The 47,765-nt window shown below is 48.8% G+C and carries 38 protein-coding genes; 17 read left to right on the top strand and 21 right to left on the bottom strand.

Features of this window, described 5'->3' with window-relative positions:
* Positions 1 to 195: 195 nt before the first annotated feature.
* The 6 genes from FW767_RS10580 to FW767_RS10555 all read left to right on the top strand — a co-directional run bounded on the left by FW767_RS10580 (position 196) and on the right by FW767_RS10555 (position 5,511).
* Positions 196 to 1,680 carry a 4Fe-4S binding protein gene (locus FW767_RS10580; RefSeq protein WP_121699053.1) on the top strand — a complete coding sequence of 495 codons (1,485 nt, stop codon included), beginning with the start codon at positions 196 to 198 and terminating at the stop codon, positions 1,678 to 1,680.
* 19 nt (positions 1,681 to 1,699) lie between these two features.
* Positions 1,700 to 3,094 carry an aldo/keto reductase gene (locus tag FW767_RS10575; protein ID WP_121699052.1) on the top strand — a complete coding sequence of 465 codons (1,395 nt, stop codon included), beginning with the start codon at positions 1,700 to 1,702 and terminating at the stop codon, positions 3,092 to 3,094.
* Between the two features lie 17 nt (positions 3,095 to 3,111).
* The gene (locus FW767_RS10570) at positions 3,112 to 3,354 is read left to right on the top strand and encodes a hypothetical protein (protein ID WP_147438751.1); all 243 of its coding nucleotides are present in this window, start codon (positions 3,112 to 3,114) and stop codon (positions 3,352 to 3,354) included.
* Complete coding sequence (locus tag FW767_RS10565) at positions 3,351 to 4,343, top strand: SIMPL domain-containing protein (protein ID WP_121699051.1); 993 nt, start codon at positions 3,351 to 3,353, stop codon at positions 4,341 to 4,343. The genes FW767_RS10570 and FW767_RS10565 overlap by 4 nt, the downstream gene beginning before the upstream one ends.
* Before the next feature lie 5 nt (positions 4,344 to 4,348).
* Positions 4,349 to 4,723 (top strand): MmcQ/YjbR family DNA-binding protein, encoded by a 375-nt coding sequence (locus tag FW767_RS10560; RefSeq protein WP_235898106.1) that lies wholly within the window; start codon positions 4,349 to 4,351, stop codon positions 4,721 to 4,723.
* Between the two features lie 299 nt (positions 4,724 to 5,022).
* Positions 5,023 to 5,511: a DUF6291 domain-containing protein gene (locus tag FW767_RS10555; protein WP_121699050.1), complete on the top strand. Its 489-nt coding sequence runs from the start codon at positions 5,023 to 5,025 to the stop codon at positions 5,509 to 5,511.
* 62 nt (positions 5,512 to 5,573) lie between these two features.
* On the opposite strand, the gene ftsH is transcribed toward FW767_RS10555, so the two are convergent.
* The 4 genes from ftsH to FW767_RS10535 form a co-directional block, all read right to left on the bottom strand.
* Positions 5,574 to 7,610: an ATP-dependent zinc metalloprotease FtsH gene (ftsH, locus tag FW767_RS10550; protein WP_121699049.1), complete on the bottom strand. Its 2,037-nt coding sequence runs from the start codon at positions 7,608 to 7,610 to the stop codon at positions 5,574 to 5,576.
* A gap of 64 nt (positions 7,611 to 7,674) precedes the next feature.
* Positions 7,675 to 8,034, bottom strand: a complete 360-nt coding sequence (gene rsfS, locus FW767_RS10545) for a ribosome silencing factor (RefSeq protein WP_121699048.1) — start codon at positions 8,032 to 8,034, stop codon at positions 7,675 to 7,677.
* 117 nt (positions 8,035 to 8,151) lie between these two features.
* Positions 8,152 to 9,399, bottom strand: a complete 1,248-nt coding sequence (locus FW767_RS10540) for an ABC transporter permease (protein WP_121699047.1) — start codon at positions 9,397 to 9,399, stop codon at positions 8,152 to 8,154.
* Positions 9,396 to 10,595 (bottom strand): pyridoxal phosphate-dependent aminotransferase, encoded by a 1,200-nt coding sequence (locus tag FW767_RS10535; protein WP_121699046.1) that lies wholly within the window; start codon positions 10,593 to 10,595, stop codon positions 9,396 to 9,398. The genes FW767_RS10540 and FW767_RS10535 overlap by 4 nt, the downstream gene beginning before the upstream one ends.
* Before the next feature lie 173 nt (positions 10,596 to 10,768).
* On the opposite strand from FW767_RS10535, the gene FW767_RS10530 reads away from it, so the two are divergent.
* Entirely contained in the window at positions 10,769 to 12,253 is a 1,485-nt protein-coding gene (locus FW767_RS10530; protein WP_121699045.1) for a RapZ C-terminal domain-containing protein, read from the top strand.
* On the top strand, positions 12,250 to 12,990 hold the full coding sequence (locus FW767_RS10525; protein ID WP_121699044.1) for a sugar phosphate nucleotidyltransferase: 741 nt from the start codon (positions 12,250 to 12,252) through the stop codon (positions 12,988 to 12,990). The genes FW767_RS10530 and FW767_RS10525 overlap by 4 nt, the downstream gene beginning before the upstream one ends.
* 32 nt (positions 12,991 to 13,022) lie before the next feature.
* Here the strand turns inward: FW767_RS10525 and FW767_RS10520 are convergent, their stop codons facing one another.
* The 4 genes from FW767_RS10520 to FW767_RS10505 form a co-directional block, all read right to left on the bottom strand.
* A complete protein-coding gene (locus tag FW767_RS10520) occupies positions 13,023 to 15,788 on the bottom strand; it encodes an alpha-amylase family glycosyl hydrolase (protein ID WP_150980588.1) in 2,766 nt (921 codons plus the stop codon).
* Positions 15,789 to 15,926: 138 nt separating this feature from the next.
* Complete coding sequence (locus FW767_RS10515) at positions 15,927 to 17,168, bottom strand: outer membrane beta-barrel protein (RefSeq protein ID WP_121699042.1); 1,242 nt, start codon at positions 17,166 to 17,168, stop codon at positions 15,927 to 15,929.
* Entirely contained in the window at positions 17,165 to 17,728 is a 564-nt protein-coding gene (locus FW767_RS10510) for an RNA polymerase sigma factor (RefSeq protein WP_121699041.1), read from the bottom strand. Before FW767_RS10510 ends, FW767_RS10515 begins: the two co-directional genes overlap by 4 nt.
* A gap of 101 nt (positions 17,729 to 17,829) precedes the next feature.
* Entirely contained in the window at positions 17,830 to 18,555 is a 726-nt protein-coding gene (locus FW767_RS10505; protein WP_121699040.1) for a NigD1/NigD2 family lipoprotein, read from the bottom strand.
* 119 nt (positions 18,556 to 18,674) lie between these two features.
* Here FW767_RS10505 and FW767_RS10500 point away from each other — a divergent pair, with 119 nt between their 5' ends.
* Genes FW767_RS10500 through FW767_RS10490 form a run of 3 tightly spaced genes read left to right on the top strand, consistent with a single transcriptional unit; the run spans position 18,675 to position 23,287 of the window.
* Positions 18,675 to 19,997 (top strand): glycosyltransferase family 2 protein, encoded by a 1,323-nt coding sequence (locus FW767_RS10500; RefSeq protein WP_121699039.1) that lies wholly within the window; start codon positions 18,675 to 18,677, stop codon positions 19,995 to 19,997.
* Positions 19,987 to 21,996 carry a DUF4922 domain-containing protein gene (locus tag FW767_RS10495; protein ID WP_121699038.1) on the top strand — a complete coding sequence of 670 codons (2,010 nt, stop codon included), beginning with the start codon at positions 19,987 to 19,989 and terminating at the stop codon, positions 21,994 to 21,996. Before FW767_RS10500 ends, FW767_RS10495 begins: the two co-directional genes overlap by 11 nt.
* On the top strand, positions 21,971 to 23,287 hold the full coding sequence (locus FW767_RS10490; RefSeq protein WP_121699037.1) for an MFS transporter: 1,317 nt from the start codon (positions 21,971 to 21,973) through the stop codon (positions 23,285 to 23,287). Before FW767_RS10495 ends, FW767_RS10490 begins: the two co-directional genes overlap by 26 nt.
* Positions 23,288 to 23,373: 86 nt before the next feature.
* Here the strand turns inward: FW767_RS10490 and FW767_RS10485 are convergent, their stop codons facing one another.
* The 8 genes from FW767_RS10485 to FW767_RS10450 form a co-directional block, all read right to left on the bottom strand.
* On the bottom strand, positions 23,374 to 24,255 hold the full coding sequence (locus FW767_RS10485; RefSeq protein WP_121699036.1) for an META domain-containing protein: 882 nt from the start codon (positions 24,253 to 24,255) through the stop codon (positions 23,374 to 23,376).
* Between the two features lie 64 nt (positions 24,256 to 24,319).
* Positions 24,320 to 25,105: an MBL fold metallo-hydrolase gene (locus tag FW767_RS10480; RefSeq protein ID WP_121699109.1), complete on the bottom strand. Its 786-nt coding sequence runs from the start codon at positions 25,103 to 25,105 to the stop codon at positions 24,320 to 24,322.
* Entirely contained in the window at positions 25,105 to 26,115 is a 1,011-nt protein-coding gene (murB, locus tag FW767_RS10475) for a UDP-N-acetylmuramate dehydrogenase (RefSeq protein ID WP_121699035.1), read from the bottom strand. The genes FW767_RS10480 and murB overlap by 1 nt, the downstream gene beginning before the upstream one ends.
* A gap of 15 nt (positions 26,116 to 26,130) precedes the next feature.
* Positions 26,131 to 27,057, bottom strand: a complete 927-nt coding sequence (locus FW767_RS10470) for a hypothetical protein (protein ID WP_121699034.1) — start codon at positions 27,055 to 27,057, stop codon at positions 26,131 to 26,133.
* Positions 27,058 to 29,172: a prolyl oligopeptidase family serine peptidase gene (locus tag FW767_RS10465; RefSeq protein ID WP_121699033.1), complete on the bottom strand. Its 2,115-nt coding sequence runs from the start codon at positions 29,170 to 29,172 to the stop codon at positions 27,058 to 27,060. It abuts the gene before it with no gap.
* A 20-nt stretch (positions 29,173 to 29,192) separates the two neighbouring features.
* On the bottom strand, positions 29,193 to 32,561 hold the full coding sequence (secA, locus tag FW767_RS10460) for a preprotein translocase subunit SecA (RefSeq protein WP_148463957.1): 3,369 nt from the start codon (positions 32,559 to 32,561) through the stop codon (positions 29,193 to 29,195).
* Positions 32,562 to 32,573: 12 nt separating this feature from the next.
* Positions 32,574 to 34,211: an alkaline phosphatase family protein gene (locus tag FW767_RS10455; protein ID WP_121699031.1), complete on the bottom strand. Its 1,638-nt coding sequence runs from the start codon at positions 34,209 to 34,211 to the stop codon at positions 32,574 to 32,576.
* Positions 34,184 to 35,620, bottom strand: a complete 1,437-nt coding sequence (locus FW767_RS10450) for a lipoprotein N-acyltransferase Lnb domain-containing protein (RefSeq protein WP_121699030.1) — start codon at positions 35,618 to 35,620, stop codon at positions 34,184 to 34,186. The genes FW767_RS10455 and FW767_RS10450 overlap by 28 nt, the downstream gene beginning before the upstream one ends.
* Positions 35,621 to 35,869: 249 nt before the next feature.
* On the opposite strand from FW767_RS10450, the gene FW767_RS10445 reads away from it, so the two are divergent.
* Genes FW767_RS10445 through metA form a run of 4 tightly spaced genes read left to right on the top strand, consistent with a single transcriptional unit; the run spans position 35,870 to position 40,525 of the window.
* Positions 35,870 to 37,273 (top strand): tetratricopeptide repeat protein, encoded by a 1,404-nt coding sequence (locus FW767_RS10445; protein ID WP_121699029.1) that lies wholly within the window; start codon positions 35,870 to 35,872, stop codon positions 37,271 to 37,273.
* A gap of 32 nt (positions 37,274 to 37,305) precedes the next feature.
* Positions 37,306 to 38,745, top strand: coding sequence for a carbon starvation CstA family protein (locus FW767_RS10440; protein WP_121699028.1), 1,440 nt, complete (start codon positions 37,306 to 37,308; stop codon positions 38,743 to 38,745).
* A 30-nt stretch (positions 38,746 to 38,775) separates the two neighbouring features.
* The gene (locus tag FW767_RS10435; protein ID WP_121699027.1) at positions 38,776 to 39,600 is read left to right on the top strand and encodes a histidinol-phosphatase; all 825 of its coding nucleotides are present in this window, start codon (positions 38,776 to 38,778) and stop codon (positions 39,598 to 39,600) included.
* Positions 39,601 to 39,604: 4 nt separating this feature from the next.
* The gene (gene metA, locus FW767_RS10430; protein WP_121699108.1) at positions 39,605 to 40,525 is read left to right on the top strand and encodes a homoserine O-acetyltransferase MetA; all 921 of its coding nucleotides are present in this window, start codon (positions 39,605 to 39,607) and stop codon (positions 40,523 to 40,525) included.
* Between the two features lie 59 nt (positions 40,526 to 40,584).
* Here the strand turns inward: metA and FW767_RS10425 are convergent, their stop codons facing one another.
* Positions 40,585 to 41,088, bottom strand: a complete 504-nt coding sequence (locus tag FW767_RS10425; RefSeq protein WP_121699026.1) for a peroxiredoxin family protein — start codon at positions 41,086 to 41,088, stop codon at positions 40,585 to 40,587.
* Positions 41,089 to 41,458: 370 nt separating this feature from the next.
* On the opposite strand from FW767_RS10425, the gene FW767_RS10420 reads away from it, so the two are divergent.
* The gene (locus tag FW767_RS10420) at positions 41,459 to 42,763 is read left to right on the top strand and encodes a DcaP family trimeric outer membrane transporter (RefSeq protein ID WP_121699025.1); all 1,305 of its coding nucleotides are present in this window, start codon (positions 41,459 to 41,461) and stop codon (positions 42,761 to 42,763) included.
* Between the two features lie 109 nt (positions 42,764 to 42,872).
* Here FW767_RS10420 and FW767_RS10415 read toward each other — a convergent pair whose 3' ends face one another.
* From FW767_RS10415 to FW767_RS10400, 4 genes are all read right to left on the bottom strand, one after another.
* A complete protein-coding gene (locus FW767_RS10415) occupies positions 42,873 to 43,433 on the bottom strand; it encodes a 30S ribosomal protein S16 (protein ID WP_121699024.1) in 561 nt (186 codons plus the stop codon).
* A gap of 85 nt (positions 43,434 to 43,518) precedes the next feature.
* Positions 43,519 to 45,513 carry a fructose-1,6-bisphosphatase gene (locus FW767_RS10410; protein ID WP_121699023.1) on the bottom strand — a complete coding sequence of 665 codons (1,995 nt, stop codon included), beginning with the start codon at positions 45,511 to 45,513 and terminating at the stop codon, positions 43,519 to 43,521.
* 153 nt (positions 45,514 to 45,666) lie between these two features.
* Positions 45,667 to 46,200 (bottom strand): hypothetical protein, encoded by a 534-nt coding sequence (locus FW767_RS10405; protein ID WP_121699022.1) that lies wholly within the window; start codon positions 46,198 to 46,200, stop codon positions 45,667 to 45,669.
* A 130-nt stretch (positions 46,201 to 46,330) separates the two neighbouring features.
* Positions 46,331 to 46,513, bottom strand: a complete 183-nt coding sequence (locus tag FW767_RS10400) for a hypothetical protein (RefSeq protein ID WP_147438750.1) — start codon at positions 46,511 to 46,513, stop codon at positions 46,331 to 46,333.
* Between the two features lie 442 nt (positions 46,514 to 46,955).
* Between FW767_RS10400 and FW767_RS13340 the strand changes: the two genes are divergently transcribed.
* Entirely contained in the window at positions 46,956 to 47,183 is a 228-nt protein-coding gene (locus FW767_RS13340; protein ID WP_121699107.1) for a hypothetical protein, read from the top strand.
* The last annotated feature ends 582 nt before the right edge of the window (positions 47,184 to 47,765 follow it).

Here is a 47,765-nt window from a genome sequence, read left to right as displayed (position 1 = left end):
TTTTCTACCGATTCACTCTTGGGGGCGGACTCGGCCGCCCCCGCCGCTTGGGCATCCCCCTCCGAGAGGAGTGAGGTTGGTCTGCTTATCTAAGCAAAGTTTTTGCACTTCGATTTTGAATCTTCATTGCATTTAGATGGTACGGAAATAATTGTTTAAATTTGTAATTCAGTGCAAAATCAGCTTTAAAGTGCAATGTTAAAAGTAATTCGTGTAATTCTCGCAGTGATATGCCTGTTGGCTGTCACATTTCTGTTTTTGGATTTTACCGGTATAGGAGTCCGGTATTTCGGCTGGCTTGCCAAGTGGCAGTTCATTCCGGCCCTGCTTTCCACCGCCGTAGTGCCGTTGGCAGTGCTCATACTCTTGCCGTTTGTTTTCGGACGAGTGTATTGTTCCGTGCTGTGTCCGCTCGGTGTTATGCAGGATGTCATATCATGGGTGCATCGCAAGGTCAATCGACGTCATAAGTTCGGTTACAGCCGTCCGTTGACATTGCTGCGTTGTGTGGTGCTGTTGCTTTTTGTTGTGGCGCTTATGCTTGGGTTGTCGAGGCTTGCAGCTTTCATCGAGCCTTATAGCGAATATGGTCGCATCGTATCGTCTTTACTAAGACCGGCATATATCGAAGTCAACAATCTTATAGCGGCTAATGAAGCTCCCGACAGCTATACATTTTATAATGTGGATTATTATGCTGCACTTTCTGCGGTTGTGGTTGGGGTCGTCACGCTGCTTGTTGTAGGAGGATTGGCGTGGTGGAAAGGCCGTATATACTGCAATTCTGTCTGTCCTGTAGGCACCATACTCGGCTATATGTCGCAATTCTCACTGCTTAAACCGGTTATCGACTCGTCGAAATGCGTTAAGTGCGGCAAGTGTGCGCGTGAGTGCAAAGCCTCGTGCATCGACGCAAAAAACGAACGTATCGATTATACCCGTTGTGTGGCTTGTATGGACTGTATTGGCAATTGCAGCACAGGTGCCATATCATATATTCATCCTTCAAAGAAAAAAGACCGGAAAAGCGAAGGTGACTCTACCGCCAACGACAAGGGCCGTCGTGATTTTCTGACAGTCAGCGCTCTTCTTGCCGCTACGGCTGCTGTCAAGGCGCAGGAAAAAACAGTTGACGGAGGTCTTGCCGAGATTATAGATAAGAAAAAGCCTGTAAGACGTACACGTATAACGCCACCGGGCAGTAAAAGCCATGACAATTTTTACAAGCATTGTACGTCATGTCAGTTGTGTGTAAGCAAATGCTCCGAGGGTGTATTGCGTCCATCTGTTGAAGCCGGTACTTTCATGCAGCCGGAGATGAGCTACGAGCGCGGTTATTGTCGTCCGGAGTGCACCGATTGTTCTCAGGTGTGTCCGGTAGGAGCTATTCTGCCGCTCGATGCCGCCGAGAAGAGTGCCGTGCAGGTGGGCCATGCGGTGTGGATACGCGAAAACTGTCTTCCCGCCGTCGACGGTACATCCTGCGGCAACTGTGCGCGTCACTGTCCTGTAGGCGCCATAACCATGATAGCTCTGAAGCCTGAAGACCCGGCTTCGCCAAAGGTGCCGTCGGTCAATACTGAGCGTTGCATCGGTTGCGGTGCGTGTGAGAATCTTTGTCCGGTGCGTCCGTTCAGCGCTATTTATGTTGAAGGTCATGAGATACACCGTATGGTCTGACGAAAATTGAATAAATGTTATGAAAAAAAATATTAATATAGATCGCCGCAGATTTCTTCAGGTGTTAGGAGCCGGAAGTGCCGGCATGGTTCTGTCGCGTTGCGGTGTTAGAAATAAAGAGAATAGTGACGCTCCGGGCATATCGTCGGGCATGCCCTCTGACGGAACAATGACCTATCGGACCAATCCTTCAACAGGCGACAAGGTGTCGATACTCGGCTACGGATGTATGAGGTTGCCGACCAAGAATGAAAACGGGGAGGACATAATAGATCAGGATGCAGTGAACCGGCAGGTGGATTACGCACTGGCGCACGGTGTAAATTATTTTGACACGTCGCCCGCTTACTGCAAGGGCAAGAGCGAGCAGAGTATGGGCATAGCTTTGAGCCGTCATCCGCGTGACTCTTATTTTATAGCAACCAAGCTGTCCAATTTTTCACCTGATACTTGGCCCCGCGAAAAGTCATTGGCTATGTATCGCAACTCCATGAAGGAGCTTCAGGTCGACTATATAGACTATCTTTTGCTACACGGCATAGGCATGGGCGGTATGGAGGCTTTCAACGGACGTTACATCGACAACGGCATGCTCGACTTTCTCTGCAAGGAAAAAGAAGCGGGACGTGTACGCAATCTCGGTTTCTCCTATCACGGTGATGTCGAGGTATTTGACCACCTTCTGTCGATGCATGACAAGGGTGAGGTGCACTGGGAGTTTGCCCAGATACAGATGAACTACATCGACTGGAGGCATGCCAAGGAGATAAGCGAAAGAAATACCGATGCCGAATATCTGTATGACGAACTGCACCGACGCGGCATTCCCGCCGTGATTATGGAGCCTTTGTTAGGCGGACGTCTGGCGCAGGTCAACAATCATATAATGGAGGAGTACAAACGCCGCCGTCCCGATGACAGTGTGGCGTCGTGGGCATTCCGTTTTGCCGGTACTCCCGAAGGCATACTGACGGTACTTAGCGGTATGACCTACATGGAGCATCTGCAGGACAATATCCATACTTACTCTCCGCTTGAGCCATGCGACGAAGAGGAATTGGCTCTTCTTGAGACCTCAGCCCGGCTTATACTTGATTATCCTACAGTGCCGTGTACCGACTGCAAATACTGTATGCCTTGCCCGTACGGGCTTGACATACCGGCCATATTCGCTCATTACAATAAGTGCGTAAACGAAGGCAATGTTCCGGAGAGTCTTCAAGACCCCAACTATGCCAAGGCTCGCAAAGCATTTCTTGTCGGTTATGACCGCTCGGTACCTAAGTTGCGGCAGGCGTCGCACTGCATTGGTTGCGGAGTGTGTAGCCCGCATTGTCCGCAAGGCATAAAGATTCCGAAGCAGATGACCCGTATCGACGCTTTTGTAGAGAAACTGAAGCAGAACCGTCCGTAGAATGATTCCGACATTAAATGATACGTATAGGTAAATATCGGTTTGGTTTGGCTCCGGTTTCGATGGCTGTCGTTTTTGTGGTGTTGAGTGTATGTGCCGTTATTGCAGCTGTAGTACAGGCGCGGCCGGAGTATCCTGTGCCGTTGTATCGGTTGATACTTGTTTATGAAGGTATGGCGCTGGTTGCAACGGTGGTCTATGGTATTTTCATCCATTTGGCGTTTTCTTTAATTGAATTTATGAGAACGAAAAGCCGATGAATAGAATTAAATTCATATTGGCATCGTTGGCGCTTATGCTTTCGACGTCAGTGGCCTGTGCGGGCAATCCGGCTTTTATAGAGGTTACCGGAACTGCCACGCTCAATATCGTTCCTGACCGCATAACGGTTGAAATCGGCATCGAGGAATACTTCAGGCCCGTATCAGGCGCAGGCGACAGTGTGAAAATCGTGCTGTCAGAAATAGAGAACCAAGTGCGTAATACGCTTGCAGAAGCCGGGGTGTCGGAAGTTACAGTTTTCGATATGGGAAACTTCCGCAATCGCTCATCGTCAGAAAGATTTCTGATGGCTAAGACACTTTCGTTCGTGTTGACTGACTTAAGCCGGCTTGACAAGATAGCTTCATCACTGCCATCGCAGGGTATATCGAGCTTTCATATTTCATCGCTTGACAACAGTGACATGGAGTCGTATAACCGTCAGGGGCTGAAAGCGGCTCTTGATGCGGCAAGAGAAAAGGCTTTGTTTATTGCCTCTAATGAGAAGCTGATATTGTCTATGCCGCTGGAAATAGTGGAGACTGGCCCCAATTATTATGAAGCTCCGCGATTCAGCAATGTGGTATTTGACAGTGGGGCGGGTATGGACCATATGCGCCGTATCTCACGCCGTTATAGTGTTAAAGTCCGATATCTGTTTACCGTAGGGGCGCCGTCAGGCAGCTTATCCTATACAGGTGCTTATCGTAGTCCTGCTGATGAATCAAGTCTGATAATAACGGAGGATCGGAAAGGAGAGTATAGGGTTAAGATGGCGCTTTTTCGTCTGACTTATCTGGATGACGGAAAAGGCAAAATAACACCCGACGGATTGCGGTTTGTCGCTACTGATGCTGCGGGCAATCCCATCCACGGGGTAATCACTCTTGACGGCAGCAACGCCAAGGTCGTATTTACCAATTCCACATGGGAATATCTGCCGACAGGCAGCATGTTTGAATTCGAACGAAACACTACCGATAACTGACAGCCATGATGGATATTGAAGAGTTTCGTGAATATTGCCTTTCGTTGGGAGATGTAGCTGAGAAAACGCCTTTTGGCAAATTTGCGCGCCGCTATGACTCGATATTGGTGTTTTATGTGCTCGACCATATGTTCTGTCTGATTGATATGGACAACTTCAGTTTTGTCAACGTCAAATCCACTCCTGAAGAGATTGACGATTTAAAACTCACATATTCAGCGGTAGCCAAACCGATAAACCTTAGTGAAAGGCATTGGATTCAGCTTGACTTCAACGGTGACATACCCGATGATAAGATTCGTGCTCTTGTCAGACGGTCATTTGACATAGTAAAGGAAAAGTACAGCAGGAAAAAACGCGTCAACAGCAAAACACGATAATACGGCTGGCCGGCATAATATTGATGGCAAGAGGTGTTATTGCTATTTATTGGCGGTCCGTGTTGTCGCACCTTTAGTACCGGCTAAGGTGTTTTTTAGACCAACTCGTTTATTTTGGAGTCGTCGCCTTACGGGTGACATCTCATGTAAAAATAATTATATATTTTTTCTCGTCGTAACACGCTGGTCCATAGTCTGTTACTGCTTATCGCGCTCTGTTGACGCCCGATTGTGCATAAAAACGGTGTTATGCCATATTATCTTTGCGGAAAACAACTATTAAACCGATATCACATATTATGAAACGTACACCGAAATTTGACAAGGCATGGAGCGAGTCCATAGCCATGCTCCCCGTAGAACTGCAGCAATCGCTTGTTGACGCTATAAAGGAGTATCAGACTGCAGGCACAGAGCCTGTCGACCTGCATCCGATAGCTCAATGTGTGTTCAATTTGCTCAAACCTGTCATAGACCGCCGCGCCAAGGCTGCATCCTATCAGCGCCGTCGCCGTGATTCAGCGGCTAAAGTGCCCCTCACACCCGCCACCGCAGATGCCGGCCGATTTGTAAAGCAGGACCGTAAGTATATCCGCCTCCTCGCCAAGCGCTACAACTTCACCCATGGCGATATAAAGTCGGAAATCGACCGTGTGTCAGCGTTGCTGTCTTCCAACGGCATAGACCGTGTGCCGCTCTTCCTTTACAAAGAATACCTCGAACAGTACCTTGCCGGCAATACGGGCCACTTAGACCGACAGCGCATTACCCATGATGTTGACGGGTAATGCGCTGTAGTATGGTCGTTATGTGTACGAGTGTGCCGTTACGGCTGCACTCCTGCCGTTCTTTATTCCGATTTGGGGATGGGCGGGATTTCCGGAGGAACAATTGTCGCCGGAGCATCGTCGGATTGTTCAGCCGGTTGCTCGCTTTCGCCTGCCTTTTCTTCAATGTCCTCTTTCTTGCCCTCTTCAAGCTGGCGTCCCGCAAATATTTCGTCGGTGCGTGATATCCACTGGCGTTTGCCGAATATGTGTTCCACATCTTCCGTAAATATCACTTCGCGGGCTATCAGCACTTCGGCAAGCTGTTTATGGCCTTCGGCATGTTTGCGCAGAATCTCCTTGGCTCTCTCATACTGTTCGTTTATTATACGCGACACCTCGGCGTCTATGTCTTTGGCGCGCTCTTCGCTGTAGGGCTTCGAGAAGCCGTATTCCTGACCTGTTGAGTCGTAATAGCAAAGGTTGGGCAGTCGATCGCTCATACCGTAATAGGCCACCATCGCGTAGGCCAGTTTGGTCACGCGCTCAAGGTCGTTGGCCGCCCCGGTTGATATATGTCCGAGGAACAGTTCTTCGGCCGCGCGGCCTCCGAGGGTCGAGCACATCTCGTCAAGCAGAGCTTCCGAGGGAGTTATCTGGCGCTCTTCAGGAAGATACCATGCCGCTCCGAGAGCTTTTCCGCGTGGTACAATTGTAACCTTGATCAGCGGGCTGGCGTAGCGCAGATGCCATGAAATGGTGGCGTGCCCGGCTTCATGTACGGCAATTGCATGCTTTTCTTCGTCAGTAGTGATTTTGGACCTCTTTTCAAGACCGCCTATTATGCGGTCTACAGCATCGTTGAAATCCTGCTTCTGCACGCTTTTTTTGTTGCGGCGCGCTGCAATAAGGGCTGCCTCATTGCATACATTGGCGATGTCAGCACCCGAGAAGCCCGGAGTCTGGCGGGCGAGCAGTTCGACGTCAAGCGAGTTATCGGTCTTGATGTTGCGCAGATGCACGTTAAATATGGCTACACGGTCATTCAGGTCGGGTAGGTCGACATATATCTGCCGGTCAAATCGTCCGGCACGCATAAGGGCCTTGTCAAGTATATCGGCGCGGTTGGTTGCGGCGAGTATTATGACTCCGCTGTTTGAACCGAAACCGTCCATTTCCGTAAGGAGCTGGTTGAGAGTGTTCTCTCGTTCGTCGTTGGCTCCCATGTTTGGATTGCGGCCTCGTGCGCGTCCTACGGCATCGATTTCGTCTATAAATACTATACAGGGTGCTTTCTCCTTGGCTTGACGGAAGAGGTCGCGCACACGTGATGCTCCAACGCCGACAAACATCTCCACAAAGTCGGATCCTGACATGGAGAAGAACGGCACATTGGCTTCTCCGGCCACGGCTTTGGCAAGCAGCGTCTTACCGGTTCCGGGAGGGCCTACAAGGAGTGCGCCCTTGGGTATCTTGCCTCCGAGGTCGGTGTAGCGTTGCGGATTTTTAAGAAACTCCACTATCTCTTCAACTTCAGTCTTGGCCTCCGACAATCCTGCCACATCTTTGAATGTGACCTGAATGGGGCCGTCCTTGTCAAATACCTTGGCCTTTGATTTGCCTACGTTGAACACTCCGCCGCTGCCGTCGCCTTTACCCGACATATGGCGCATAAACACAAACCAGAACACGATAAGCAGAAGTATGGGGGCGATTGACCAGAACATGGCCATAAAGTCGCTGCCTTTTTCAAATGATACGGAGCCAGTGAATACACCGTCTTTCTGCCATTGGTCTATTTTGTCCTGAAGCTTGTCGGCGCTCGGTATGGATGTCGTTATCTTTACATCGTGATGTTCTCCCTGAGTGTATTGCGAGGGTGCGAATATCTTGGATGCAAGGGAGTCGGTGATAAATGCTTCCGCCTCGTTTTTGTTTGTGTACACGACTATTTTTTCCACTCCGCCTTCAGTGACATACTTCTCAAATTCTGAGTATGTAACCTCCTTGGTTATGGAGTTCTGGTCGAGGTAATACAATCCGCCGAGTACGAGAAGTATGATGGCATACATCCAGTACAGGCTGAATTTTATGGTCTTTTTTTTCGGGTCCGGTTTCATATGGGGACGATGAATGATATGATACGTTTAGGTTTGTCAAGAGGCAGTGTCATTAAAACACCTCTTAATCGAGATCTGGTATTTCGTTGATGTCGGCGTCGCTCCATAATTCCTCAAGATTATAGTATTGGCGCACGTCGGGAAGAAACACATGTACGAATGTATCGCCGTAGTCGATTACTATCCATTGTGAATTCTGATATCCGTCGTAGTTGTACGGCTTGACGCCGCACTCTTCGCGTACTTTATCTCTAATACTGTCGGCTATCGCTGCAACCTGCATGTTCGATGATCCCTGACATATTATAAAGCGGTTGGCTGCTGCGCCTTCAATGGCGCTTAGGTCCACTACGGAAATCTGTTTTCCTTTGCGATCCTGAATTCCCTCGATGATGAATTTTACAATATCCGTATTCTTATTCATTTATAGTTAAATTGTTTGCAAAGATAGTTCAAAAAATCTAAAATACAGGGTATTTAGCTATACTTAATATTTCAATAACAATTTTAGAGCATAAATAGGTCATGAACGTATACATATTTATTCGTAACGTATTGTGCGGCAGGGACTGATGGATGACACTGCATGACTGGGCACTATTATTGTGAGGCCCGATATGACAAATACTCCTATGTTTAGCAGTATGATGTATGGCCAGTTGATTTCTACCGGCACATAGTTGAGGTAGTAGGAGTCGGGATTCAATGGCAGTATTCTGTAGTGTTGCTGCAGCAGTAGCAGTGTTATGCCGGTTATGTCGCCGATAATCATGCCGCGTATCACGATTTTCTGGGCCATGTATATGAATATGCGGCGTATTTCGCCGTTAGTCGCTCCGAGAGCTTTAAGTATGCCTATCATGTTGACTCTTTCGAGTATGATGATAAACAGGCTTGATATCAGAGTGAAACCTGCCACAATCATCATGAGTATGAGAATGACGGCTACGTTGGTGTCGAGCAGTTCGAGCCAGTTGAAATACATCATTGCCGTATCAAGTACGCTGCTTATGCTGTACATGCCTTGTAGGTGTCCGTTTTCCGCGCTATCCATCATGGCTTCCTGAAGGTGCATGGCTGCCTCGTTTATCCTGTATGTATCGGCCGTTTTCAGTTCCAAGCGATTGCCCGAGAGACTGTCTGTGCCGCATATGCTCTGCGTGAATGACAGCGGGGCGAAGATATATAATTTGTCATAGTCGCCGAAGTGAGTGTCATAGATTGCAGCCACCTCTATGCGGCGGGTCTTTACGGCCCCGTCAATGAAGAAGTAGGCATATATGCGGTCGCCGGGGTGCAGTTGCAGTGCACGCGCCGTTGTCTGCGATACAGCTACTTTGTTGCGGTTCTCGGCAGTGTCGCTTTCAGGCAGTGAGCCTTCCACTATATTGTCGCGCACGAAGTCAAAGCCGTCGCCCGCCTCTATGCCTTTGACAATGACTGCTTGGAAGTTGTCTTCAGTCTTAATGACACCTGTCTGCTGCAGTACGAGCGATGCCGATGTGAACTCTCCGGTACGTTTTATTATGTCGGTGAGCTCCGGTGTCAGGGTCAGATACGCTTCCTCGTCATAATCCGATGACTCGGGGTGTATGGTGACATGTGAGTCGAAGCCCATGACCTTGTTGCGTATCTCGTCTTTGAAGCCGAGCACAATACATAGCGAAGCCATCATTATCATGATGGCCAGCGCTATACCCGCAATGGCTATGACGATGCTTGTCGATAGGCCGCGCCGGCCTTCACGGTTCAGTCGCAGCCGTCGGGCAATAAAGAGTTCGTAGCTCATATAGTGCGCCCGGGGTAGGCTTTCAGTGCTTCGGCAAGTACCTTTATGGCTTTGGCAAGCTCCTCTTTACGCAAAATATAGGCTATACGCACTTCATCTTTGCCCATGCCCGGCGTCGTATAAAAGCCTGATGCCGGAGCCATAAATATGGTCTGGCCTTCATAATCGAAGTGTTCGAGACACCATTCGCAGAAGCGGTCGGCGTTATCCACTGGCAGTTTTACTACGGTGTAAAACGCGCCCATGGGTATGGGTGAGTAACATCCCGGAATTTTGTTAAGCTGGTCTATAAGGAATTTGCGCCGTTCCACATATTCGTTATAGGTCTCAAGCATGTATTCCTTGGGTGTGTCAATCGAAGCTTCGGCCACTATCTGTCCTAAAAGCGGAGGGCTTAGACGGGCTTGGCAGAACTTCATTATATTTTTTTTCAGCTCCTCGTGTTTGGTGATGAGCGCGCCTATGCGTATGCCGCACTCGTTGTAACGTTTTGATACCGAGTCGATGAGCACTACCTGATTTTCGATGTCGGGTAGGTGAAACGCCGATATATAGGGTGCTCCCGTATAGCAGAATTCGCGATATACCTCATCGGAAAACAGAAACAGATCGTATTTTTTTACCAGATCCCTTATCTGCAGCATCTCCTTCATCGTATACAGGTAACCTGTGGGATTGTTGGGATTGCAGATAAGTATGCCTTTGGTCTTGGGGGTGATGAGCTCTTCAAATTTTTCCACAGGAGGAAGCGCGAAGCCCTCTTCTATACTTGACGGCACTGTTATGATTTTTGCCCCGGCCGATATGGCGAAAGCCATATAGTTGGCATACGCCGGCTCCGGCACGATTATCTCGTCGCCCGGGTCAAGGCAGGCTAAAAAAGCAAACAACACCGCTTCCGAGCCGCCGGTGGTCACTATTATGTCTTCGACATCCACATCGATGTTATACGTCTTGTAATACTGGTGTAGTTTGCGACGCAAGGACAGCAGGCCCTCCGAAGGGCTGTATTCGAGCACGGTGCGGTCAATGTGTTTCAGCGCGTCGAGGCCCTCTTTGGGGGTGGGTACATCGGGCTGTCCTATGTTAAGGTGGTATACTTTTATACCTCGGTCTTTGGCTGCGTTTGCGAGCGGAACCAACCGGCGTATAGGCGACGCAGGCATTTCAGTCCCTCGTTGTGAAACATTTGGCATAATCTGTCAGAATATATTAATACACAAAATTAAGTAAAAACAACGAGATTTATTGTCTGCATTGTCAAAAAAGAATCTGTGTCAGCCGATATTTGTGATAAAAAATGATTGGGGCATATCAGTATATTGTCTGAGATTGATTATCTTTACCAACAAAATATGATGGAATTGCTATGTATGACAGTATAGTTAAGAATATATCGTACGGCGGTGACGACGAACAGGTATTGTCGATACTTTATGAGCGTATCACCGGAATATTCCCCCAAGCAGTGGTGCGTATGCCGGGTGCCGGCTCTAACCGCCGTTATTACAGGCTGTCGGGAGTCGTGGATGTAGTAGGTGTATCAAGTGAGGATTTAAGCGAGAACAATACGTTTGTTTATCTCGCCGAGAATTTTTATGACAAGGGGTTGCCGGTGCCTGAGGTCCTCGCGGTAAGCGACTCGGGCGCACATTATCTGGTGGAGGATCTTGGCGATATGTCGCTGTTTGACTACATTGCCCGCGGACGTGACGGGGGAGAGTGGAATGACGATATTATCGACATGCTTAAAAAGACGATTGCAGCCTTGGCCGACTTTCAGTGGCGCGGTATCGCCGGACTTGACATAAACCGCCTTCCCGTGCCGCAGATGGACTATGTGTCTGTCTCATGGGATCTGAATTACTTTAAATATTGTTTTCTGTTGCCGTCGGGCGTGAGGTACAATGAGTCGCTTTTGGAGAAACAGTTTGACAGGCTTGCCATGGCGTTGCTCGAGGCGAAGAGCGATGTGTTCATGTATCGTGATTTCCAGTCGCGCAATGTCATGATAAAAGACGGTGCACCATGGTTTATCGATTTTCAGGGCGGACGCCGTGGTCCGTGCTATTATGACGTAGCTTCTTTTCTGTGGCAGGCCAAGGCCTCTTATCCCGATAGATTGCGGGAGAAGCTGATAACGGCTTATCTTGACAGTGCCAAGCGGTATGCCGACATAGACCGGGTTGAATTTTGCCGTCATCTTGATGACTTTGTGCTGTTTCGCCTGCTTCAGGTACTTGGCGCTTACGGTTACAGAGGCAACTTCGAGGGCAAGTCGCATTTCGTGCAGAGCATACCGTATGCGCTTGAAAATGTAAAAGGTCTTGAGCCGAGGATTGAATCACGGTACGGGTATCTGTGTCAGCTCTTGCGGGAGGTGGCGGCTATACCGCGTTACCGGCGGGTTGAGCCTGCCGATAAGTTGACTGTGAAAGTGGCGAGTTTCGGTTACAATCGTCATGGCATACCGCGCGATATATCGGGCAACGGAGGCGGTTTTGTATTTGACTGCAGGGCGCTCCACAACCCCGGACGTTATGATGAATATAAGAAGCTGTCGGGCCGCGATAGCGAGGTGATAGATTTTCTTGAGACAAAAAGCGATATCAAAGACTTTGTCGACGAGGCGTGCAAGATGGTCGACCGTTCGGTGGCGGTATACCGCGAGCGTGGTTTCACCGATCTGATGGTAAGTTTCGGATGTACCGGAGGCCGGCATCGCTCGGTATATTGTGCCGATTGTCTGGCGCGTTATATACACAAGGCCTATCCTGACGTGCGTGTCGAGTTGACTCACTTTGAACGCGGTATCAGAGAAACATTTAATCCTCGTACTGAACAAAACCGATGAAAGCTATGATTTTTGCAGCCGGGTTGGGTACTCGGCTGCTCCCTTTGACCGAGAACCGGCCCAAGGCTCTTGTTGAGGTGGCCGGAGTGCCGGCGTTGCAGCGTGTCATCATGAATCTGGTCCGTTACGGGTTTGATGAGGTGGTGATAAATGTGCATCATTTTGCCGATAAGATAGAGGATTTTCTTGAAAATAACGGATATTTCGGCATAGATATAAAAGTGAGCGACGAGAGGCAGCTGTTGCTTGACACAGGCGGCGGCATTGCAGCCGCTTCGGCGTTGCTTGACGGCGGCGAGCCGTTTCTCGTGCATAATGTAGACATACTTACTGATCTTGACCTCGGCAGATTATACCGCTGTCACTGTGAATCGGGAGCTGACGCCACATTATTGACTTCTGATCGGGCTACGTCGCGGTACCTACTTTTTGACCGAGAAAAGCGTATGAAAGGGTGGACCAATGTATCGACGGGCGAGGTGCTTCCTCACGGACTGGATATGACAGGACTCGGTATGCGCGCGTTCGGAGGCATACATGTCATATCGCCGTCAATGCTGAAGCCGTTGTGCGAGTATGCGCCGCTACGGCCGTTTTCGATTATTCCGTTCTATATAAGCGTATGCCGCGACATGATTATAAAAAGTTACGAGCCCGATTGTGGATACTATTGGTTTGATATCGGGAAACACAGCACGCTTGCTGCGGCTGCTGACCTATTGGGCCACGTGAAATGACGTAACCCGATAGGCCGCAAGATACCACGCCGTTATCTTACCGATACTTTATGGCTTACTCCGTCGACAACCACTATGTATATGCCCGATGCAAGTGAGTCGAGGCGATTTATTGCAACTCCGTCTATTGTGAATACCTTGACGGTTTCATAGACTCCGTCGATTGTTATCGTTCCTGTGCCTCCATGAACACGGGCAGTCGCGGCATTGTCGTTGAGTATGTCGTCGAGGGCTGTCACATCCTTGCTCGCATACACTACAAAAGCTCCCGGAGCGAGACGCACCTCCTTGCCGTTAAGTTCGGGAGTTGTGCCATAGCTGCCGCACAGCATCGTGTAGTCCGAGGCGTTTCCTGTAAATGGTGCCGCCACTGACTGAGCGATTGTCGTACTCGGATTTACGATACAGTACAGCTCGCTGGTGCCGTCAGCCGATTTGACGGTCACCGAGAAGCCTGTCGTCCAGTTGCCGCTGTTGCACTTCATCGTGGCTTTGGCATCTTTGCCAAACAGTTGCGGATTGCCGTTGCGTATGTCGTTTAGCAAGGCGTAGGTTTCTTTCAGGCCTGCACGATATTCGTTGTCAAGATACTTCCATACTACCTTTTTGGGCTTGGTCTCATTGCCTCCGGTGCTTGTCTTGGTAGTTTCGTCGGCACCGAATTCCTGAAATTGCCATATCATGTGGGCGCCCGGTGTCATTAGCATTATGGCCGCCACCGAACCGAGACGTCTCATGGTCATCTCCGTATTGTCTTTTACTTCTTCTACTCCGTATTGAGCCACTTTATAGGCCATTCGCTCTTCGTCGTGGCTCTCGGCATAGGATACGGTCGACCCGGCCGTGCGGCTGTCGTCGGGAGCGTAGAAGCGGTTTAGATTGCAGTTGCTGCTGTAGCCCATTGCAAACTGGCACGCTGCCTCGTTGATGTTGGCCCAGTTGATCTCGCCGTCAAGAGCCATCTCGTTTTCTTCCTTGGCCGTGGCAAGATTTTCGTTAATGAAGTATGCGTCGGGTTTAACCTCCTTCATAGCCGAGTGAAGTTCTTTCATGCGTGCCACGCGCGAGGCGTTATAAGCGTTGGTCTTGGCGTCGGTAACGCCTGAATACTTATTGGTCGAGGGATTATAAGTGGCGTTGTAGCTGTCGTCGTTACCGAGTCCTTTGACAAGGTCGAAGCGGAAGCCGTCGACATTGTAGGCTTCAAGCCAGTATTTAAGTACATCTTTGAACTGCTGCTGCACGAGCGGATTTTCCTGCTTCCAGTCATTGAGCACACTGTAACCGTGAGGTGCCGAGGCATTGTAGAACGGATTTTTGGCGGGAGTATACATCAGCCACCATGGGTGCTGTCCGTCGGTCTGGTTGAACACCACGTCAAGTATCACGGCCATGCCGCGTTCATGTATGGCGTCTATAAGGCGCCGGTAGTCGTCGGGTGTACCATAGGCTTTGTCGGGTGCGAAGTAAAAGTTAGGATTGTAGCCCCAAGAATTATTGCCGCTAAACTCCATTACAGGCAGCAGTTCGATAGCGTTTACCCCGAGTGACTGGAGGTAGTCGAGTTTTTCCATCACTCCGGCTATGGTGCCGTTGCCTTCAGCCTTGCCTTCTGTACCGGTAAAGTCACGTATCAGAAGCTCGTATATGACGAGCCGGTCCTGCGGCACACCTTTGAAATTCGTTACTTTCCAGTCGTACTCGTCTATTGACGAGTTGTAGACCGCCACGCAGGTATTGCCAACGTATGCCGACGGATATTCGGGCATGTCGGGAAAGACCGAAGCCGGTATATATTTGTCGTTCCACGGATCGAGTACGAGTCTTGCATAGGGGTCGCCTACATTTGTGCCGTCAATGTTGTAGTAGTATATGTAGTCGGTGTTTGCTTTCAGACCGCTTACGGTCCACCAGAAGTAGCGGTTGCCTTCGTAATCGCAATAATACGTGTCGGCCGACGGAGCATAGCCGTTCCACTCTCCGCACAGACTCGCTCTTGTCTTGCCGGGCGCCGCTATGCAGAATGTCACGTCGCCGTTGCCCGCTCTTGTGGCTCCCATTTTGGGCACTCCTCCGGGATAGGGCTTTTCTACCGGAGAGTTGGGCCATACGTAGGTTACGGTTTCCTCCTTTGTCATGCCGCGGCAAGTGGCCCGTGCAGTTACCTTGGTCGTGCCTGTGCCGGTTATGTTCATGGTGTAGGATAGTGTCTTGGCATCGGCGGCTGTTTTTTTCTCGCTGCCGTTGACTGTCAGACTTATATCGGCGTTTTCAGTCGTATTGACGGTAAAATTGACTTGGGCAGGTCCGCTCAACAGTCCGGGAGTCACCGACGGAGTCATGACAAGAACAAACTCATCTGCAGGATATACATTGACAAATATATCGCCTCCGCTTTCGGTTTTGCCTTCTTTGGTACCGGTGGCATTCCTGAATACGAAAGCAAGACGTTCCACCGTTTCACCGGAGGTAATGCCGTAATACTCTTTTATTCCGGGCAAAGTTAATTCCCATGTATCGGCGCTTTTATAGGTCAGTTTGTATTTTGCGCTGTTGTCAAGCCATTCCGGAGCATGCGACCAGCTGTCTTGTCCTTTAAGTATCACACCTGTATGTGCATATATAGGAGTGGAAGCGGTTAGTCCGGCAAGACCCTTGTTGCCTTTGTCGGCGTGAAACGTTATGACAATAGGTGAACTGTTTTCCTGAATAATGGCCGGATCGGTGGTGACAATTTGTGTACGTCCGGTAAACGACACGATGAACAGTGCACAAAACAAGAAATAAATATGTCTCATAAAAAGCGCTATAAGAATTTGTGTACAACTATTAAAGTGCAAATTTGGTTAAATAATATGATTTTACAAAGCCGATAGTGTTGTTTTATAACATTATCGGTTTTATGCACCTGTGTGTACGCAATTCAGTGAGCGTCTTTATCGTCCGAGAGTGAAGCGCAGTCCTAAATTTAAATTAAAATTAAGCGGCTTGTCGCTGTATATGGTCCTGACGCTGGAGCCGTTGTCGAAATAGTAGCTTATTCCGGGTTCGGCGTATAGACCTACGGCATCGGTGAGGTTGCACTGCACGCCTGCTGATGCGTTAGCCGACCACTGAAGCTGTTTTACCGTCAGGCGCTCTGACGTGGATTGTAAATTATTATTGTCGAGAGAATATTCTTTATTCAATTTGCCGGATATGCATTTTTCTGCAAGAAAGCCGCCTGAAGCATACAAGTCTATAGCTTTCCAAGAACATATGCGATATTTGATATTGGCGGGTATGCCTACATAATGCAATTCCTGTTTTCCCGAATAGCAGTGGTTATTGCTGCTTTCCTTTATATCGGAAGAGAGATAAGTATATGTAAGGCCGCTTTCTACAGTGAGTCGGTCGGTTATGGCATAGGATACTGATATTCCCGTCCTTATAGGCAGATTATGATTTATTTCAGTATGCACTTCCTGCCCTTTGTTGAATACCAGCATGTCGAGTGAGGGATTGCTGTCCCAGTAGTCATCGTCAGGACCTACAGCGCTCAACGCTCCAGAAAACAAGTCTTTATGGTTTGATTTGTTGCCTGTGCCTCCCGAAGTGTGTATACTTACCGATACACGTCGGTCGATACGAGGACGCACTGCGGCATATGTCAAGTCGCGGTATGTTTTTCGGCTTTTTTCATGTACTACTTTCGCGGTATCAGGCCGTGACCGTAAATCTGTCATGTCGTTTTTATCGGCCGGCGTTTTTTCTTCATCGCGTTTATTGTCAACCGACGGCACCTCATCAGAAGGAGCCTCGTAATATGATGCCAATGTCGTTTTATATGTTGCGGTTTTTCTCGGTGTAGGAGCTATTGCCTCGTAGCTGTTATCGTTTTTCTTATTTTTTTCTTCAGTCTTATTGTTGTCAGCAGTTGGTGATGCTATGCTTTTCGGTATGGCGAGGTCGGGAGTGCCGTTATAGAATTGAGTGCCCGTAAGTATAGCTATGGCTACGACGGCAGCCGCGGCGCAGATCCGTTTTGTCCATGCGATTATAGCATGACGATGTCTGTTGCGTCGTGAGATTCTGTCAAGTATGCCTGATGCTTCAATATCCTCCCACAGTCTGTCGGGTTCGTCGATATTGAAGTCGGCCATGCGGTCATGTATATCTTTAAGCCATTTGTCTTTCATAATTCACGAGCGTTTTGAAATTGTCTTATTTTTGCGGCAAGCATGGTCTTGGCACGGTGCAACTGCGATGCTGAGGTGCTTTCTCCGATATTTAAAAGTGCCGATATCTCTTTATGGCTTTTGCCTTCGATCACATAAAGGTTGAATATCGTGCGGTAACCGTCGGGTAGCCGGCGTATCATGTCGAATATGACCTGCGACGGCACGCAGTCAAGGTCCGGTTCATCGTCGGCTATGTCATCGGCTGTTTCCGCAAGGTCGGTAAATTCGAGCCGGTTGTTTTTGTTTATAAACTTCAGTGTTTCGTTTACTACGATTTTTGTAAGCCAGCTTTTAAGAGTGCCGCCTCCGCGATATTCGTAAGAGTCGAGTGTTGAAAAAATTTTCAGAAAACTGTCCTGAAGTATGTCTTTCACATCTTCGGAGTTGGTGATATAACGCGAACAAACGGCAGTGAGATATCTGACATATAACTTGTAGACTGCTCTCAAAGCCGTTGTGTCGCCTTCCTTTGCCCGGCGCACCAGTAATTGTTCGTTGTCGACAGTTTCTGAAGTCATTCCGGTAACTGTTGCTTTCCGATTGTCCGGCAAGTGGATTCTGTCGCTTTCCGAATCCACTTGCTCCCGACATCGGTGCTGTTTTCACAGATTGGACTATGTTACTGTATATTAACGGATAAATCTCCGTCTTTATTATATTTAGGGTTTACAGTCGCGTTGTTTCGCATGCCTACTTCAAACTCCGCCGATTTTTTACCGGTATAAGAGTTCCAGTTGAGTTTTATTTTTAATACATCCTCGGAATGTTGCAACTCGTTCAGGTTGAATGCAATGAGGGCGTCACCATGTCGCAAAGCGGCATCGCCGTGGGCATTGTGTCTCAATTCGAATTCAAGCGGATTTTCGGGATTCACACCTGACAATAGATTAATCTCATGTTTTATGTTGGAGTAACCCCACAATGTACGCAGGCGGAGTGTAAGATAGCCGTCTTCTCCGATGGTGACCCAATCTTTCACAATCTCTATAGGGTCGTTGCCTATATCATCATTGTCAGTATCGGCTAATATTGGATTCTTGGTGCGTATACTGTCGATCCAGTTGATGTGTACTCTTCTTATATCGGAAGAGGCCACTTCTTCATCGAAGTTTACAAGTGCACGCACCTCTTTTTTCCCGAAAGGCGATGTTGACATGTTGGACGGGTACAGATCGGTCTTTTCATCAAGATGCATTACAAATGAGCCGTCGTCATTGGGCGATACGGTCACCAGAGCCGTCGGACGCATGACATTGCACGAGTCGTTATCGTCAAGACATGACTGTAGTGTCGTCGAGAGGAGCAATGCACCGGTAATGATAACAAAAGGTTTAAAAATTTTCATAAAGTAATATATATTTATAGGTTTATATCACCTATATAATCCGGCATACAGGTAAATCTTGCATGTATAAATGTTAAATATTGTGATTAGTCGCATTTTATTTAGTAAGTTTGTGTATTATGATTGAAATTGATTTTTTATGCTCGGGTGACGGGATTATGTCGTTGTGCGACGGCTTGTCGACCGAATATGTGATATTGAAGAAGCGTGGAAGCAGGGTGACTCTTATGCCCGGAGCGTTGCACCGTATGCAGCAGGTGGCCCGTATGACGGGCGCGGTTATGGTTTATGCCGACTATGCCGATATCTGTGCTGACGGTAGCTTTGCGGTACACCCTCTGATAGATATGCAGCCGGGGTCGCTTCGCGATGACTTCGATTTCGGCCATGTGCTGTGTGTTGAACGATGTGCGCTGGAAAGTGCTCTCGTAGCGGTAAGACGCGACTATCGTTATGCTGCCTTTTATGCTTTATGGCTTGCGATATCGCGTCAGGGAAGAATAGTACATATAAATGAGCCTTTGTATAAAGTTGAGCAGAGTGATGATACAGTGTCGCAATTTGATTATGTTAATCCACGTAACCGCGATGTTCAGATTGAGATGGAGGAGGCCTGTACCGACCATCTGAAAGCGGTGGATGCATATATAGACGCTAAAACAGCGATGCCGGTGGAGTTTTGCGATGACCTGCCCGTGGAGGCTTCGGTTATTATACCGGTGCGCAACAGGGCCGCTACGATTGGCGATGCCGTAAAGAGCGCTTTGGTGCAGAATACAGCTTTCAGATATAATATCATTGTGGTCGACAATCGGTCGACCGACGGTACAACCGGGATTTTGGCCCGGTTATCGGCAGAGGAGCCCAAGCTTATACATATAATACCCGACATCGAGGGCCTCGGCATAGGCGGGTGCTGGAATATGGCACTGATGTCGGAGCATTGCGGCCGGTTTGCGGTGCAACTTGACAGCGATGACCTGTATGAGTCGCCTGACACATTGCAAGCTATAGTAGATAAATTTTATGAGCAGCGGTGTGCAATGGTGGTCGGCGCCTATACTCTTACCGATATAAATAAAAATGTCATGGCGCCGGGACTTATATCGCACAATGAGTGGACCGACGGAAACGGTCGTAACAATGCGTTGCGTATCAACGGATTCGGCGCACCGCGGGCTTTTTATACGCCGATAGCGCGTGAGCTGCTGTTTCCCGATACATCTTATGGAGAGGATTATGCAATGGCTCTTGCCGTGTCGCGCAACTATAAAGTGGGACGCATATACGAGTCGCTTTATCTGTGTCGCCGGTGGGAGGGTAATTCCGACGCCTCGTTGTCGCTCGAAGCGCTTAATCGCAATAATTTCTACAAGGACCGTATAAGGTCGTGGGAGCTTTCAGCACGAATCGATTTAAATAGAACGCGCAATGAAGAGTGACGATATAAAAGATTTTGTAAGAAGACAACTTGACGTTTGGCCGGAGGCGGCGGCCCGTCACAAGGCTCTTGCCGGTATCACGGTAAAGCAGCTGAATGTCAACGGTACAGCCGTGTCGGTCATGTACAACAGTTCGAGAAGCATAAGTACACTCGCATCTGTCGACAGCCGGTCCATAGCCGCGCGTAAATGTTTTTTATGTAGCGGTTCGCGTCCTGTGGAGCAGATGTCGGTCACAGACGGCAATTATGACATATGTGTAAATCCGTATCCGGTATTTCCGGGTCACCTCACTATAATAAATCGCTCCCATGTAAGGCAGGAGATAGCCGGACATGTGGCCGACATGATACACTTCGCACATGCACTTGACGGATACACGGTGTTTTACAACGGTCCACGGTGCGGGGCCTCAGCTCCCGATCACAGTCATTTTCAAGGGGTGCCTGAAGAGTACATGCCGCTTGACCGGAAGCATGCGTTCAGGTGTATATATATGGTAGAGCCGCCTGACAAGATTGTGTCGCAGCTGGAGGAGGCGCTTCGTGCGCTACCGGTGCCGGAGGGCGATTACGAGCCTATGGTAAACATGGCTGTACACATGCTTCCCGACGGCAATATGGAGGCTGTCATAATACCGCGCCGCGCACACCGTCCGCGCTGTTATGAACGGTTGCATGTGAGCCCCGGTGCCATTGACATGTCGGGTACATTTATCGTGACTTCGGAGGCTGATTTCGCCGCACTCGATGACGAAAAGGCCGTGGAAATACTTGAAGATGTAGCCTATATAAGCAGGCAGCCGAGTATAAGGGTCGGCATAATGTCGGCCGACGATATCAGATACAGACTTGTCGGTGATTACCGAAAGGAGAACGATACGTTTTTTCCAGAGGATGAAACATGTCGTTTTGAACTTGAGGATGTGACCATCGGTGTCGGATTTCACTGGCAGCGCAAGGAGAAGCAGATGTTTGCCGGAGCGCTGCAGCTGCTTGACCTGCCCGAAGGCCGTGTGGCTGTCAATGTCGTACCCGTTGAGGATTACCTGACAAGTGTCATATCTTCTGAAATGAGTGCCAAGGCTTCTCTCGAGCTGTTGAAAGCGCATGCCGTCATATCGCGCAGTTGGGTCATGGCGCAGCTTGAGCGTAAAGAGAACTCATGTACTTGCCGCGAAGCTGATAGAGGCGACGACGAGATTGTTAAGTGGTATGACCATGACGATCACGAGTATTTCGACGTATGTGCCGATGACCACTGCCAGCGTTATCAGGGTGTGACCCGTATAACACGCGACGAGGCGAGGCGTGCGGTGATGTCGACATGGGGTGAAGTGCTCATGTCGGACGGAAAACTGTGTGATACCCGCTTCTCAAAATGCTGCGGCGGTGCGTTTGAGGAGTTTGAGCATTGCTGGGAGCATGTACATCACAATTATCTTGAACGTGGACGCGACCTGATGCCGGAGCAACCGTTGCCCGACCTTCGCGATGAGGACGTAGCCCGTGACTGGATCATGGGCCGTCCCGACGCCTTTTGTGCGCAAGCCGGCCCTGACACGCTCCGGCAGGTACTCAACGATTATGACCTTGCCACTAAAGATTTTTACCGCTGGTCGGTCAGGTATACGGTTGAGGAGTTGTCAGAACTTGTATATATGCGCTCGGGCATAGACTTCGGGGTGATCAAGGAGTTGCAGCCATTGTCGCGCGGAGTCTCGGGCCGCATAGACCGGCTGCGTATCGTAGGAAGCAAAGCTGTGAAAGTGGTAGGAAAGGAACTTGAGATACGCCGGTGGCTGTCGCCGACACATCTGTACAGCTCAGCTTTTGTGCCGGTAAAGGATGCCTCCGGCTTCACGCTTTACGGAGCCGGGTGGGGGCATGGGGTAGGCCTTTGCCAGATAGGAGCGGCAGTAATGAGCGAGCAGGGATATGATTACCGTCAGATATTAGCACATTATTTTAAAAATGCAGAACTCAAACGCATCTATTAACCGTGTTTCGCCATGGACGTGGGTCTCGACGCTTTATTTTGCGCAGGGGCTTCCATATGTGGCTGTCATGACCATATCGGTCATAATGTACAAGCGCCTCGGCATATCCAATACCGATATAGCTCTTTATACGTCATGGCTCTATCTGCCGTGGGTCATAAAACCGTTCTGGAGTCCGGTGGTGGATCTGTTCGGCACCAAGCGGAGGTGGATCGTGCTGATGGAGATGTGCATAGCCATAGGATTTGCCGGTATCGCATTTACCATACCGCTTACATTTTTCTTTCAGGCGACACTGGCGGTATTCTGGGCGGTGGCTTTTCTGAGCGCGACTCACGACATTGCCGCCGACGGCTACTACATGCTTGCATTGTCGGAGCACCAGCAGTCGTTTTATGTAGGCATACGAAGTACGTTTTACCGTATAGCCACGATAGTGGGGCAGGGAGTGCTTGTGATGCTTGCCGGTTATATTGAAAACCTCAATGACGCACTGTCGCCCGGTGAAAGTATGGACTACACTCCGATTGCATGGATGACTGTAATGGGTGTCTTGTCGGTGTTTTTCCTGTCGGTCACCATATATCATTGGTGGATATTGCCGCGGCCGTCATCGGATCATGCCGCCGTGGAGATGACATGGCGCGAAACCGGGCGGGAGTTTGTCAATACGTTTGTATCGTTTTTCAAGAAGCCGCATGCGGGTATAGCCATTGCGTTCATGCTGCTCTACCGCTTTCCTGAAGCGCAATTGGTAAAGATGATAAATCCGTTTTTGCTTGACGGACGTGAACTGGGCGGACTCGGGCTGTCGACGGCCGAGGTAGGCTTTGTGTACGGTACGGTGGGTATACTCGGTCTTACCGCCGGGGGTATAATAGGCGGTATTGTAGCAGCCCGCGGTGGCTTGAAGCGCTGGCTTCGGCCTATGGCATGGAGCATATCGCTCACATGCAGTACATTTCTTTACTTGGCTTTTGTTCAGCCTGTCGATCTGCTGTCAATAAATATATGTGTTTTTGTAGAGCAGTTTGGTTACGGATTCGGATTCACAGCATATATGCTTTACCTGATATATTTCAGCGACGGTCCGTTTCGTACGGCTCATTATGCAATATGTACAGGTTTCATGGCGCTTGGCATGATGCTGCCCGGTATGGCGGCCGGATGGCTTCAGGAGCAGATGGGATACACCGGATTCTTCTGGTGGATAATGGGTTGCTGCTGTGTCACCATAGCCGTCACCGTCTTTATAAAAGTCCCGTCTGCTTTCGGCCGCAAACAACGCTGACACCACATGAGCTGATTCAAACCGATTATAATACGAAGGGCACCCGATGAGGGCGCCCTTTACTGTTTCGGTTATGTAGGTCGGGGTCAGCGGTTGACCTCTACTTTTTTCAGAACGATAATAGGCTGGTTATTCTTATCGGACATTATCACTGTGCCGTTTTTGCCTGCCTTGGCATATTCGACACTTTCGAGCGCTACAAGCAGAGCGGTCTCTGCCTTCATGTTGGCTTCAGGACACATCATGCGTGTGGTGGCTATGTCAAGGAACTGGATCGAGTTGGATTTGTCGGGATTTATTGACAGCGAGCCGTTCATTATGTTGCAGCCGGAGTTTCCGTGGAGTTTTTGTTCCTGAATGTCGATTACCATCTCCATGTCGGGATTGTTGTACTCCTTGCCGTTGATTGTCTTGACCTGCCAAGTGCCGTTGAGGAAGTCCATGTTATGCTTGCGCAGTGTCATGACCGTGATGCCGTTGCTGTTTTTAAGATCAAGATACAACTCGTGTCCTTTTTTTGTTATCGAGTAGCTGCGTACCGCGTCAAGACCGCTGTTTATGGCCTGTTCAAATGGAGCGTCGGGGCATGCCATCATTGTCGATATGACGTTGGATATTTTTAATGATGAACCGGATGCCGTGGCGAAGTCGCCGTTTATAATGTTGCAGCTGTTGGATCCGTATATACGATGGTCATCCATGCTGAAATTGATATATGGACGATTTTCGCCGGTGACTTTTTTGCCTCCGACCATGTATATGGTCCATTCGCCACCGAGATTTTCCGCCGGAACAGCGACCTGAGAGCCTGTGGTCACGGGGCTTTTTACAGTTTCAGTCTTGGTCATGGTGATTTTGTCGTTGTTTGCCGTGTTCTTGTTTTTGTTGAATACACTGCATGATGTTGAAAATGCTGTTGCAATGGTGAAGCATGCAATGATATTTAAGTACTTAATACTAATTTTCATAATTACGTAGGTTTAATTGTGATATAATGTATATATTATAGTGACACTTCAGAGTGTGGAAAGTTTAGTGAACACTCTTATATTTTGCATCGGGAACCGATATTTCAAGGTTATCGTATGCGAGTCTTACACCTTCGGGAAGAGCAGGCCCGACTTCGGAAGCTAAGCCCAATTTGTCGGAGATGTGGGTCAGATATGCCACCCGCGGACGTATATGTCCGATAGCGTCAAGTGCCTGACGGAGATTCATGTGCGACAGATGCTCTTCCTTACGCAATGCGTTTATGACCAATGTGTCTACTCCGTCCAACAGTTCAAAAGTGGTGTCGGGGATATGTTTTGCGTCTGTTATGTAGGCAAAATCACATATGCGGAAGCCGTATATGGGCAGCCGGTAATGCATGACCGGAAGCGGAGTGATGTCTATATCTCCGATGCGGAAGCTCCTGTCGTCAATGACATGCATATTGAATATCGGCACTCCGGGATAGGGGTGCTTTTTGAAGCAATATGGTAATCGCGAACGCAGATCACGAGCCACATCCTCGCGGCAATAAAGATCGAAGCCGTCAGCGGTGTGGCAATATGGACGAAGGTCGTCGATGCCTCCTACATGGTCATAATGGCTGTGGGTGAGCAGAGCGGCGTCAATAGCCGGTGCTCCGGCTGATATTATCTGCGACCGGAAGTCGGGACCGCAGTCAATAAGCAGATTTTTGCCGTTTACTGTCAGCAATACCGATGCTCTCAACCGTCTGTCGTGCATGTCAGCTGATGTACATACAGGGCATTTACACCCTATCTGCGGTACTCCGGTAGATGTGCCGGTGCCCATAAAACGAACTTTTATCATAGGCCGATTATGTTTACTTCCGGAGATAATAATATGTCGAATTTATCCGATACGGTATCCTGTACATGGCGATACAGGGCCACTACATCATCGGCGGTGGCATTTCCCGTATTTACTATGACAAGGCATTGGCGCGTATACACCTGCGCTCCTCCTACGGCAACGCCTTTAAGTCCTGACCGTTCGATAAGCCATCCCGCCGGAACCTTAATCATGCCTTGACCTGCAGGATAACTCGGAATATCGGCATAACGCTCCTTTAATGCATTGAAATGTTTAAGGGTTATGACCGGATTTTTAAAAAAAGAACCGGCACTGCCCATATATTCGGGGTCGGGGAGTTTGGACTTGCGTATATTTATTATACGTTCGCGCACTTTACGCAACGACAGGTCAGCATCCTCCTTCAATTCTTTTAACGGCCCATATTCAAGATTATAGCTTTCTTTGCAGGATAACCTGTAAGTGACATCAAGAACTATGTAGCGCGACGGAAATTTCTTGAACATACTGTCGCGGTATCCGTAACCGCAGTCAGTCACATCAAGTACTTTTTGCCGCCGGTCAGTAGTGTCGTATACATGTACGGCAGATATTATGTCTTTGGCCTCGACACCGTAGGCTCCGACATTCTGTACGGCAGAAGCACCGACTTCCCCCGGAATATAAGATAGGTTTTCGGCTCCGAAAAGGTCGTTGTCAACGCAAAATTTCACAAAATCATCCCACACCACGCCTGCATCCGCTTTAACCGACACAGTTTCGTTGTCTGAGCCGAGAAGCGTGATATCGCGGGATGCCGGTCTTATCACTATTCCTTCATAGGGCTTTACGAAGAGCAGATTGCTGCCTCCTCCCATACACATGCGTGGAAGGCCCTGCAGCCTCGGGTCCTCAAGCAAGGCGCACAGCTGTTCGATATTTTCAAATTCGCCGTACCATCTTGTCAGAGCGGGCACATGAAAGGTCGTTGTCGCAGTAAGGTCAAAATCACGTAATAGCTTCATATTGTCAGGTTGGCATTATCGTCTGAAACTTTGTAAAAGACCGTCGTCAAATATCAGGTACACACCGTTTTCATACGTCCATAACTCCTGCAGAGAGCTGATGGCCGCACGCCGGTCGATTGATGATGGCGCCCCGAGCGACAGCCGGCACTCCTCGCGGGTCATATAGGGGGCCACTCTTCCGTGTATTATGCGGTCCCATGTCTCATCGGTTATGGCCGGGTAGCGCAGGTGCGGGTCGGTAAGGCTGAACAATGCGGCAAAATTACGGGTAGACCGTGAACTGTCGCCCACCGACATGTATACATATGCCGTGTCATCATAAGGGCTGTCGACAGAAAATTTAAGTTTTACCGGATACACCATATTGCCGGGGGTGATCTCCTCTATTGTTACGGGTATGAATTTCAAACCGTTGCGGGCGTCACCTGTGGCAGTGTACCAAATGGGGGTCTTGATGTAAAATGTCTTGCCTGCCAGAACCTCTTTAGTGGCGTCGACAACCGATGTCTCGATAGTGAAAGGAATTTCTACCCTTTTGCGTTGTTGCAGTTCGTCAGGCGATGCACTTGCCTTATATACAACTTCCTGACCGTTTTCTTTATGAAAAATTATTTCCGTATCAATTGAACCGGTAAGCGATGTCACAGGACGATAGCTGTCAAATGCAATATACTCACCTGCTTTGGGGGCGGGTGTGGCCGACGGCTCCAGAGTAAGGCTGATCTTGTCGTCAGTAACATAAAAGAGTTTTCCCGGTTGCCATGCTTCGAGTGACTCGTATGTTATGTTGTTTAAGTAGCTGTCCTCCGGGGTCTGTACGGCACGTTCTTTTTTTACATCATTGGCCGTAATTTTAGGAGTGCTCTCGATGCCGGTAAAACAACCGGTCATCAAGAGCACTGTCAATGTAGTAGATATAGTTGCGGCTATGCGCTTCATTTATTTATCGGTGGGATCTATGCCCAAGTTGTAGAAGATGAACGAATAGATGTCGGCATACTCGTCGATAACTTTCGATACGGGTTTGCCGGCGCCGTGTCCGGCCTTAGAGTCGATGCGTATATATTTGGGCGCGTCGCCTGTATCGGAGGCCTGAAGTGCGGCTGCATACTTGAATGAGTGTGCCGGTACCACGCGGTCATCATGGTCGGCGGTTGTCACCAGAACAGCAGGGTAGGGTGTGCCGTCGTTCTTTATGTTGTGAATTGGCGAATAATCGAGAAGATACTTGGCCATTTCGGGAGAGTCGGCACTTGTTCCGTAGTCAGAAGCCCAGTTCCATCCGATAGTAAACAAATGGTAGCGCATCATGTCCATGACGCCAACGCGGGGTATGGCAACCTTAAACAGGTCAGGACGCATGTTGACTGTAGCTCCGACGAGCAGTCCGCCGTTGGAGCCGCCCTCTATTGTCATGAGTTCGGGTTTGGTCCAGCCCTCTTTGATCATATACTCGGCTGCAGCGATAAAGTCGTTGAACACATTGAGTTTTTGCTGCTTGGTACCCGCAAGGTGCCACGGTTCGCCATACTCGCCTCCTCCGCGCAGATTGGCCTGTGCGTATATGCCGCCGTTTTCAAGCCATAACAGGCGCTGTGCCGAGAAACCGGGATTAAGCGATATATTGAAACCTCCGTAACCGTATAGATATACAGGATTCTTGCCATTGCGCTCAAGGCCCTTTTTGTAAGTGATGAACATCGGTATCTCGGTGCCGTCGGCCGACGGATAAAATACCTGTTCGGTGATATAGTCATCCATGTCGAAGCCCTTGATTTCGGTGGCTTTGAACAACTCCGATGCCCCATCGCTTAAATTGTACTTATAAATTGCCGACGGGTAAGTAAAGGAAGTGAAAGTATAGAATACCTCGTCATTTTTTTTGCTGGTGGAGAAACCGGCCGAACCTATGGCGGGGAACTCGATCTCACGGATCAATTTACCATCACGTGAATAGACGTATGAGCGGTTGTAAGCGTCAGTCTCATTGGTTACAATGAGTTTATCGCCGGCAAAAGTGACATCGGACATTACGCCTTCGCCTTCAGGGATGAGCTCTTTCCAGTTCTCACGCTGTGGAGCCTTGACTGAAGCTGTCATCAGACGATAGCGTGGCGCTCCGTAGTTGGTGAGAATGTACATGGTGCCGTCAATGACATCAAGAACCGATATTTCGTAATCCTGTGACGGCTCTATAACGGTCCATGAGCTGTCGGAAGTGTTGAGCTTTTTCATGGAAAGCGAACTTCCGAGCCCTTGTCCAGAACCGTAGATAAATATCACCGATTCATCGTCAGGTACATACGCCGAGTGGAAATGCAGGGGATTGGCCGCGTCTTCATATATAAGCTTATCCTCGCTTTGGGGGGTGCCTATGCGATGGTAATATACGCGGTGATTTTCGTTTGCGTGAGAAAACTCCTTGCCTTCCACAGGACGGTCATATGCGCTATAGTAAAAACCGTCGCCATCCCAAGCCGCGCCGGTAAATTTGGCCCACTCGATATGGTCGGTCAGCAATTGCTTGGTCGCAGTGTCCATAACATAGATTTCGGTCCAGTCAGAGCCGCTTCGCGATATGGTGTAAGCCGTGTATTTCCCGTCGTTGGAGGGCGAGATGCCTGTGAGAGCCACAGTGCCGTCTTCGCTCAGTTTATTAGGGTCGAGAAATACTTCCGGAGTGGTGCCGAGTTCTTTTGTACGGTATAATACCGACTGATTCTGTAATCCGTCGTTTTCGTAAAAGTAATACCAGCCATCCTGCTTGTAAGGCATACCGCTCTTCTTATAGTTGAACAGGTCGGTAAGACGTTCGCGCAATTTGCTGCGGAAGGGTATCGACGACATATAATCGTCAGTGAGTTTACGCTGTGCTTCAACCCATTGGAGGGTTTCGGCTGAGGTGTCGTTTTCAAGCGGCCGATACGGGTCGGCCACTTGAATTCCGAAATATTCGTCTACTATCTGCGACGTCGGAGCTTCGGGATATTTCACCGCCGACGCGCACGATGCCAATAATGTCATAACTGTAACAGATGATAGCAATGTTTTCATAATGATCGGTTTTAAGGAATTTATAGGCCTTTGCCATGACAATTTTTGAATTTCTTTCCGGAGCCGCAAGGACATGGATCATTTCGTCCTACTTTGGGGGCGTTGACAATCGGTTGATGACGACGTTGCTCGCCCTGCTGAGCGGATGCGGCCTGACGTTGTGCGTCAGCTCCCGGATACTGTTCCTTGCTTGCCTGATAGCGGCTGTAGTCGTTAGGCCGATCGGGCATGGCTTCACGCATCTGCGGCTGGCGGGGAGCCTGACGCTCCGAGCTCAACTGGGCGTCAGAAGCGCGGGGTGCCTGAGGCTGCGGAATGAATATCTGACCTCTCATAAGCGCCGATACCGCTTTGATATTGAGGGTATTCATGGCGTTCTCGAATAGATGGAACGACTCTACCTTATATATTACAAGAGGATCTTTTTGCTCGTAGGATGCGTTTTGGACCGACTGACGCAACTGGTCGAGTTCGCGCAGGTGTTCTTTCCATACTTCATCGATGGTGACGAGCATGATGGCCTTGTGCCATTCCTTGATTATCGAACGGCATTGGGTATCATAGGCGTCACGGATGTCGCAGGGAAGGTTGAATACACGCTTTCCGTCAGTTATAGGTACGAGCACACGTCCTTTTGCGTCTTTGCCCTCGACAAGTTCTGTTATGCCGGGTCGGGTTATCTCTATTATGCGGTCGCTCTTGCGTCGGAAAGCTTCGTTGACGGCGGCAATAGTGCGGTCAAAGACTTCCTGACGAGGCATACTGCGATATTCGTCTTCGGTAAATGGTAACTCAACGGCAAATACCTTGAGCATCTCCATCGACAGGTCGGCATAGTCATTGGGAGAGTCATAGGTCGATACGATGTTTTCAACCGTGTCATAAAGCATATTGTTTATGTCGATGCCTATGCGTTCGCCCATGAGCGCATGATGGCGGCGTCCGTATATGTACTGACGCTGTTTGTTCATGACATCATCGTATTCGAGAAGACGCTTGCGTATGCCGAAGTTGTTTTCTTCAACACGCTTCTGCGCGTTCTCAATAGCGCGGTTTACCATCTTGGCCTCGATCATCTCGCCCTCTTTGACTCCGAGGGTGTCAAGCATCTTGGTCACGCGGTCGCCTGCGAAAAGACGCATAAGCTGGTCCTCAAACGACAAGAAGAATATCGATGAACCGGGGTCGCCCTGACGTCCTGAACGACCGCGCAACTGCCGGTCGACACGACGCGATTCGTGACGCTCAGTACCGATAATGGCAAGACCTCCGGCATCCTTTACCTCAGCCGGCAACTTGATGTCGGTACCGCGTCCGGCCATGTTGGTGGCTATTGTCACTGTGCCTTTTTTACCTGCCTGTGCCACAATATCGGCCTCTTTCTGGTGCAACTTGGCGTTAAGCACGTTGTGAGGTATGCGGCGCAGTGTCAACATACGTGACAGTAATTCCGATATTTCGACCGATGTAGTGCCCACAAGTACGGGACGGCCCTGCTCCACAAGATTTACAATCTCGTCAATGACAGCGGCATACTTCTCTTTTTTAGTACGGTACACGCGGTCGTTCATGTCGATGCGGGCTACCGGCTTGTTGGTGGGTATTGTCACCACGTCAAGCTTGTAGATGTCCCAGAACTCTCCGGCTTCTGTTTCGGCCGTACCAGTCATACCGGCAAGCTTGTGGTACATACGGAAGTAGTTCTGCAGGGTGATGGTGGCGAATGTCTGCGTGGCAGCCTCTACCTTGACACCCTCTTTGGCTTCAATGGCCTGATGCAGACCGTCGGAGTAGCGACGTCCTTCCATTATACGGCCGGTCTGTTCGTCGACAATCTTTATCTTATTATCGTCAATTACGTATTCGACATCTTTCTCAAACAGAGTATAGGCTTTAAGAAGCTGTGTCACTGTATGTACGCGCTCTGCCTTTATGGCGTAGTTCTGCATGAGGTCGTCTTTTTTCTCCTGACGCTCGGCGGCCGACAAGGATTCATTGCCTTCGACTTCGGAAAGTTGTGAGGCTATGTCGGGGAGTACGAAGAATTGCGGGTCCTGACTGCGGCCGGTAAGTTCGTCGATACCTTTGTCGGTTAGCTCGACCGAACGGTTTTTCTCGTCGATTACGAAGTAGAGCGGCTCGACGGCTTTGGGCATCTCGCGGCTGTTGTCCTGAAGGTAGAAGGCTTCAGTCTCAAGCAGCAACGGTTTTATGCTTTCCTGCGACAGGTACTTGATCAAAGCTCCGTTTTTTGGAAGGCCTTTGTAGGCGCGGAAGAGCTGCAGCGCACCCTCTTTTCTTACCTCTTTGTCGGAGCTTGCTATCTTCTCCTTGGCGTCGAGCAGCAGTTTTGCGACGAGCTTGCGCTGGGCATCATATACTTTCTCGACGTTGAACTTATACTCGTTGAACAACTGGTCCTCGCCTTTGGGAACAGGACCGGATATGATGAGTGGAGTACGGGCGTCGTCAATAAGCACCGAGTCAACCTCGTCGACTATAGCGTAGTAGTGCTTGCGCTGTACCATGTCCTGCGGCGACATGGCCATATTGTCACGAAGATAGTCGAAGCCGAATTCGTTGTTGGTACCGAATGTGATGTCGCATGCGTAGGCTTTGCGGCGTTCGACCGAGTTGGGCTGATGTTTGTCGATGCAGTCTACGGTCTGGCCGTGGAACATGTACAGCGGACCCATCCATTCGGAGTCGCGCTTTGACAGATAGTCGTTGACAGTCACCACATGTACGCCTCGGCCTGTGAGGGAGCGGAGAAATACCGGAAGCGTGGCCACAAGTGTCTTGCCTTCACCGGTAGCCATCTCGGCTATTTTACCCTGATGCAGTACAATGCCGCCTATTAGCTGCACGTCGTAGTGGACCATGTCCCAAGTTATCTCGTTACCGCCGGCTACCCACCGGTTCTTGTACAAAGCCTTGTCGCCTTCGATGCTTACAAAGTCTTTGCCGGCTGCTGCAAGGTCGCGGTCCATCTGTGTGGCGGTGACCTCTACGGTTTCGTTGGCTGCGAAGCGGGCGGCTGTTTCTCGCATGGCTGCGAATACGGTCGGCAACACACGGTCGAGCTCTTTTTCGTAGATGTCGAGAATGTTTTTCTCGCGATTGTCTATATCGTCCCACAGCGGCTGACGCTCGTCAAAGGGAAGTTCCTCGATTTTGGCTTTAAGCTCGGCTATGGCCGTGGTGTCGGCCTCGGTGGCCGCTTTTAGTTCTCCTTTGATTTTAGTGATGGTTTCGCGCAACTCGTCGTTGGACAGCGCTTTCATTTCAGGTCCGAGAGCGTTTATCTTGTCTACGATAGGTTGTATTTCTTTCAGGTCACGCTGCGATTTGTTGCCGAAAAGTTTATTTAAAATAGATGTAAATGACATTTTCTTATGTTGTTATTTTGATGTTACGATATTTGTTTTCTTGTCGAGATGCATTGGAGGGAGTTGCGAGGCATTTGGCGAGCGTATGCGAAGCAGCCGGGCCACTGTGGGCGCTATGGACCGGGCGTCGATCTCGCCTGTCATGCGCGCCGGGGTAAGCTGCGGCGATAGCAGAAACACAGGAGCGGTCATAAGCCCTGAACGTACGGTTGACCGGTGTTCCTGTTGCGATGTCGGTTCCACTTCCACTATTTCCCATCCGGGATTTACCTCGATAAGTATATCGCCGGCATAATCTACCTGTGTGTTGCGCTTCAGCGCATCGGAGTTGACACCGGCCTTTCCGGCCTGTATGTCATCTATTGTCCATGCGCAGCTCACTCCGCTCATGCGCTCAAGAAAGTCGGCGGCGTCAACACGTAGTTTCTTCGGGTCAAGACCCTTTTCTTTTATGAGTTTATGGTTGAGATATATCTGTCCTTTATGATACCCTGCTATCCATTCGCCGTTGCCGTACTGGGGAATGAAAAACATGTTTAGCAACGATATGGCACGTCGTACCGAAAACTCGCCGTTGGGTATGCTCCATTTATCGTCGTCGCGCTTGTCGTTGGCGGGAGCCGGGGTGCCGGCCACCATGATAAATGTATTGTCAAGGCCTACTTTGCCGTCGATTTCGTTGAAAAGGCGGCCGAGATCGGCATCAAGACGCAGATAGCTGTCCATCATCTCTATGCGGCTGTCGGCGTCTTTAGCTCCTGCGAAAGGTGCTACTGTATAGCCGAGGTTGAGCATATCGATGGCCTCATGCGCTCCGAGTTGCAACCCTTTGAGGTATTCCGTAGCTATGTCGGTGATTTCGGTATTGACCGGAGCCGAGGTTTTGTAATTGCGATAACGGTTTACGTCGTTGTGCTGGAAAAGATAGCGAAACGGGTAAAACTTCTTATAGGCAGGCAGGTCGGGATAACGGTCGGGCGCAAGAAGCGGACGCCATGTGAGAGTGTCGAGCCGTACTGTGAGGGGCTTGGAGTAGTTGCGCGACTGCATGGTCGGCGGCACATCCTTGTAGTGGGTGGTCGTGGCCCATTTGCCTGTGGCGTCGTTTATCCAGAAAGCGCTGTTGCCTGCATGTCCGGAGAGCACTATGGCCTGCGGGGCAGACGGAGCTATCGAGTGCACGGCTCCGAAACCGCCGCCGTCTATGCGTACTTCGTCGGCGAGTGTGCTTACTCTGATGGGCTTGGGCGAGTAGGTCTCGTCGGTATAGTTGCCTATTTTAGACGGGTCGAGTACTATAGGATAGCTACGCTTGTTTTCCGGGTCATATACCATGGCGGCTGGAATGCCGTTGACTGCCGGAGCCGAGCCTGTGTATATCATGGCTGTGGCGGCAGTGGCATCGACAGCCGTGCCGTAGTTGACGTTGTCAAACATGACTCCGTCTTTCATGAGGCGTTTGAAGCCGTTTTCTCCGAAGTATCCTTTAAGAAGATCGAGGTAGTCTTCGCGCAGACCGTCGATCATTATTCCCACTACGAGTTTAGGACGGGGTGCGGGTGCTTGCGCCACAACGGTGAAAGTCACCATTGAAGCCACCAAGGCTGTGATGATACGTCCTGTCAGTCGCGGGTCGTTTTTTCGTCGCATCGTGTGATGTATAAATATCGTGCTGTCAATATGGCGTCAGTCAGAATAAGCGGTATAAACGCAGGGTTTATCGACTGCCCTGACAACGGCCACATCAATGTTAACAAAATTAATGCAACAAAGTTAACAATTCCGTACAATATTACCAACCGACGGCACTTTTTTATGAATATGCATGCAGGTATGATAAGGCATAGCGGATTGAGCCACAGCAGCAATATGTTGGGCGATGTGGCTTCATGTACTGATATAAGCACAAGAAATGCTGTTACGCAGCCGGCCGTTCCGTAAAGCGAGAAGATTAAGAAGTCATACCAGCGTGTTATCTTTCGACGTTTTAAGTCGCGGAGAGTCACGACTATGGTTATAATCAGCAATGCTATGGCTGCGGCCATCGGGGTAAAATACCAAGGAGTGGGCGATGCCGGGCCTCCGTCGGGACGGCCTTCTGATATGATCCGCGTGCCGGCTGCAAGCGGTATTTTACGGTTCATGGAGTCTTTTACAACGGCTGTTTTCAGCATTTCCGACAGCATAATTGGGGCAAAGGCCTTCTCCCGGGCGCTTATCGGATAGTCTATGCCGCTTCCTAAAGCGAGGTCTATACCGAACTGATACCATGGATATCCTTTGTGATAATGCCGCATTGCGTCGCGGAACGACCATCCTTCGGTTCCCGACGGAGCCGTAAGTGCTATCGTGTCGCCAAGCGCACGCTCTATCATCGATAGAGGTCTTGTGGAACAGTTGTCCTTTACATAATTGTAGCGATACACGCGGTTCTCGGGACGGAGGTTACGGTCGAGCAGTGCTATAAGGCTGTCGGCCTGCCGGGAGGTCAGATTGAGAGGCTGTTCGGTTACCGATCGGCCTTGACGTTGATAGCCCTCCATGAAATGTTCAAACGGGTAGGCCGCCACCATATAGTCGGTCTCTCCCTTCACGAATCTATACACGAAGTTGGGGGCATTGAAGTCGAAAATGCCGTAATTGACCGCCATGTCCATATCTCCGCTCCTGACACGTAAGGCCGTGTGGCCGCACAATTCATAGATGTCGCGTCCGGGCGAGCAAGTGATCAGGCTTACCTGCACCGACGGCGCTTCGGCCTCTGCCGTGCTGTCGGTCGTTTCCGTCGCGGCTGCATGTACCGGCAGCAACAATGCCGCCAGCATTACCGACTTGAACGTATGAAAAGTTTTAAGAGAAATGAATTGCGACATGAAGGAGTAATATTTATATTTTAAACGAAATTCTCCGGCACGGTCTTCGTAAGTGATTTGCCGTCCGTCTTCCCATAGTTCATTGATGTCATTTGAGTTGAGCCGGTAGCCGTACGCCTTGCCACGGTCAAGAACTGCACCTCTTAAGCTATCAATGAATTTTGAAAGAATTTCTGTTGATATCATGCTGTTTTCAGATATTTTTAGATACAAAGGTAGTCATTTTCCTGAATATTAAGGCTATTTTCTATAAAGTGGCATATTGTGTGTTTGTGCCCTGTGAGGTGTTTGTTGATATCTGGTTCTGGTATGGATCAATGTGCGGGTGAAAAGTATGTTAAAAGTTTTTGGTGTCGGCTCTAATGGAGAGTAATTACTTTGACGGTATTATAATTATGTGTAATTTTGAAGCTAAATTGAGAAAAAAGCGTCATTATGTCATACATAAAGTTACGTAAATACATATTGGGTGTTGCCGTGGCGATGGCTTCGACGGCGACAGCATATACACTTGATGAGGCCAAAGAGATGTATCAGGCCGGCGACTTCGCAGGTGCGTTGCCGGTGTTTGAGGAGGCCTTGGCGAGCAAGCCTAAGGATCCGGCTTTAAACCAGTGGACGGGAGTGTGCCTGCTTCGTGAAGGACGCCATGACGAGGCGTTGCCATATCTTAAATTTGCCGACACCAAGAGGGTGACCGAGGCGCCTCGCTATCTTGCCGAGATAGCCTTTTACCATTATGCTCTTGATGAAGCCGACGAGTATATAGACAAGTATGAAGCGTCGCTCAAGAAGTCGCGTAAGCAGCTGCCGGAGGATATGGACATTCTTCGTGAGCGCATAGGCATGGCGAGGGCTATGCTTGACCGTGTGGAGAAGATTGTGATTATCGACAGCGTGGCTGTAGACCGCGATCAGTTCTTCAAGGCTTACAGGCTGGCTCCGGAGAGCGGTTCGGTCAATTCGACCGAAGTACTACCCAAGAGCGTTGCTGCGGCTGATCCTTCAACCGTATATATGCCGGAGACCCGTAATTTCATGATATGGGCCGCTCCCGACTCGGCCGAGAATTTTGTACTGACCGGTGCCAGCCGTCTTTTTGACGGATCATGGGAGACGCCGGCGCCGCTTGGTAGCGTGCTTGACCTTGACGGCGACAGCAATTACCCGTTTATGATGCCTGACGGTGTCACATTATATTATGCCAATAATGGCGAGGAGTCGCTTGGCGGATATGACATATTTATATCCCGCAAGGACGAAGACGGTTTCCTGCAGCCTCAGAATATAGGTATGCCATATAACTCGCCGTATGACGATTATCTGCTTGCCATCGATGAGGTGACCGGTGTGGGCTGGTGGGCTACCGACCGTAACCGTCTGGGCGATTATATAACGATATATAAGTTTATTCCTTCTGATCTTCGCAACAATTATCCGGTGGATTATCCCGAACTTACCGACATGGCTCGTATAACTGATTATAAATCGACATGGGAAGATGGCAAGGATTATGCCGATCTGCTCGACGCAATAAAGGAGATAGACCCGGATAAAAAGCTGCGTAAACCCGACTTTCGGTTTGCTCTCGGTCAGGGACGTGTATACATTTCTTGGAATGACTTCAAAAACCCTCGTGCACGTAAGCTCATGAAGCGCTATCTTGACGACAAGAAGCATCTTGACGGTCAGTTGGCGACTCTTGAGAAGATGAGGCGTCAGTATCGCGACGGTGACACTTCGTTGAAAACTGCTATCCTGAACATGGAGGCGGAGATTGACAATGCGAGGTCGGAATTGAAAAAGTCGGCCAACGATGTTATAGCCGCTGAGAATTAAATACGGAAAGATTAGTAACCAATCATATTTAGATGACATTGTTTCTTGTATCTCTTGCCGTATTGGTAGGAGGATATTTTATATACGGACTCTTTGTGGAAAGAGTCATAGGATGTGAGCCCAAGCGGGTTATGCCTTGTTATTCCAAGCAGGACGGTGTCGACTATATGCCACTGCCTACATGGAAAGTATTTTTGATACAGTTCCTTAACATAGCAGGTCTCGGACCCATATTCGGCGCCATAATGGGTGTCATGTACGGCCCGGCTGCATTTTTATGGATTGTGTTCGGCACCATATTTGCCGGTGCTGTACACGATTTCCTGTCGGGAGTGATATCTATACGTCGTGACGGAGCATCGCTTCCCGAGATTGTAGGGGCGGAGCTCGGCGCCGGCGTAAAGCAACTTATGCGCGTATTTTCGCTGGCACTCATGGTGCTTGTCGGTGCCGTGTTCATTCTTACTCCCGCCGAACTGATAGCCGGAATGACTCCCGGATGGATGGACTCTACCTTTTGGATAATAGCCATATTTGTCTATTACATGCTTGCCACATTGCTTCCGATAGACAAGCTTATCGGCAATATATATCCGGTGTTTGGCTTGGCATTGCTGTTTATGGCAGTGGGCATAATGAGTGTGCTTATATTCGGTGACGTGGCCATACCCGACGGTATATCGGACGGGTTGTACAACCGATCGCCGTCGGCCGGGTCGATGCCGCTGTTTCCGATGATGTTTGTGTCTATAGCATGCGGTGCCATTTCGGGTTTTCATGCCACTCAGTCGCCCATGATGGCCCGTTGCCTTAAAAACGAGAGGCTGGCCCGTCCGGTATTCTATGGAGCCATGGTGGCCGAAGGTATTGTGGCATTGATATGGGCTGCCGCAGCCATTGCCTTTACCGGCGGATATGGTGAATTGAGCGCATTCCTGTCGGAACACGGAGGCACTGCCGGCCTCGTGCATGCCATATCCATTGATTGGCTCGGAGCCTTTGGCGGAGTCCTCGCCATACTTGGCGTGGTGGCCGCACCTATAACGACTGGCGACACGGCTCTGCGTAGCGCGCGTCTTATTGCCGCCGATTTCATGCGCTATCAGCAGAAAACCGTAGTAAGACGTCTTGTGGTATCGGTACCTATATTTGCCTTGACATTCTTTATCATGCAGATAGATTTCGCTATATTGTGGCGATATTTCGCATGGTGCAATCAGACTCTTGCCGTATTTACCTTGTGGGCGGTGACGGTCTATCTGGCACGTCATCACAAATTTTATTGGCTCACGATGCTGCCGGCGCTGTTCATGACATGTGTATGTACATCATATATATTGTATGCTCCGGAAGGGCTGAGCTTTCGTTATGATGTGTCGATTATGTTGAGCCTGCTGACTGCTGCGGCTGCTCTGGCATGGTTTGTCAAAAAACAGTACTTTACAAAAAAGATTCTTTCTCCTTTAGATTAAACTTATTTTAAGTTTTCCAACAGATAGTTTATGATTGACTTCTCAAATATAGTATCAACGACCGACCGGTACAATTTCCATAGCCACACACAGTTCTGTGACGGGCGGGCTGACATGGCGGTCATGGCCGAGGCGGCCGTTAAGTCCGGCATGCTCCATTGGGGATTTTCACCGCATTCTCCGGTGCCTATAGAATCGTCATGCAATATGCCGATGGATGACGTAGCTCCATACGTAGAGGAGGTACAGCGGTTGAAGACCGTTTTCGGTTCACGTATCAGCCTTTATACATCAATGGAGATAGATTATCTCGGTGATGACTGGGGGCCTTCACACAGCTATTTTGATACAGTGCCTCTTGATTATCGCATCGGCTCTGTGCACTTTCTGCCGTGCGGCGACGGTTACGTAGATGTAGACGGACGCTTTGACTCGTTCAAGATCAAGATGGAGCGTTTTTTTGATAATGATATACGTCATGTCGTAGAAACCTTCTACCGACAGTCGGTAGATATGGTGGAGGCGGGAGGCTTCGATATAATCGGACATTTTGATAAAATAGGCCATAATGCGTCCATGTTTGCTCCCGGCATAGAGGATGAGGTGTGGTACGGAAAGTGTGTTGACCGGCTTGTAGACGCCATAATCAAGTCGGGTGTAGCTGTTGAAATCAATACGAAGGTGTGGGAGGGTGAACGGCGAATTTTCCCCTCATTCCGTTATCTGCCTCGTCTTGTAGAGAGCGGTGTCACCATTGTAGTCAACAGTGACGCCCATTATCCTGACAAGGTCGATGCCGGTCGCGAGGAGGTTATAAAGCGTTTTGTAAAAAAGATTGATAATTATAATAATTGAAATAATGCCTGTTAGAGTTCCGGTTTCGCTTCCTGCCGTCGAGATGTTGAAGGAAGAAAATATATTTGTGATCGATGAACAGAGAGCCTCGTCGCAGGACATAAGACCGTTGCGTATAGGTATACTGAACCTTATGCCGCTAAAAATTATGACGGAGACCGATCTGCTTCGGCTTATTTCCAATACTCCGCTGCAGGTGGAACTTGATCTTATCGACACGGCATCGCACGTGTCGCGCAATACCCCTCGTGAGCACGTCGAGGAGTTTTACAAGACATTTGAAGAGATAAAAGACCTTAATTACGACGGTTTCATAATAACCGGTGCGCCGGTTGAAAAAGTCGACTTCGAGGAAGTCGATTATTGGGATGAGTTGTGCGATATATTTGACTGGGCGCGAACGCATGTCACATCCACATTATATATATGCTGGGCGGCTTTTGCCGGTCTGTACCATCATTACGGAGTGCCAAAGCATGTGATAGACCGTAAGATTTCAGGGGTGTTTCCACATCGGGTGAATGATAGCCGCAATCCTATATTCCGCGGGTTTGATGACGAGTTTTATGTACCTCACAGCCGTTTTAGTGAGGTGTTGCGCGACGAGGTGGAGCAGGTGAAAGGGCTTGACATAATAGCCGAGAGTCCGGAAAGCGGCGTATACATGGTGATGGCCCGCAACGGGCGTGAGTTTTTTATCACCGGACATTCCGAATACTCACCGTATACGCTCGACTTCGAGTATCGCCGTGATACGGATAAAGGTATGAATCCTGCTGTCCCTGCCCATTATTATATTGATGACGATCCGTCCAAAGGGCCTATAGTACGTTGGCGCTCACATGCCAATCTGCTTTTCAGCAACTGGCTTAATTATTTTGTATATCAGGAGACTCCTTACGATATCCGCGATATTCACAGCTGACGACGGCGTAATAAGAAAATAATAAAGCCTGTCGTCATTGATTGCGGCAGGCTGTCGGTTTAGTTGATTGCGATCTCTTTAAGCATTTTTTCTGTCGGGTTCTTTGCTACGATGCGGCCTTGCGGGTCGATTAAGAAAGATTTCATTCCCGACTCAAGGTGATAGTCTTTAATCAGTTGATTGGCTTGACTTCCCTTGACATGGAATTGTGATTTCGCACTAAGACCGTCTCTACGCACTATCTCACGAAAGAGGCGCTCACTACGGTCAAGATTGACCGATAAGAGACGGAATCGTTCTTGAAAGTTATCCGAAGCTTGGCACTCTTCGAAGTCTGAGTAGTCTCTGCATGCTATACGAGAAGCTGGATCGCTTGACGTCCAGAATTGCAGAAGTACCCATTTTCCCTTCATGTCATCAAGAGCTATGACCGAGTCGTTTCGCTCTACTCTGAACATTGGGGCTCTGTAGCCATTCTTGCCGTCTACGGCAGTATTTGTGGCGGCTGATCCGAGTCCCAAAAGAACGGCGAAGATCACAATGATTGTCATTGTTTTCTTCATTCTTTAAAATTAAAATTACTACTAACAAAAAGAGGACGGTAAACGTAGAGTTTTGCGTCGGTGCGTCACTCTTTTTGTTGCCGATTTTCGGCTTAGGCTGAACTCTTTCAACCTTCGAAATAACAATTTCAACGATGCAAAGTTAGTGCTTTTTGCCGTAAATATGCAATTTTAATGAGTGCGGCACCCCGGTTTTAAATGTTTTGTGGCTCCGATTCCCTTTGTCGGCGCGCGTTTCAACCGTTTGTTAAATATTCCAAAAACAATGTTATGCAACATATTTTGTCTGCCGAGGCGTTTAAATCGGTAATGATTATAAACATATCGTATGTCCTGTTGTTGTAATATATGTTAACAAATTTGTATTATTATGAATAAAAAATTCGCTTTGGCGTTGGTGCTTGGTTTAGGTGCTTTATCATCTTTTGCCGTTTCTCCGGCCGAACAACAGTTGGAAGAGCTTAAAAAGAGCCATCACACGGTTAATATAGACAAGGATACCGAGTTGGATTCGTTGACAGAAAAAGATCTTATCGGTTTGTTTTATTATGACCAGTTCAGACACTTTCAGGATCCTCGTGCTCCATATTTCATGTTGATGAGCAAAACCCATCAGTATGCGATGGGTGTGGGAGGTGTAGTAAGGATGCGTGGATGGTATGACTGGAACGGCGCTATGCAGAACAGCGCTTTCATACCTTATAATATAAGTATCCCCAATGATCCTACACGCGACCGTTGGTTCGGTACCACTCCCGCGGGCACGGCGTTGTTTTTCTCTGTATTCGGGCGCAATCCGAAGTATGGCAACTATCAACTGTATATTGAAGCAAATTTCAACGGTTACGGTAATCGTGACTTCCATCTTAAGAAAGCTTATGCCGCCGTGGGCGACTGGACGCTTGGCTACACAAACTCAACTTTCTCCGACCCTGCGGCTCAGCCGCCTACAGTCGATGCTCAGGGGCCTAATTCGGAGACAAGCGATACAAACATGTTGCTGCGCTGGATGCACACAGTGAAGGACCGTTATGTGTTTGCGGTGTCGATCGAGACTCCCAACGGTGACATACCCGAACTTACCGATGTATACAAACCGTGTAATGATTATATGCCCAATTTCGCTGCTTTCGTTCAGTACCAGTGGAAAGGAGGACAGCACATCAGGTTGTCGGGGATTGTAAGAGGATTGGAATACCGTGACCTGAAAGCCGGAAAAAATCATAAGGTGACAGGGTGGGGTGCTCACTTGAGTACGGTATTTCGTCCGGTAGATCCTGTGACTGTTTACGGAGCTTTCATAACCGGCAAGGGCATAAGCAGTATAATTAATGATCTTCAGAGCTCCAATTCGGACTTGGTCGGCGATATAACCCGTGACGGACGCATGTATGCTCCGTTGAGCATAGGATGGTATGCGGCTTTGCAATACCACTTCCGTCCCAATCTGTTTTCGACCATAATGTTCAGCGAGGAGCGTTTTCTTCCTAAGCATGAGCCGCGTTATGAGGATCTTACTTACAAATACGGACTGTACGGTACTGCCAATCTGTTCTGGGACATAACGCCGCGCTGTCAGGTAGGCATGGAGTATAATTTCGGCAAGCGTCAGGACATCGATCTTCAGCATCGTTGGGTAAACCGCGCGTGTCTTATGGCGCAGTTCAGTTTCTGAAGTGGTAATGCCGGTTTTGCACCGTTATTATCAGACAGGGTGTAAATGCAAAAAGAGTTGTACCGATGTGGTACAACTCTTTATTTTTAATGCGAAGTCGCTTAAAGACTTATTCAGCGGCGGGAGCCTCGGCAGCTTCTTCTGCGGGAGCCTCGTTGGCAGCCTGCTCGGCTGCTGCAGCAGCTTCTGCTTCAGCCTTGGCAGCGGCGAGTTCAGCTTTCTTCTTGGCTACTTCCTCGGCTTTTGCCTTGTTCTTGGCAGCTTCAGCCTCAAAACGCTGTTTGTTCTCAAGTTCTTTCTTGCCGGCTATTGATGCTTTTGCGGCATCAACGTTAGCCTGACGCTGGGTTTTCCAAGCTTCGAAGCGGCGCTGAGCCTCTTCTTCGTTGAAAGCGCCTTTCTTCACACCGCCCTGAAGATGCTTCATGAGAAGCACGCCTTCGTTGGAGAGGATGGTGCGAACGGTGTCGGTGGGTTGGGCACCTACGTTAAGCCAATACAAAGCCCGCTCGAAGTTTAAAGTTACTGTAGCAGGATTAGTGTTCGGATTATAAGAACCTATCCTTTCAATAAATTTACCATCTCGTGGTGCCCTGCTATCGGCGATTACAATAGGATAAAACGCATAGTTCTTGCGACCATGACGCTGTAATCTGATTTTAGTTGCCATTGAAAAATAATTAATTTAAGTGGTTTTGTATTGCAAAATGCGGTGCAAAGGTAGACAAAATCCTTGAAATACACAATCTTTAGTGTTACTTTTTTGTGCGCTCCTTGATGATGCCGTGGCGATAGGCATAGAGCAGTTCCGATAGTTCATCGATCTGGCTGAGGAGTTCTCGGCCTTTGTCGGTATCGCGTACGCGCATGCGCTTCTGGCTTAGTTCCACAAGTTGTATTGTGCTTACGATGTCAGTACCGTTTCTTATTGCTTCCTCGGCTGAGGTAAATGGCTCATGCTGCACAAGTTGCAGCCCGCGGCTATGAAAGACGAGTGTGTATCCTGCTATACCGGTCGTGCCGTGATAGGCTTTTGCAAAGCCTCCGTCGATTACCATCAGTTTGCCGTTGGCCCGTATAGGTGTTTCGCCTTTGTTTATACGTACGGGCACATGTCCGTTTATTATATGGCGATGCTCTCCTTCCACACCAAACTCATCAAGTATCATGTCGCATACAGCTTCATTGTCGCGCAGAGTGTAGTAACAGCCCTTTTCCTCGCGGTGGGTTTCTGGGTCGGTTATGAAGTAACGTTCAAAAGTAGCCATCCGCGATTTGTCAAACAGGGGAGAATCGGGCCCGCACCATAGATACCAGTAATAGTCTATAGCGAAGTCGCGTTCTTGTTTCGGAGTATCATCGTTGTAGGCCGAGCGCATCAACATGCCTATGCGGTGCATTAGTTCGCGGCCTTTGTATAGCCGGCCGTTAAGATCGACTTCTTTCAGAGAGCCGTCGGGGTTGATCGGAAGAGAGGCATGAAAAAGCAGATTGGAATTGAATACGCCATACATGCATCCGTGAGTGAACAGACACTGTACGTGTTTTTTGAGTTTGTCGCTTACGAGAAACGAGTGGTGAAGTTTTGCTACAAGATCGGCTTCTTCAGGTGTTAGACGGTAGGGGGCGTCAGGACTGACGGTGGGGAAGTTGCACTCTTTCATGGCATACTCCTTGCCGTCGCGGCGGAATGTCTTTCGGTCGAAGTCGATGTATTCGAGCAGCTTGCGGTCAGTCATGCCCCATTCGGGACGTCGGTCTATCATGGCCGCTTCGAGCTTGAACTGGATTATACTTATGGCCTTGTGCATCTGCGCTATCAGACGGCGTGTCTTCTCGTTGTGGGTGGTGTCGTCGCTGTCGAGATGCGGGCCGAATGTATCGCACGGGTCGTCGCCGTAGGTCTCCATGGCAAATGTGGCCAGCGGCACGAGGTTTATGCCGTAGCCGTCTTCGAGAGTGGCCATGTTGCCGTAGCGCAGTGACAGGCGCAGTACATTGGCTATGCAGCAGTCATTGCCTGCGGCGGCGCCCATCCACAGCGCGTCGTGATTGCCCCATTGTATATCGAAGTTGCCATAGTTACACAAGGTGTCCATGATTATATGTGCGCCGGGACCGCGGTCAAATATGTCGCCGAGTATGTGCAGCTGGTCTATGCTCAGGCGTTGTATGACGTTGCACATGGCCACGATAAAAGAGTCAGCCTGTCCGGTACTGATTATAGTCTCGATTATGCGGTTGAAGTAGGCCTGCTTGTCGTCATCTGACGGCGACTCATGCAGAAGCTCCTCAATGATGTAGGCAAACTCCCGCGGGAGCGCCTTGCGCACCTTGGAGCGTGTGTACTTTGACGATACAGTCTGGCATACCCGTACCAGCTGATGGAGGGTGATATTATAGAAGTCATCGAGATTCTTTTCCGCGGCTTTTATGTACTCGAGTTTCTGTTCGGGATAGTAGATGAGTGTGCACAGCTCGCGTATCTCCTGTCCGCGCAGCGAGGTGCCGAATATTTCGGTGACTTTACGCTTTATGTTGCCTGAGGCGTTTTTCAGTATGTGGCGGAATGCTTCGTGCTCTCCGTGAAGGTCGGCCACGAAGTGCTCGGTGCCTTTCGGTAGGTTCAGTATGGCTTCGAGGTTGATTATCTCCGTACTTGCGGCACTTATGTTGTTGAATGTCTGCGACAGCAGTTCAAGCACCCGCCGGTCGGTGTCTATTTTGGCTGATGTAGGTACATTTGGCATGATCAGGTAGAATTTTTATGACGAAGCCAAAGATAGTGAATATGAATCAAATTAACGTCGGCTTTCGAATGAAATATAAGACCGGTTCATCAAAAAGCAGGTGCGGCTTTCGTATGTCCGCACCTGTATGTGTATTATGCAGGGGTGCAATTTTTATTCCTCTATGCCGTATAGTTTTTCGAGCTGTTTTTTTGTCAGGTTTTTTGTTTCGACTTTGTATTCGCTGCCGCCTACAAGGGCTATGATGACTTTTGTATCTTTCGCCGGATCGTCAGGCAGCACGCAGTCAATGGCTATTTCCGCGGTATCCTGCTTGACAACAAGAGGATTGGCTACATTAAATTTGATTGCCTGAAGGAAGCGTGGCTTTTTCTTTGCTTCACGAGTATAGGCTATGTAGTCATGTATTACTCCGTCCTCAAAAGTATAGCCGGGTATGTAGTCGGCACTGACTCCGGGCACGCTCTTTTCGGTGGTGAAAGTGATTTTGCCGTCCGATACCATATTTACATCAAGAGACTGCATATCGGCTGGCACGGTAACAATCATATATTGTTTGGTAATGCCGGTGAGTTTTCCTGAATCATCGACGGTAAACACGCGAGGGTCACGATCAAGATTTTCGTCCTCATCACATGCCGTGCATAACACTGCCATCATAGCAAAAAGTAAGTAAAACTTTTTCATAATAGTTAAGGTTGATATTATTTCGAAATTTATTAGTTGCGAAACAAAAGCTAATGCAAAGTAAATTTATTTTAAATTTGAAAGCAAATGAAACCGATATGTTATATAACATAAAATTGTATATTTAACATTACTCTTGCTGTGGGGCATTGTCAGTTGGATATATGTCGGTTCTCTCGGTTATTGTCATAGAGTATGTTTCGCCGCGTGTGACTTTGATAACAGGATCCCATATAAGAAAATAATTAAGTTTAAACTCTGCATGCGCATCGGGCGCAGCATCCTTGTCAAAATTGACATTTACAATTACCATATAGCGAGGTTTCTTTTTGCCTTTTGCTGTGTAAGGAGTATAATCATATATGGGGCATAAAACGAAGCGATTTGTTTGTTGGTCGGGCAAATGATGTTAAACGATTTGCAGTTCAATAGGTTAGGTGGCTATCTGAAAAATGAAGCGATATTTCCAAGCGGTTTTTCTTTTACATGGTTCTTACATCAGCTTTACAAAATGGGGCTGTTTGGGGCGAAAACGCCTCGGTTTCTTTACATCGCCTGTGCAATTTGTGTATAAATGGGCTTGGATGGCACTTTGTTGGCGTGTGCGTGCCTTTTTATCCAAATAGGAGGTCTTTTGAAGTGTAGGCGATCTATGGTATATTGATCGCATTTTTTTGCCCCAGTTTCTAAAATTTTTCTCAAAAATATTCCAAATAATCACTATTTGGAATATTTTGGCTATTTTTGTTGCTGTAATGAGCAAGATTATACATGTACATCTTATATGCCCGATAGTGGGTGAAAAACAGCGGGACTGGTACTTTGCCAGTATCTCTGCGGTGTATTCTGTCTTGACACCGGAACAAGTAGGAGCATCCAAGAGCTATCTGCTCCATGCTGGGCTGTCAGATAATGGCACGGTGATAACTAAAAGGGCTATAATTAAGCAGTCTACGCTTATTAGAGGCAGTAGGACGGGCTGAATGATTAATGATAAAATAACGCCGTTATAACAACCTTCGTGCGTTATTCATTTCAATGCTGTGGGGAGCGATTTTCGCTCCCCTTTTTTGTGCCTTTTGAGTTTAGGGTTACATTTAGGGTTACATTTCCCATTTTTTCAAGGTTTGTATTTCATAGGATAATAACACATATAATCATTATAACCTCAAAATATCGCAAAATTATTATAGGAAAATCCCCCGATTGTTTTAGTGTGTTTGTGTGTTGTAAATAGCTGTATTATAGTTTGTTATACTTTTTGTGCCTTGAAAAGCCCATAAGCTTGCGTGTGTGCGTTAAAAAGAGGCTATCATGCGTATTTGCATGTAAGCCGTGTGGTGTTATTCAAGGTGTATTACCCCGACCACACGGGCTATCCCGACGATTTCATCTTTGGGGATGTCGAAAGGGTCGTATTCGTGGTTATCTGATACAGCTGGAAAAGCCACTCTACTTTGACCCTTTTGGCCAAACAGAATTCACCCCTTTGGCCATAATATGATTGACCCTTTTGGCCCAAATAACATTAACCGCTTAACACAAGAGTTATTAGAGATTTTTTG

Origin of the sequence: Heminiphilus faecis, assembly GCF_008728965.1 — a bacterium.
Lineage (GTDB): Bacteria > Bacteroidota > Bacteroidia > Bacteroidales > Muribaculaceae > Muribaculum > Muribaculum faecis.
The sequence above is the reverse complement of the archived record's forward strand: the minus strand, read 5'-3'. Positions and strand labels throughout refer to the sequence as shown.

What these genes read in the sequence shown, in the direction of transcription:
- FW767_RS10580 (WP_121699053.1), top strand. Translation starts at nt 196, where the DNA reads ATGTTAAAAGTAATTCGTGTAATTCTCGCAGTGATATGCCTGTTGGCT.
- FW767_RS10575 (WP_121699052.1), top strand. Translation starts at nt 1,700, where the DNA reads ATGAAAAAAAATATTAATATAGATCGCCGCAGATTTCTTCAGGTGTTA.
- FW767_RS10570 (WP_147438751.1), top strand. Translation starts at nt 3,112, where the DNA reads ATGATACGTATAGGTAAATATCGGTTTGGTTTGGCTCCGGTTTCGATG.
- FW767_RS10565 (WP_121699051.1), top strand. Translation starts at nt 3,351, where the DNA reads ATGAATAGAATTAAATTCATATTGGCATCGTTGGCGCTTATGCTTTCG.
- FW767_RS10560 (WP_235898106.1), top strand. Translation starts at nt 4,349, where the DNA reads ATGATGGATATTGAAGAGTTTCGTGAATATTGCCTTTCGTTGGGAGAT.
- FW767_RS10555 (WP_121699050.1), top strand. Translation starts at nt 5,023, where the DNA reads ATGAAACGTACACCGAAATTTGACAAGGCATGGAGCGAGTCCATAGCC.
- ftsH (WP_121699049.1), bottom strand. Translation starts at nt 7,610, where the DNA reads ATGAAACCGGACCCGAAAAAAAAGACCATAAAATTCAGCCTGTACTGG.
- rsfS (WP_121699048.1), bottom strand. Translation starts at nt 8,034, where the DNA reads ATGAATAAGAATACGGATATTGTAAAATTCATCATCGAGGGAATTCAG.
- FW767_RS10540 (WP_121699047.1), bottom strand. Translation starts at nt 9,399, where the DNA reads ATGAGCTACGAACTCTTTATTGCCCGACGGCTGCGACTGAACCGTGAA.
- FW767_RS10535 (WP_121699046.1), bottom strand. Translation starts at nt 10,595, where the DNA reads ATGCCAAATGTTTCACAACGAGGGACTGAAATGCCTGCGTCGCCTATA.
- FW767_RS10530 (WP_121699045.1), top strand. Translation starts at nt 10,769, where the DNA reads ATGTATGACAGTATAGTTAAGAATATATCGTACGGCGGTGACGACGAA.
- FW767_RS10525 (WP_121699044.1), top strand. Translation starts at nt 12,250, where the DNA reads ATGAAAGCTATGATTTTTGCAGCCGGGTTGGGTACTCGGCTGCTCCCT.
- FW767_RS10520 (WP_150980588.1), bottom strand. Translation starts at nt 15,788, where the DNA reads ATGAGACATATTTATTTCTTGTTTTGTGCACTGTTCATCGTGTCGTTT.
- FW767_RS10515 (WP_121699042.1), bottom strand. Translation starts at nt 17,168, where the DNA reads ATGAAAGACAAATGGCTTAAAGATATACATGACCGCATGGCCGACTTC.
- FW767_RS10510 (WP_121699041.1), bottom strand. Translation starts at nt 17,728, where the DNA reads ATGACTTCAGAAACTGTCGACAACGAACAATTACTGGTGCGCCGGGCA.
- FW767_RS10505 (WP_121699040.1), bottom strand. Translation starts at nt 18,555, where the DNA reads ATGAAAATTTTTAAACCTTTTGTTATCATTACCGGTGCATTGCTCCTC.
- FW767_RS10500 (WP_121699039.1), top strand. Translation starts at nt 18,675, where the DNA reads ATGATTGAAATTGATTTTTTATGCTCGGGTGACGGGATTATGTCGTTG.
- FW767_RS10495 (WP_121699038.1), top strand. Translation starts at nt 19,987, where the DNA reads ATGAAGAGTGACGATATAAAAGATTTTGTAAGAAGACAACTTGACGTT.
- FW767_RS10490 (WP_121699037.1), top strand. Translation starts at nt 21,971, where the DNA reads ATGCAGAACTCAAACGCATCTATTAACCGTGTTTCGCCATGGACGTGG.
- FW767_RS10485 (WP_121699036.1), bottom strand. Translation starts at nt 24,255, where the DNA reads ATGAAAATTAGTATTAAGTACTTAAATATCATTGCATGCTTCACCATT.
- murB (WP_121699035.1), bottom strand. Translation starts at nt 26,115, where the DNA reads ATGAAGCTATTACGTGATTTTGACCTTACTGCGACAACGACCTTTCAT.
- FW767_RS10470 (WP_121699034.1), bottom strand. Translation starts at nt 27,057, where the DNA reads ATGAAGCGCATAGCCGCAACTATATCTACTACATTGACAGTGCTCTTG.
- FW767_RS10465 (WP_121699033.1), bottom strand. Translation starts at nt 29,172, where the DNA reads ATGAAAACATTGCTATCATCTGTTACAGTTATGACATTATTGGCATCG.
- secA (WP_148463957.1), bottom strand. Translation starts at nt 32,561, where the DNA reads ATGTCATTTACATCTATTTTAAATAAACTTTTCGGCAACAAATCGCAG.
- FW767_RS10455 (WP_121699031.1), bottom strand. Translation starts at nt 34,211, where the DNA reads ATGCGACGAAAAAACGACCCGCGACTGACAGGACGTATCATCACAGCC.
- FW767_RS10450 (WP_121699030.1), bottom strand. Translation starts at nt 35,620, where the DNA reads ATGATATCAACAGAAATTCTTTCAAAATTCATTGATAGCTTAAGAGGT.
- FW767_RS10445 (WP_121699029.1), top strand. Translation starts at nt 35,870, where the DNA reads ATGTCATACATAAAGTTACGTAAATACATATTGGGTGTTGCCGTGGCG.
- FW767_RS10440 (WP_121699028.1), top strand. Translation starts at nt 37,306, where the DNA reads ATGACATTGTTTCTTGTATCTCTTGCCGTATTGGTAGGAGGATATTTT.
- FW767_RS10435 (WP_121699027.1), top strand. Translation starts at nt 38,776, where the DNA reads ATGATTGACTTCTCAAATATAGTATCAACGACCGACCGGTACAATTTC.
- metA (WP_121699108.1), top strand. Translation starts at nt 39,605, where the DNA reads ATGCCTGTTAGAGTTCCGGTTTCGCTTCCTGCCGTCGAGATGTTGAAG.
- FW767_RS10425 (WP_121699026.1), bottom strand. Translation starts at nt 41,088, where the DNA reads ATGAAGAAAACAATGACAATCATTGTGATCTTCGCCGTTCTTTTGGGA.
- FW767_RS10420 (WP_121699025.1), top strand. Translation starts at nt 41,459, where the DNA reads ATGAATAAAAAATTCGCTTTGGCGTTGGTGCTTGGTTTAGGTGCTTTA.
- FW767_RS10415 (WP_121699024.1), bottom strand. Translation starts at nt 43,433, where the DNA reads ATGGCAACTAAAATCAGATTACAGCGTCATGGTCGCAAGAACTATGCG.
- FW767_RS10410 (WP_121699023.1), bottom strand. Translation starts at nt 45,513, where the DNA reads ATGCCAAATGTACCTACATCAGCCAAAATAGACACCGACCGGCGGGTG.
- FW767_RS10405 (WP_121699022.1), bottom strand. Translation starts at nt 46,200, where the DNA reads ATGAAAAAGTTTTACTTACTTTTTGCTATGATGGCAGTGTTATGCACG.
- FW767_RS10400 (WP_147438750.1), bottom strand. Translation starts at nt 46,513, where the DNA reads ATGGTAATTGTAAATGTCAATTTTGACAAGGATGCTGCGCCCGATGCG.
- FW767_RS13340 (WP_121699107.1), top strand. Translation starts at nt 46,956, where the DNA reads ATGAGCAAGATTATACATGTACATCTTATATGCCCGATAGTGGGTGAA.